We start from the raw sequence: 57,671 nt of genomic DNA on the forward strand, positions 1-57,671 counted from the left end.
GGGAAGTCTGAGGGATACGCAGGCAGTGATCTGCTCTGGCCTGTGCGAACTCCTGCGGCAGGCCGGTGGTTTCGCGGTCAAAAGCGAACGGGTGTGTTATTACTGAATACAAAATTTGTTCCGGTAAATGAGGGTAATTCTGTGCCGCTGATTAAAAAAACAAATTTGCTCAGTCATGAAAATTTGGCTTGTTTATTGGATTGTTGTGAATCGGAACAGTTAAATTCTACTGATATGTTGCGGACGCTGGGTAAGCTGCTTGCTGAACGTGATGGTCTGGGCAATATGGCTATGGTCGATGCGGTAGAATTGGTATTTTTTGCATGAAATCTGAATATGCTAATCGGTGGTTTGAGTTACTGTCTGGAGTGAATCGGACAGGAAACGAAGAAGATTAGTGATTATCTGCAAACTTCTGTTTGTAGATAAATTAGTTGTTATTATTTTAGTAATCGTCGTGAATTGAAAGTTATGAATCATCAGGATAAGCAGTTATCTTCTAATCAGTTGTTTCTTTCAGTCATTTTGATGGTGGCCGGTGCGCATTTGTGTAATGACTTGATTCAGTCAATGCTCACGGCCACTTATCCTTTATTGGAAGAAAAGTACCGTTTAACTTTTGCACAGGTGGGCTGTATTAGTCTGGTTTATCAGTTTACGGCTTCGATTTTGCAGCCAGTGATTGGTTTTTATACGGATAAACATCCGAAACCTTACTTGCTCCCTTTGGGAATGGTTTCGACGACATTTGGTTTGTGTCTGCTGGGTCTAGCAAATCAATTTTATTTGTTGCTGGTAGCAGCCGCTTTTCTAGGTGTTGGTTCGTCTACTTTCCATCCGGAAGCTTCGCGTGTGGCGCGTAATGCTTCGGCTGGCCGCTATGGGTCTGGCTCAATCGGCGTTTCAGGTAGGGGGTAATCTGGGTTCGTCGCTGGGGCCTTTGCTGGTGAGTTTTGTGGTTCTGAGATATAACCGCCAAGCTAATATTCTGTGGTTTGTGTGTATTGGTGTTTTGGCTATTGCTTTGCTCAGTCGGATAAGTGCATGGAGTGCTCATCATTTGGCGGCTAGCAAACACAAGAAGGCAGTAAGCATGGTTTTACCTTATGACCATAATAAGACGGTTTTAGCATTATTTATTCTGGCTGTGCTGATTTTTTCCAAGTATTTTTATATGGCCAGTATGAGTAATTATTACAGTTTTTATTTGATAGAAAAATTTGCTTTGCCAAAGCAAACGGCGGTGCTGTTTCTATTCTTGTTTCTGGCCTGTGTGGCGATTGGAACGTTTGCCGGCGGACCGATTGGTGATCGTGTCGGACGCAAGTATGTTATTTGGTTTTCTATTCTTGGGGCTGCGCCATTTACGCTGGCTTTGCCGTATGCCAATCTTTGGGGTACGGCGGTGCTGAGCTGTTTGATTGGTCTGATTATTTCTTCAGCTTTTGCGGCTATTATCGTGTATGCACAGGAGTTGATACCGGGACGGGTAGGTTTGATTGCTGGACTGTTTTTTGGTCTGATGTTCGGTATGAGTGGTATTGCGGCTGCGGTGTTGGGTTATGTGGCCGATAAAACCAGTTTGCAGCTTATTTTTAAGTTCTGCTCTTTTTTGCCGTTGTTGGGCATGCTGACGGTTTTGTTACCGGATGTGGAGCACTATAAACGCTGAAATGATTAAAGGCCATAGTTGATGGCCTTTTTTGTTGTCTGTTGATGAACTGAGTCAAATGATTTTTAGCTGCTTGAGAGACAGTTTTAGAAAGGCGTAAAAAATGGGGGCAAATACAAGCCCAATTACACCAAACAAAGTTTCAGAAAATACCATGGCAATCAATAATTCGCAGATGCCTGCATGTATTTTGCTGCCAACAATTTTGGCATTGAGTACATATTCGACTTTGTGAATGATAATTAAATAGATGAGTACAATTACTGCTATCCAGAAGGAAACTGTGAAGCCAACCAGACACATAATGGTATTGACAATTAAGTTGCCGATGATGGGTATGAGGCCGAGTACGAAAGTGGCAAGTATTAGGCTTTTACTGAAGGGCAGGTGTATGCCGAAGATGGGTAGAACAATTAATAGGAAGATGGCTGTCATGATGGCATTGAATAATGCAATGACTACCTGAGAGAAAGCAACGTATTGGAAAACCAGCACCAGACGGTCGAGGCCATCTTTGAGTGCCTGCATGTAGATGGTGGGAGAGGTTGAGGTTTCGTTGATACTGCGCTTGTTCTGCTGATAGCCGGCGATTAAACCGATTATCATGCCAATTATAATGATAAGTAGGGAGTGAAAAAGTTGTTTAATGACTGATTGCAAGTAAAGTACATGCTCTTTAATGAAGTTAAGAGCATTGGCGCGTAATTCTACGAGGTCATCCGGAAGGTAATTACTTAATTCTTTTGGCAAGGCACTGGCGATGCTGTTAAAGAGATTCTGTATGTGAGTAAGAGTCTGCTGGGGGTCTTTGGCTACGCTGATTACCCAGCTGATAAGATAGCTGAAACCGCCTATGAGTAAGATCATGATGAGCAGTGACAGCAAAAGTACTGAAAAAATTTTGGCTTTGCTACCCCAGCGCTGCATTCTAGTGGCCAGATAATCTTCTAGTTTCTGGGTAAGAGTATAGGTAAGGAGGCCGGAAATCACGCCAGACATCAGGTGTATTTGCATAAATATGATAAAAAATATTGAATACAATACGACGAAAAACAGGCCGATTTTTTGTTGTTCGTTTAACAGCATGGTTGATTTTTAATCCGATTCTGATAGGGCTTATGGGGTGACTTTGCGCTGAATATCATACTGCCTGCTGGTGTTATTCTGTGTAAACAGTATGAGGTTACTTTGCACACAAATTCGCAATACCTTTTATGTGCTTGATTGTGTAATGATTTAGCTATTATTAGGCTGTTTCTAATTTGGTTGATTGTTCGAACAAAATGCATCTTGCTGGCTGTCCTGCTGCCAGTGGTATTCGATTCTGGTGGCAATTTTTTCAGCGGTATTTTTATCAGTTCTGTTTTGCACAAATGCTAATGCCATGTCCATTCCGGCACTGATACCGGAAGAGGTGTAGTATTTGCCGTCTGTAATCCAGCGGGCTTTTTCTATCCATTTGGTTTTTGCTGATGAGGTTTTTACCCAGTCAAAGACGCGTTTGTTGGATGTAGCCTGACGTCCATCGAGTAATTCAGTTTTGGCCAGCAGGGCGCTGCCGGTACAAACGGTGAGCACATATTTGCTTTTTTGTGCTAGTGATTTTAGTTGCTGGATAAAATCAGTTTGCTGTATCAGGATACGTGTGCCGGGCCCACCTGGTATAAAAAGGGTATCTATATTTTGGGGAATGGATGCAAAGTTTTCAGTTGAGATACTGATGTTATCCTGATTGCAGATAAGACCACCGTTTTGTGAATAATACTGTATGTGCCAGTCCGGTACTTTGCCAAATATTTCTACTGGCCCGAATACGTCTAGTGTTTCAAAGTCTGGGTAAAGCAGGATGGTAATTTGCATCTGATTTTCCTTTGTCATCTGTGGCAGAGATATATTAAGTTGCTGGGCATAATAAGCAATTTGTTGTACTAACAGAATAGCAGAGTTCTCTGAGTTTTCTGAAAAATTTTTAATCAGATAAAAAGTAAAAAATTTTTTAAAATTTTGTAGCATAGTCTCTGCCGGTTAATATGCATAATAATTATTTAACGCAGGTTTTAGTAAAACAGATAAATCAGAAAAAAATTTTTATTAATCAGCGATAAAAATATTTTTGCAAAAAAATAAGCATAGAATGGACAGCCAATATTTGCTGTTAAACGCACATACTGGGAAGTAGTTAGAACTAACGTTGCAAAATATAGAGCCTTCCAGCTTTCATTGCCCATATTGCTGGAGGCAAAATTGGAGGCGTTTTCGGGACGGGTATCATGCTGGTGGGTTTTGAGTAATTAAAGCACTTACTTAGGATAATGAGTGGGCTATCGGACGTGTATTCATAGGTGAGATTGGCGCTTTTGTCGTTTTGATGCGGTACACCAGTTTGCGTTTCCATGCGCCATCTAGTCCGTATTTTTTGATTTCAGCCTCACTGGGGTAGGGCATTTCGTCGCGCATGGCGGCAAATGGTTCCCAGCCGCTGTGATTGCTGTTCATTATTGACCAACTTATTTTATGGTCGCTATTAGGACGGATGTTGCTGACTTGGGTTGTTGATGCCAACTAAATCTTTGTTAGGTTTACTGGCGATGACGGTAATGGTGGGCAGCAGGGAGTAGCTATTAAGGTTGTTGTGTTCACTTTAATCCTCGGCCAGAACCGGCTGCATAATAAATAAGCTGGCGTAAACAGTACAAACTGTAGAGAGAAAACGTATATGACAGGCGGGTTGCATGAGAGCCTGACTGGTAAAGGTTAAGATAAATTAAAATTATAATAATTCTTACTAGTATTTTAATTTAATTTGTTATGGGTGTATATTTATTTTAATTTTAAACTCAGATTATGGTTTTAATGCTGGGTTTTGTGCTAAATATGAAGCTTTTTGTTAATTGAAAAATATTTTGGAATGGAGTTGTAATATGGAAGATATTCGTTTAGAGATAAATCAGATTGATTACACTGTTATTAAGCTATTGGGCTCGCTTTGAATATGTTAATGCTGCTAGTGAATTTAAAAAAGTGCTAGTGCTGTACAAGCCAAGGCTCGTTTTGACACTATGCTTGAGCAACGGAAGCTTTGGGCCAATGAGTTAGGACTAAATGGCGATATTATTAAAGAGTTATATGCAAATTTGGTTCGTTATTTTATTGATGAAGAATTAAAGCAGTTTAAAAACAAAGAAAATAAGGATAGTTTGTCCTATGGCTTATACCAGTAAACAACAGTTATTGAATGAAATAAACAAAACCGCTAAATTGTTTATTAAAGAATTTGATACGTTAACAGAATCTCAAAAAGATGAGTTAATTCATGGTGTAGATCGTACTCCTGCGCAAATGATTGCTTATCAGTTAGGATGGTTGGATCTTGTTAAGTCTTGGGATGATGATGAACTTGCAGGACAAATCCCAACATTACCTGCAGAAGGCTACAAATGGAATCAGTTAGGCACATTATATCAACACTTTTATAAGATTTATCAGGATTATTCATTACAAGAATTGATTACATTATTTAACGAGAAACTTGTTATCTGGAATAATTGGATTGAATCTTTGGATGATGATACGTTATTTATTAAAGACAAACGTAATTGGACTAAACCTTTCCCTGAATCTTGGACGGTAGCGCGCTTTATTCATATCAATTCTGTGGCACCGTTTAAATCATTTCGAACCAAAATCAGAAAGTGGAAAAAGTTAAGTGAACTAGTTTAAACGTAACTTAAAATTAATATCAATTGTTACAACTAAAATTTGTGGGTAGCGAAATTATTGACAGACTTGAACAAATGGAACTTGATTCTTTTGATAAATTACGCCATGCCACTTTAGATGAAATTCTAAGCAATGGGTTCGTTATGTTTGTGCGCTTTTGATTGTGGTGTACTGAAAAATTTACAGTCAGGCTATTTGTGGCCTGACTGCTTGCATAAGAGGATGGGATCAGTTGTTTTCTATTATGCGGTTGTTCAGTGGTTGCACGGGGCGGTTGTTATTTTTAGGTAGGTATTGTGCGATTTCTGCAATTTCTGCTTTGGATAACGTAATCGGTTGGCGGAATAATATCCATGTTACGGGTTCGCTGCATGGTGGAGTGGTCAAAGAGCCGGTATAGCGGTAATAGCTATGATTGTGCGGGTAGAGGTGTTCGGGATTAAATAAGATATCAGTGTTTTCGCTACCATTTTTAGCCAGTTTTTTGAATACAGACAATTTTTCAAAATAGGAGTTTTGCTGACCTTCTTGTACAAATACTGCTACAACTAAATTGCTGTGGTCAGCGGCCTGATGTACAAAATGCAGCTCAAGAGGATAGCGTATGCCGTTGATAGTGTGTTCAGCTGGTTCGTGGGCATGGAACTGAACCAGTGTGTAAGTTTTATTGTTGTAGGTCAAATTGCTGTTTGAGTCGAAATTGAACTGAAGGGAATGGCCGTTGTCGACTATCTGTTTGATATCGGCATGGCGATAGTCGAATTTCAGAGGTGGAAGTTTATGGTTGGTTTTGCTATCAAAGATGTCTATCGGGGATTGGGTTTTACCTGTGGAGCAGGTTTGCGCGTCAGACATTTTTCCCCAATTATCCGGTGCATAGTCACCTTGATAACCCCAGTGAGTCTGAGCCATGGCAGAGCCAGCGAGTCCAAGGGTGAGACATAATCCTAAAATGCTTTTTTTCATGATTTAGTTTCCTTTTGTAAATTATGCGAATAGTTTAGTCTTCTTTGTTGGTGATGTGAATACTTGTGTTGGTTAATAAAAACTAATTGTTAAATTTGGTTGGATGGTTATATGATGATTTTTTCGTAGGTGAAAATTATGCTGAATCTGCAATCTAAGCTGCCCAATGTAGGAACAACGATTTTCAGTGTCATGTCGGCTTTGTCCGCAAAGTATGATGCGCTAAATTTGTCTCAGGGTTTTCCTGACTATACGGTAGATAAGCAATTAATCGAACTGGTAGAGCATTATCTGCGTGCGGGAAATAATCAATATGCGCCTATGGCTGGTGTGGTGGGTTTGCGGCTGCGTATCCAGGAAAAGTTTCAGCGGGTGCATGGGCTGAGTGTGGATGCGGAACAGGAAATTACGGTTACGGCAGGCGGAACGCAGGCGATTTTTACCACTATTGCAGCGCTGATTCGTCCGGATGATGAAGTAATCATTTTTGAGCCAGCTTATGATTGCTATGCACCTGCGGTTTCATTGTTTGGGGGTAAAGTGGTTCCGGTACAGCTGGCTGCACCAAATTTTTCAATAGACTGGGATTTCGTCCGATCGTTGGTTACGGCGCGTACACGGTTGATTATTGTGAATAATCCAAACAATCCGGCCTGTCGGGTATTCAATAAAGCTGATGTGACGGCTTTGGCTGAAATAGTGCAGAGTAATGATATTTTTGTGTTAAGTGATGAAGTATATGAACATCTGGTGTTGGATGATGCTCGGCCACAAACATTGCTGACACAGTCGCTGTTACGGGAGAGAACTTTTGTTGTGGGCTCGTTTGGCAAATTGTTGCATGCTACAGGCTGGAAAGTGGGCTACTGTGTGGCTGCACCAGCCTTGATGGCTGAGTTTCGTAAGGTGCATCAGTTTAATGTATTTAGTGTGCATACTCCTACGCAATATGCAATTGCTGATTATCTGGCCGATGCGTCTCACTACGAGAATCTGGGACACTTTTTTCAGCAAAAACGCGATTTTCTGCTGGCGGGTTTAAGCAATTCACGTTTTAAAGTCTATGTGCCGCAGGGTACGTATTTTATGCTTTTGGATTATAGTGCCATTAGTACTGCATCTGAAACTGAGTTTGTGCGTGAGCTAGTGGCTAAATATAAAGTGGCGACAATACCTTTGGCTGCGTTTTATCATGATGGTTTTAGCCAGCAATGTATACGGGTATGTTTTGCTAAGCGGCAAGAAACGTTAGAACAGGCAGTAGAGTTGCTGTGTGCGGTGTGAAAAGAATAGCTTGAGATGGGGAAAAGACAGATTTTTGAATCTGTCTTGTTGCTTAGTATTAGTGGTGGAGCCAGCTGCTAAAGACCTGTAAGTATAGCCAGCCGCCAAAGCCAATAAACGCAAAGCCGCCGATACGGTCGATAATCAGGCACCAGTTCAAGTAGTTGCGTTTGACCATGGGTAAAGAAAACAGCCACAACATCAAGCACAAGGTAAGAAGTACTTGTACCAGCAAAATAATCATAATTTCATATTTTAAAGTTGGCTTATGAACATCTGCCATGGCCATAGACATAACGCTGCCAAGATAAAGAACGATTTTGGGATTGGATAGGTTGGTAATCAGGCCTTTCCAAAAAAAATGTTTTTCTTGTAGGGGTTGAACAGTAACGTTATTTTTAGGAATAGCGGTTTGTAACATTTGCCAGCCGCAATAAATGAGGTAGGAGCCGCCGGCCAGCATAAGAGTGTTTTGCAGCCATGGTAGCTGGTGCAGTATGGCACTATAGCCTTCAATGGTCAAAGTCAGCCAGAAAGCCACTCCGGTGGTGATGCCCAGCGCAACGCAGAATGCTGCCCGTCGTGAGTGGTTTAGAGCGGTTTTGCTGATTATCAGCATATCCGGCCCAGGGGACAGCTGGCCGAGCAGGTTAAGTAGCACGATGCTGACAATCATGGATTGGGTTTGACTAAGCATAATACAGATTCAGATAAAAACGGCTATTTGTTACGGCGTTTGGCACGTGGATGTGTATTGTCGTAAATCTGTGCCAAATGGTTGAAATCGAGTTTGGTATATTGCTGAGTTGTGCTGATGGATTTGTGTCCGAGCAGCTCCTGTACCGCGCGGATATCGTGGGCGCTTTGTAATACATGGCTGGCAAAACTGTGCCGCAGCATATGCGGGGATAAATGGCGGTCGCTACCGTGAGTAATGGACCAGATATTCAGACGATTCTGAATTTGACGTGCGCTCAGGCGGGTGCCACGCCGGCTAGTAAATACTGCATTTTCGCCAGAAACCGCGTAGCGGTGCGGTAGATAATTCTGTAAAGCTTCGATACTTTTTTGTCCTAAAGGGACCTGACGTTGCTTATTGCCTTTACCTCGCACATGTACCCAATTTTCTTCCAGCATTAGATGGTGTAAGTCTAGTTGCACCAATTCCCTCAGACGTAATCCGCTGCCATACAATAATTCGAAAATAGCCTGATCCCGTAGGGACAGCGGGTCGCTGGCACAAGCATGGTCAAAAGCCTGATTGAGTTTTTCGGCCGGTACTGCTTTAGGCAAACGGGCACCGGCTTTAGGTGCTTTGATGTTGCTGGTAGGGTTGGCGCTGATGTATCCCTGTTGTTGCAGAAAGTTAAAGTAAGTCCGCCATGTGCTGATTTTGCGTGCCAGTGAGGCAGGCTTATCTCCCAGACCACTGAGTTTTTTTAGAGCGCCTACCAGATGCAGACGAGTGATATTCAATGGGCTAAGATTTTCCGGTAAAAGCTGACTCAGCTGAATTAAATCACGCTTGTAGGCAGTGCTGGTTAAGGGAGATAATCCGCGCTGTTGTAAATGCTGGAAAAACTCATTCCATAATGTCCAGTAAGAGGTAGAAGCTTGCTTCATTCAATTACCCCAGCGATGGCGCTGCGAAAAATTTCAGGTGTGCGGCTAATGCGCTGGCGCTTGTAATTAAAGAAAGCCATGCCGGTTTTTACCATGGCAATGGCAGCACCATCACGGGTGCGATGCAATTTGTATATCAGGGTAAAACCTGTATTGCTTAGGTTGGTAATTCCTAAGTCAAAATCCAGTTCATCGCCATAAAATCCCTGTCCCTGAAATTGCAGAGCGGCATCCAGCATAATCAGGCCGGTACCGCCAATATCTATTTCGTTGAATCCGTAACTTGAAAGTAGACGCATACGCGCTTCATGACAAAGGCGTAGTATGGCATCGTTTGAAAGATGGTTGCCGTAATTAATATCGCCTATCTGTACTTTGATGCGCGTGTGAAACAACCATTTTTCTGGCGTTTCAATTTGAATGCGACTCATGGGTTATCCTTTATGAATGCAAGCTAGATGGTAGCAGGTTTTAAAAGAAACGTTGATGGACTGGCGTTTACTTCAGGCAAATTTGTGCTAAGCTTTGCCAGTAGTTTTCTGGTTATATTGATGTTTTTCAGTTTAATTCAAATCAGGTTATGGTTTGTTGAGCAGGGAGAATAACGATGTATCACAAAATTATGGTACCGGTAGATGAAAGTGCGGCTGCGAAACGAGCCTTACAGGAAGCCATCATGCTGGCCAGATTGTGCCAAAATGCTGTTTTACGAGTAGTCAATGTGGTGGATCTAGCACAGTTTAGCTGGGGAGGTGTTGGTGCTTTGCCATCTGAAGAAGTGCGTAAAGCAGTCAATGCCGCCGGTAAGAAAGGACTGGAGCAAGCAGAAAAAATGCTTCAGGAATCCGGTCTGCAATACGAAGTTGAGGTGATTGAGAGTGCAGGTGATAAGGTGGCTGATATGTTGATTCAGGAAGCCACGGAGCATAATGTTGATTTACTAGTGATGGGTACCCATGGATTCAGTGGCTTCATGCATATTCTAATGGGTTCGGTAGCAGAAGGGGTATTGCGGCAATCTGATATTCCGGTGATGCTGTTGCGGGTACGGGAAGATGATTAAAACTGACAAGCTAGTGTTTCCCATTCTGAAACGAGCTGGTGACAATAATTTTATGTTTTAATCATACTAGCAAAACGCTATGTACTATTGGCGCAGGTTTGGATTATGGTGCAGTGATTCGAGTGCAATATTGATAAAGTTTGGTGCAATGCTGGTGATATCGATATTGTGCGGGTCTGTTAGCCACAGGTTGGTCAATCCGATAAATAGTGCCTGAAAATACAAGGCTGCCTGCCGTATATTAATGTTTTCTGGCAGAATATGTTGTTGGCAACATACCTGAAACACAGCACATAAATTCTGCCACCATAGATTTTGGTATTTTTGCAACAACGCCACAATTGCGCGGTTGTCTTCAGTATGCTCACAATTTAAATGTAGGATATAGCAGAATTTTCGATAACGCTCATCATTGGCCATACGTTGGAACATCTGATTCAGTGCCCGCATAAGGTTGTGTAGTGCATCCGGCGAGCTGGTGTCAATATCATGGCGCAGCTGCTCACTCAGTTTACTGAAAACCTGTTGGAATAACGCGTCAAACAAGTCTTCCTTATTTTTAAAATGCCAATAGAGCGCACCACGTGTGACACCGGCCGCGCTGGCGATTTCCTGTAAAGATGCACGGCTGACGCCGCGCCGGTAAAAAATATCCAAAGCAGCGGCCATGAGGTCATCTCTGGTTTGCAAAGCTTCCTCTTTGGTCTTGCGCATAATAAATTTCCGTTTATCTGTACATTAAATTAGGCAAATCTGTATTTAATCCAGATTGACACATGTATTTTTGATTAAAATAACTAAGTTATAAATTTATTGCATCTGGTATACATACATTGTTGCATGTATAATGCGCAGCGTAAAGTTATTCCTGATTAAATCGTCTGTTGTCGCATAGGCAGGTTGTCGGATATTTTTATCTGACAGCCCGCAATGGCGTCACCAGCGCTATTTGTGTCATATTTATAGCGCAGCAGAGTAAAAATTCATTTAATTTTTAATTATATATGCACATATTGAGGTGAGTATGGGAACGAATCGAAGAGCAGATAAATGGCGCATCAGTGCGATAGTGCTGGCCAGTGCGCTGGCTTTAGCTGCATGTGGCAAAAAAGACAACGGACCAGCACCACAGGCGCCAATGGTCAGCGTGCTGACGGTACAACCACAGACGGTTACAGTAGACACAGAGTTGACCGGCCGTTTAAAGCCGATTCGCGAATCAGAAGTACGTGCTCGTGTGGCCGGTATTCTGCTGAAACGCTTATTTACAGAAGGCACTTATGTTAAGGAAGGGCAGCCATTGTTCCAGATTGACAATGCACCTTACCTAGCTTCATTACAGTCTGCCCGTGCAAGTTTGGCCACAGCACAAGCCAATGCAGTAAAAGCTGATGCAGACGTGGTTCGCTATCGTCCGCTGGTAGCCGCCAATGCCATCAGTAAACAGGAATTTGATCAGGCCATAGCTCAGCAGCGTCTGGCACATGCACAGATTGAAAGTGCACAGGCTGCGATAAAAACTGCGCAGATAAATGTAGGTTATGCTTATGTACGCGCACCAATTTCTGGTCGTATCGGCAAAGCTTTGGTGACTGAAGGCGCTTTGGTCGGACAGGGCGATGTAACGCAGCTGGCGCTGATTCAGCAAACACATACTTTATATGTGGATCTGACCCAGACTGCAGCTCAGGCTATGAAAATCCGTCAGGATATTGCTTCTGGCAAAATGAAAACTATCAATGGTGCAGTGGAAGTAGCTATCAAACTGGATGATGGCAGTGAATATCCTCAAAAAGGGCGTCTGCTGTTTACTGATATGACAGTAGACGAAGGCACGGGCGAAGTGAAAGTGCGTGCGGAAATTCCAAATGATGATGATATGTTACTGCCTGGGCAATTTGTACGGGTAGAAATTCCGCAAGCTGAAATTCAGAACGCTATCGTGTTGCCGCAGCAGGCAGTAACCCGTGGCGCCAGTGGTGATACGGTTACAGTAGTTAATGCCGATGGTAGTTTGGCTGTTCGTCCGGTAACTGTTGTACAGCAGAAAGGCACCAACTGGGTAATCAGTGGTGGTCTCCGCGCAGGGGATAAAGTTGCAATGGATGGCCTAGCACTGGTGCAGTTAACCGGAGCCAAGAAAGTACAAACTCAGCCATGGAAAGCGACCGCAGCCAGTGCACCAAGTGCGCCACCAGCCACAGCCGCTTCCGCACCTAAGGCTTCTGCGGCATCTGCCTCACAAGCCAAGTAAGGATTAAGTAATATGTCACGATTTTTTATTAACCGACCGATTTTTGCATGGGTGGTGGCTTTGTTCATCATCATTGCCGGTATAGTGTGTATTACCAAGCTACCTGTTGCACAGTATCCGACAGTAGCCCCTCCTTCTATTACTCTTACCATTTCCTATCCAGGTGCTGACGCCCAGACTATTGAAGATACGGTGTTGTCACGTATCGAACGTGAGATGAACGGTCTGGAAAATTTGGACTACATGGAAGCTAAATCTTTGTCCAATGGTACCGGTACCTTAACCTTAACCTTCTATCCAGGCACCGATGACGATATTGCGCAAATGAATGTGCAAAATGCTTTGTCGCGTGCTGAGCCGCGTCTGCCGGCTATGGTAAAACAAACCGGTGTACAGATTGCCAAATCACGCAGTAACTTCCTGATGGTAACCATGTATACCAGCGATAATCCCAATCTGACCCCGGCAGATATGGCGGACTATGTGGCACGTAATATTCAGCCAGAGCTGCAACGTATTGATGGGGTGGGTAACGTGATGGTGTTCGGTTCCGAACGTGCCATCCGTATTTGGCTGGATTCAGATAAACTGCGCAGTGTGAATCTGACACCGGCTGCAGTTAATGCTGCTGTGGCTGCACAGAATCAGCAGATTTCTGCCGGTAGCCTAGGTGCCTTACCCTCTCCAGACAATATTCAGACCACTGCAACTATTGTTGTTCCTGGTCAGCTAAAAACAGTTGAACAGTTTGAAAATATCATTGTTAAAGCCAATACTGATGGCTCACTGGTACGCCTGAAAGACGTTGCCCGCGTAGAGCTGGGTAAACAGGATTACTCAACTGGAGCCCGTTTGAATGGTAAAGACGTAGTCGGTGCTGGTATTCAGCTTACTACCAAAGGTAATGCACTGGCCACTGCCAATGCAGTTAAAGCCAAGCTGGCAGAATTACAGAAATATTTCCCGGCAGGCATGAGCTGGTCTGCACCGTACGATAGTTCTACTTTCGTCAGCATTTCTATTGAAAAAGTAGTTCATACACTGGTAGAAGCCATCGTACTGGTATTTTTGGTAATGCTGCTGTTCCTGCAAAACATTCGCTACACCCTGATACCGACCATCGTGGTGCCGATTGCATTGCTGGGTGCATTTACCATCATGTATTTTGCCGGCCTGTCGATTAACGTACTTACCATGTTTGCGATGGTGTTGGTAATTGGTATCGTGGTTGATGATGCCATTGTGGTGGTAGAAAACGTCGAACGTATCATGGCAGACGAACATTTACCACCAAAGCCAGCTACCGAAAAAGCTATGGGACAGATTTCAGGTGCCGTGGTGGGGATTACTGTCGTACTCATTACCGTATTTATCCCGATGGCGTTCTTTTCTGGATCTACCGGTAATATTTATCGGCAGTTCTCTGTGGTGATGTCTGTAGCCATCTTCTTCTCCGCATTCCTTGCTTTGTCGCTTACACCGGCTCTATGCGCCACACTGCTCAAACCGATTACCGAGCATGAAGAAGAGAAAAAAGGTTTCTTTGGTTGGTTTAACCGCAAATTTACCAGCGGTACCAAAAAATATGAATCCAAAGTGGCCTATGTACTGCATCGCAGTGTACGCATGTTTATTATCTATGTGGTTATTGCCGGCTGTGCACTGTTTGTCATGCTGCGTCTGCCTACTTCATTCCTACCGGAAGAAGATCAGGGCTATTCCATTGCTCTGGTTCAATTGCCACCGGGCGCTACTCAGCACCGTACGCTGGATACTTTCAAAAAGATGGAAGACTTCACCCTCCGGCAGCCTGAAGTGAAAAACATGGTATCTGTACTTGGTTTCAGTATGACCGGCCAGGGACAGAACGTAGGTTTGAGCTTCCTCGTGTTGAAAGACTGGTCTGAACGCAGTGGGGCACAACACAGTGCCAATGCACTGGCCAACCGCATTACCGGAGCCATGATGGCATCCGTACGTGATGGTTACATCTTCGCGCTGGTGCCACCATCCATTCCTGAGCTGGGTACCAGTACTGGCTTTAGCTTCCGTCTGCAGGATCGTGGCGGTAAAGGCCATGAAGCATTGTTGGCTGCGCGTAATCAGCTACTGGGAATGGCGCGTGAAAGCAAAGTATTGACTCAGGTACGGCCAGATGGCATGGAAGATGAACCGCAATTGCAAATTGATATCGACCGAGATGCAGCCAATGCACAAGGCGTATCATTTGGCGATATTGCCACTGTACTAAGCACGGCACTGGGTTCCAACTACGTAAATGATTTCCCGAATAAAGGTCGTATGCAGCGGGTGATTGTGCAGGCTGATGTTGCTTCACGTATGACTCCGGAAGACCTGAACAAACTAACCGTCAACAATGCGCAAGGTCAGCTCGTACCATTGGCCGGCATTATCAAAACCCGCTGGATTACTGGTCCGGCTCAGACCATCCGCTATAACGGTTACACCGCGATGTCTATTACGGGTAATGCTGCACCTGGATACAGTACAGGTGACGCTATGGCTGAAATGGAAAAAATTGCCAGCAAACTGCCTGATGGTTTTGGTTATGAGTGGACAGGATTGTCTAAAGAGGAAAAAGATGCAGGTAACCAGTCTACTATCCTCTATATGTTCTCACTACTGGCAGTGTTTTTGTGTCTGGCCGCTTTGTATGAAAGTTGGACTATTCCATTATCAGTGATGTTAGTGGTACCTCTGGGTTTGCTAGGTGTTGTTCTGGGGACGTGGTTGCGTGGCATGGAAAACGACGTTTATTTTCAAGTGGGGCTAATTACCGTAATTGGTCTGAGTGCCAAAAACGCCATTCTGATTGTGGAATTTGCCAAAGACCTGCAAGAGCAGGGTAAAACACCGCTCGAAGCAGCACTAGCTGCCGCTCATCTGCGTTTCCGTCCAATTCTGATGACCTCTATTGCCTTCATCATGGGTGTAGTACCGTTGTATTTTGCCAATGGCGCTTCTTCTGCCAGTCAGCGTGCAATCGGTACCAGCGTATTGTGGGGCATGTTAGTTGGTACCTGTCTGGCCTTGTTCTTTGTGCCTGTGTTCTATTCAACTGTACGTAGTCTGTTCAGCAGAAAAAAGAACGACCAAGATGGCAACACGCCTGACAATAGCAAAAACCTGCCAATTGCAGTAAACAGTGATGGCAGTGCCAGCATACAGTCCGGCAACCAGACAGACAAAGAGGATAAAGCATGAAACACATTGTAAAACCTACCCTGTTGGCTGTATTAATTGCCGGGGTTATGTCTGCCTGTTCGATGGCGCCACGCTATCACCAGCCAAAAGTTGAAATGGCAGAAACCTTTCCTGGTGCAGCAGCCAACAATCAGCGGGCCGGTGAAGTAGCGGCTGCCAATCTGGGTTGGCAGGATTACTTTGCTGATGAACGCCTGAAACAGATAATCAGTCTGGCTTTGGCCAATAACCGTGATTTACGCGTCGCGGCATTGAATGTCGAAGCTGTGCGCGCACAATACGTGATCCAACGGGCAGATCGTTTGCCGGCTCTAAGTGCCACCGGTAATGGCGGCCGCTCACGTGTAGCACAGGATTTAAGTGCTATGCGTGATGCAAGTGGTCGCCAAACCAGCTATATCGCTGAATCATACAACGTGGGTTTAGGCGTAACCGCTTTCGAGCTGGATCTGTTTGGGCGAGTGAAAAGCCTTTCTGATGCTGCACTGAATCAATACTTCCAGCAAAAGCAGGTGCGCGATTCTACCCAGATAAGTCTAATCGCCAGTGTGGCTAAAGCTTATTTTGATGAACGCATCGCCCAAGCTCAAATGGGCTTATCCAGCCGCGTATTGACATCACGTGAAGAAAGCAAGCGTCTTACTGATTTGCAATTCAAATCCGGCGTGATTTCACAGGTAGACGTAGATGTAGCTGAAGCACAAATCGAAACCGCGCGTGCAGATTATGCAGCTGCCAAACAGGCACGGGATCAGGCACACAATGCCTTAACCCTGCTGGTTGGTAAACCTCTTCCAGATGACCTGCCTGCCGCGGCCCCATTAAGCCAGCAGTTTGTGAATGCTGAATTACCAGTTGGTTTGCCATCAACCATCCTGTACCAGCGGCCTGATGTGCGTGCGGCAGAGTTTGCTCTTAAATCAGCCAATGCCAACATAGGCGCAGCTCGAGCAGCCTTTTTCCCGCGTATTAGTCTGATTGGTAGTATTGGTTCCGGTAGTAACGATATCGGCCACCTATTCAACGGTCCGAACCGTACATGGAGCTTTACTCCGCAGATTACACTGCCCATCTTCACCTGGGGACAAAACAAAGGTAATCTGGATTTAGCCACTGCTCGTAAAAATATTGCCGTAGCTCAATATGAGCAGACTGTACAAGCAGCTTTCCGCGATGTGGCTGATGCATTGGTGGCACGTGATTCGCTGAAAAAACAGTACGAGGCGAAACGTCGTGGCGAGCAAGCTCAGACCAACCGTTACAAACTAACCCAGCTGCGTTATAAACACGGTATTGCCAGCTCGCTTGAGCAGCTGGATGCTGAGCGTGACAGCTATGCAGCACAGCAGGCATTGCTCAGTACCCAGCAAACCCTACTGGAAAACCGTGCAGATATCTATAAAGCTCTGGGTGGTGGCCTGAACCAACAAACAGCAGAACCTGCTGCCAGTACCACCGTAACCACTACGACCACCACAAGCACAACCACCGTGCATTAATGGTGTTTTAGTCAGGATGGCCGCATTACCTCAGCCATCCTGTAGCTGTACAGGAAATATGCTGAAAATATAACCATTGGCTGCAACTTAAGCGTTCAGCCAGCCGTTTTCGAGGCAAGGCTCAGGCTACCAGTCCTTGCTTCAAGCGCAACAATTTCACCTGTACATGCCATACAGAATGATTTAACCCTTGAATAGATTCTGCTTTTCATGGTATAAATCGCGTTTTACAAAATTAATTAGAAGTTTGGAGTTAACCATGGCACGTGTATGTAAAGTGACCGGTAAGCGCCCGATGAGTGGCAACAACGTGTCACACGCCAACAACAAAACCAAACGCCGTTTCTTGCCTAACCTGCAATCACGTCGTTTCTGGGTTGAAAGTGAAAACCGTTGGGTACGCCTGCGCGTTTCTAACGCCGCCTTGCGCACCATCGACAAGGTAGGTATTGATGTAGTATTGGCCGACCTGCGCGCTCGCGGTGAAGCTTAATCATATAGTGATTTAAGGAAAGAGCAATGCGCGACAAAATCAAACTGGAATCCTCTGCTGGTACTGGCCATTTTTACACCACTACCAAAAACAAACGCACCATGTCTGGTAAATTCGAAATCAAAAAATTCGATCCAGTAGTGCGTAAACATGTACTGTACAAAGAAACCAAACTGAAATAATAGTTTCATACTGGTTTGAAAAACCTGAGCAGCCCAATTGCTCAGGTTTTTTTCATATTTAAAGAAATCAACGCCTGAAACCATTACCTACAAAAAGCCGCACTATGGACAACATTACTGACAACCAAATGCAATGGCAGCATCGCATCGAAGAACTGGAAATACAAAGTGCCCTACAAGAAGAAACCGTTCAAAGCTTAAGCGATACCATAGCACGACTGCAACAAACTATTGACTTACAACAGGCACAACTACGCCTGCTGTATCAACGTCTACCGGATAAAGCAGACAGCAATAATGAACCGTTTAATCCAGCCAATGAAATTCCGCCGCATTATTAAAACACAGTTAAGCGGCAAAGCAGTGAAGAGCTGTTTACTGATTTTCGGAAAAAACGAGGATTATTCAATCATGTATCGTTTTAAATATCTTTGATAGATACACTGAACTGAGCATGGTTATCCACCCCAAAACTGCAAACTGTGAATATAGCTGGCGTTTACAGAATGAATCGGATTTATTTTAAGATTCATTCGACTAAGTAGAGGCATCCTATAATGCCAGTTCATATTGAATCTTTCCCATCATTTTTTTTTGACGGGAAATTACCATAAAAAGTATTCAATAGCTCTTATTTAGTCCCATCTGCCAGAAATCAGCTTCCAACTGCGTTGCTTTAGAAAAAATTTCAGCTAGTTTCTGAAAACGTTGCGAATCAATATTAGCTAATCGCTGATTAATCCATTCAATTTCAGCCTCCATAGCCGCATGAAATTCTTCACCAGTATACATATCAATCCAGCTTTGGTATGGGTTATTGTGTGCCTGATGCCATGATTGTTGTTCAATCCAGCGTGCCAGCACCCCATAACCAATCAAACACGGTGCAAGGGCAATATGTAAATCTAATAAATCACCCTGCTGACCCGCATCCAGCATATAACGTGTATAAGCAACATTGGCTTCGGCTTCAGGCAGATTATCAAGCTCCTGTTTGCTGATACCCCATTCTTTGCAGTACTGAACATGCAAATCCAATTCAACTTCAACAATTGCTTTCAGACTGGCTAAAGCCTGTCTTATCTCCAAAATATCATGGCTTTTGTATACCGCTAGACCCCATGCACGGGAAAACTGGATTAAAAAAAGATAGTCCTGCTTTAAATAATGCTGAAAACATGATTTATCTAAAATTCCCTTGCCAAGCTGCTGCACAAAATCATGCTGAATATAACGATTCCAGTCATCCTTGCAATATTCAATCAGTGATTCAAATGATGACATATGAGCTCCTTTAATAAATAATATATTAAGGAGTAATAAAACAGACTTATCTTTCAAAAAGCTTGTTTTATACTCCCTTCGGCGGCATTAACCGCATCAGGTTCAACGGGTGTAATCTCAGCCAATGGCACCCCGGATAAATTAACCAGCAAAGTATGAAAATTCTGTCAGGCTATCGTTAATAGCTGATACATAAAATAAAAATGTACCTTAATTTACATTTGGTTTCAATAAATATAAAATGATTTTTAATTTGTCGAAGATGTATGTTTATAGTAGACACATAAAATTCTTTACAGTACTACAGCAGAAATCTTTACACTTCTGGTTTCTCTTTCCAAAATGATTTTGAAAAGCAGCATAAAATGTTCAAAATTTTATGTCATTATCTAAAATTTATCAGAATCAGGTTTTGATATCGACTCAACCGATTTAAAGTTTTTTTCTGGTTATTTTTTATTCTTTTATAATAATTTATTTCTTCTATTTTATTCTACTTTTGTCCATAATCACTATCAGAATTCTGCCAGTAACTTCATTTGTTTAGCTTAATACTTGTTTTTTATTTGTATCACTGTTAATAAAACTTCTTTTACTTTGAATAAATTATCGGTTAAAGCATAAATTAAACTTAAAACCTAATAATCAACAAAATATGACTTCTTATCAAAATATGCTAATTATTTAAATAAATTTGGTCTTATAAAAGGAGGGTGTTTAACTATAATTCTTATTCGGCCTATAGAATAACTCAGTTATAAATCTGAATATGCGTAGTGCTTTAAATTGCCTACATCCTGTAGCGTCGGCCGATATAACTGAGTATTTCGTAGTTTCAACTGCTTTAGGCTACAAATGGCTAATTATTTTGTTGTGACAATTGACCTCGTAGTATGGTTAAAATATGCATAAAATAAGGTAAAGTTGGTATTTAAGATATTACCTATGGGACGTGATGGACAAATATATAGATTGCAGTTCCCATAGGTAATTTAAGATTATTATTATTTGTGCAAAGCAGAAATATGTTTTTAAAACAATTTGTCTCAGTAAAGACTAGTAGGATACTCTGCTTGCTAATACTATTTAATAAAAAACCATTTCATATTTTTTACTGACTATATTGTTGCAATTCTCTTCTTGCTTCAGCAATTTCTTTATACTCCGTGATTAACTGGTAGCAATCTGCTAGTTTTATTTTACCTCTGATTTCATAAGCATTTATTTTGATGTGTTTTTTTTGGGAATTATATATTATATCTGCATAGCAAAGTTTGATTTTACCTATTTGATAATTTGGGGAGAGAAAAAGTTCTAGCTGTGTGTGATAATTACTCTTTACATAATACAAAGATATTTGTTCCCAAGGAATGATTTTATCAAAACAGGGCAAGGCTAATCCTTGAGGTTTTAAAGTAAGTAATACTGAACCAATATATCTGTACATAATGTAGCAACGATATAAAAAGTACAGACTAAATGCAGAAAAAGTAATTACTGCCTTTAGCCGATCTGCATCATTACTTATACCTTTATAAAAGGCATAAGTTATAAAAATAAATATACTGGCAATTAATACTCTCATTATTAATCTGATTATTCCTCCTTGTTTAATGGTAATGATTTTCTGATGTTGATTAGCAATGTTTTTCAATTGATTGATGTTTTCTTCAGCTTTTTTGGGTACATATACCTTATATGCCGTTTGTAATTCATTCAATTCATGATTAAAAAGGTCCCGCAAAAGTGTGGTTGGGCTGATGCTAACAAGCAGGCCACACAGGTGGTTTAATTCACGATATTTAATGCATGAAAGTCTTCGCGCTAAACTCGGTTGGGTCTGACACGCAGACGATGGTTCCTCCAGTAGTTGCCTGAGCAGAGGTGTTTGTGTTTGTGCCACATACTGATTTACGTAATCTAAAGGTAAGTCAGTTGAGTGTGCTTTATAGTAATAATTTTTCAAAGCCTGATCAATTTGTGTTCGTAAAAGGTAGATTTTACTTATGGCTAAAGCTAAATGCTCTTTAGGTATCACTTTGATAGCTTGTAAATCACCTTTGTATATTAAAGAGTAATTCCATTTTCTAATTGCTTTGCTGAATGAATTATAGAAATAATTTGATAATAAGTACGCCGGAAATAAAATTTTAGAATCGGATAAAGTGGTGATGGTTCCGATTAATTTGTCAACTTGTTGGCTGATGTCTTCTGACAACGTCAAATCATTATTAGCAATGTGGTTTAATTTATGAGCAATCACACTACACAATTCTGGTAACGTAAAATAATTGATATAGGTACTATCCAAATATAAGGTATAACCGTTTAATTGTATTTCTTCTGGATAGAGAAAAGTTTCTTTTTCACTGACTCTTATACCGCCACCGATGCATAACACAATATTGTTTGGTATGGTATTTATCTCAAGCTTATGTGCAATTTGCGTTACAATCTTCCAAATTCTGGGATTGGTTTCTGGTGTGATAAGGATGCCGTTTAGTTCAGAAATTTCATTATTATGTTTTGTGAGATTTCTATTCAAGTCTGAGATGAATAATCCAATACATATAACCAGAGCACCAATGATATGAATTGTTCTTTCCCCATCTGTAAAAATAAACAGACTGCATGAAAAAGACAAGATTAGGGAGGTTGGCAATACTAAAAGAATCAGCCGCATCTTTTTTGAAACTTTGCTGAAATTAGCGTGCAGCTGTTTTGCCGATTTGCCGGCTTGCCTGCCCAGACGTTGAATGCTAAATAAAGCTAATATACCACTAAACAAACATATGCCCCCGCTTAGCATACCGCCTAGGGCAAACGGTCTATCATATTTAAGTGAAAAATTATTTCTCTTAATTTCTTGGCTGATTTTACATATTTTACTTTCTTTTTCATGGCCTTCAGGCTGATTATCTATTTCTAGCAGCTGCAATGAAAGTTGTATATTTTGTTGCTCAAGGTTGTTCAGTTCATGCGCGGAAGGATACAAATATAGGCTTAGGCGAATACTAATAAGAGGTAATAAAATAATTAAAAAAAAAGACCAATTTTTTGTCTAAGCGAAAATTTGGGTGAATCGGTACTATGTTCCAATGAAGTCACCATATGTCAATTTGATAGCAAGATAGATTGTTAGCATTAATATCAGATAATGCTAATTTCAATTGGATTATTTTACTTTAATATTCACAATATTACAATTAACAGCAGTATGTTTAGTAAATAGTGTTATATTTAATTTATTCTTTTAAATTTTATAATCGTAGCTGCGCTCTTGTTGTCGGCTTGAATATCGAATGTATGCCATCGGGCTTGGTAAAAAGTATAAAGTGATTTTATGCAGAATGGTTTCTCTGTGCATGAAAATGAATCTTGCCTGACCCAGAACTCAGACACCGGTGTGGTCGTATACTTAGCGCCAAAGAAAGATTAATATTACAAAAATATACAATGGTTTTATTTAATCATATATTTTTCAATTTCTTATATTAAAGCATGCTTAGCTGTATTTAGGTGTGAAACCGCTATATGCAGCATTATGCAACATGATCTCCACCAAGACGTGTGTTAATATGACTGTAAATTAATAAGAATAATTCCCATTTCCACTTGTATAAAAGAATCATTATTGATTACAATGCGCCATCTTTGCATTAATTTTTGTCAAAAGGGGTTAACTTTATATGTGTCGCTCACCCAAGATAATTGCGCTAGCTGTAACCTGTATCGGCTTCCCTGCAGCTGTTTATGCGGAGGGCGAGGCTCATTTGCCCACGATTAATGTTGAGGCTAAACGGGCTACTCCCAGTGTGTTTAAGGATACGACCGTTAAGGCTGAAACCATTGAAAAACATGGAGCGGTAGATTTAAAAACGGCACTGAAAGACATACCCGGAGTGGAGGTACTAGATACGCAGGGTACGCGGCAAGGAAATGACAGCGTGAATATTCGCGGGCTAAGTGGCAACCGGATCAGTATGACGATTGACGGTATTGATTTGCCTGAAGCGAATGAAATGAAGCATACAGGACAATATGCTATTTTCGGGCGGGGTAATTTTATGGATGTTTCTGCACTCAGTAGTGTGGATATCAGTAAAAATGCCCGCGGATTTGGTTTAGGAGGTGCTGTAGCCATGCATACTCTGACACCGGGCGAAATTTTACAGGGTGAGGATAAGGGCGGCTATATTGATACTCAGTATAACAGTGTCGATAAATCTACGGCAGTGACAGGAGCCGGTGCGCTGAGAAGTGGCAACTGGCGCGGCATGGTGTTGGGCACTTATCGCAAAGGTGATGAGGTGGATAACCGTGGTAATGTCGGTGGCCGTGGCGCATTACGTACCAAATCTGACCCAGTCGATCACAATAGCCGCTATTTCTTGACTAAGCATGAATTTGATATCAATGATAAAAACACCTTGAGTTTTACGGCAGAGTACCTAAACCGCAATCAGTGGACTGATTCTTTATCACAGGCTAATAGCTCCTATACGGATGTACGGGGCGTAGATGATAATAAGAAAACTCGATTTTCACTCGGGCATGAATATCATAGTGACGACGGGCTGATTCATTCAGGTAAAACACAGATTTACTGGCAGCAGACTAAAACCGACTCCACTACGCATCGAGATTATGTTAAAGGCTGTACCAGCATGATTCCTGACCAGAATAATCGCTGTGTATTCGACTTTACCAATAAAGATAAAGTGTGGGGGCTGACAAGCGACTGGTCATCACATTTTGATGGTGCTCAGCTGATGCAGGACTGGCGCTATGGTTTGAATGTGGCTCATCATGAACTGACAAGCGACTGGCAAGGCTATTATGCTCGTTCAAAACCTAATGCAGATAATAAAACCATACGAGCCAGTATTTATGTAGACGGAGATCTGCAATGGGGTAACCTGATTGTTAGCCCGGGATTATCTGCGTCTTACTATCATATGAAACCCGATTCAAGGGGATTTGTTACCGGTATCAACAATGAAATTGGTGAATTACGAAAAAAACATCAAAGTGCGCTGACACCGCGTCTGGGCATTGCTTACCGCTTTGATCCACTATTGGTACCCTATTTCCAGTATGCTCGTGGCTTTAATGCTCCTTCTTCACAGCAACTGGCTTCTTCATGGAACCCAGGCAGCTATAGCTCATGGGGCAATCCGAATCTAAAGGCCGAAACCGCTAATAATTTTGAGCTGGGGTTGCGCGGTAAAAATGATGTGTTTGAATATGGCATTGCGGGATTTGATAATCACTATAAAAACTTCATTGATTACGTGAATATCTCTGGACAGGTAAAAATCCCAGCTGATGCAGTATGGAGCCGCCCTGGCAGTACGCAGACGCTAGTATTGCAGGCGCAGAACTTTAGTAAAGCGCATATTTATGGTGGTGAGGCTTATGCACGTTGGAAATTTGCTCCAGACTGGAAGGTAAATGGATCATTGGCGTATTCGCGTGGGTCTATCCGGCAGGAAGGTGTGGATCAACCACTGAATTCGGTAATGCCGGTTAAGCTGAAGCTGGGTCTGGCCTATGATAAGGAAGTCTGGGGTGCTAATGTGGATTTCACTTATGTAGCCAAAAAAGACAATAGCGATATACAAGACGTACCCAAAGGAACAAGCTATTACAACCCATCCAGAAATTATGCATTGGTTGATCTGGGCGGCTTCTGGAAACCTACTAAGCACTTGAGTTTCCATGCCGGTATAAACAATGTATTTAATAAGAAATACTGGAACTGGGCAGATATCGCCTACATGATGCCAAATGTCAACAGCCAGTCTGGTACTTCCGGTCAGAGCGATGGTAATGCCAGCAAATTGACCAAAGATAATGCTGATTTCTATTCAGCTCCAGGACGGACGTTTAATGTTGGATTGCGCTACACATTTTAAGTCACTACTACCAATAAAAACTTTGTAAAGGAACGAACATGAGCTTATGGCAACAATATCAGGATAAGAAAGCAACCATCGAGGGAGGAATGTATTTCCCGCGTCAGGCTGCTGCTGATTTGGGTGTAAGTGAAGGTGCTTTAATGGCGGATGCGCCTGATTCAATTTATCTGGGTAACCAGATTCGTGAACTGGTACTGAAGCTGGAAACTTTAGGCGAAGTATTGAGCGTGGTGCGTAACGATGCTGCTGTACATGAAAAAATCGGCGTATATGAGCATGTTACGCTCACGGCGCGTAGCGGGCTGGCTTTGAATGTGGGTGGTTTGGATTTGCGTTTTTTCCTGCACAACTGGCATCATGCCCTAGCCACTACTGTGACTATCGGCGACAAAACCATGCGCTCTATTCAGTTTTATGATGAATATGGTATGAATATCGAAAAGGTATTTATGCGGGATGATACTAGATTGGCCGCATGGCAGGCTTTGATTGATGAATTTAAAACCAATGGTAAGCCCGAATTTTTACCTGCACCAGAAGTGAATGTTACCGTGCCTGAACCGTTATCTCCAGAACGGGAGCAGGCTTTTCAGGAACGCTGGAATGAACTGAAAGATGTTCACCATTTCGGCGGTTTACTGGAAACATTCAAAATAGACCGGCAACAGTCTTATCGTCATGCGCCAGCCGGATGTACTAAACTGGTCGATCGCAGTGTTTGGGAACAGGTTCTGAATCATGTACAGGCCAGTAAACAGGAAATTATGATTTTTGTTGGTAACCGTGGACTGGTACAAATTCAGACCGGTAAATTGCATAATGTTGTGCGTTCACATGGGTATCTGAATGTACTGGATGCTAAAGTACCGGAAGAAGGTTTTGATTTACATCTGCGTGATACAGATATTGTGGAAACATGGGTAGTGCGTCGCCCGATTAGTGAAGGTTATGTAACCTGCATTGAAGGTTTCGATAAAAATCGTCAGACAGTGGTACAGATTTTCGGCCGCCGCGAAGAGGGTAATGATGAAATGCAATCTTGGCATCAGCTTATGGATAGTCTGCTAGCTGGCTAATAAATTGCTCGGGCAGGCAGGCATTAAATATGAGTATGAATCAATCCATATACAGAAATAAGTTTACCTGCCCATGTACTGCTTGTAATCAGAAGGGTAAATCATGAAAAAATTACTGTTGGCAGCGGCAATGTGCGCTGCTTTTCCGTTTGCATTTGCTGCCCGTATAGTGACACTGACTCCAGACGTAGCCGATGTTGTGGTTGAATTGGGCGGAGCTAAGGAAATAGTTGGCAGAGAAATGGCCTCAACCAATCCGGCCTTAAAAAATGTACCTAGTATCGGTTTGTTTCACGGGCTGAGCGTGGAGCCAATTGCGGCTAAAAAACCTACACTCGTTCTGGGTTCATGGATGGCACAGCCCGCCAGTATTTATGCCAATTTAAATCGAGTAGGGGTTAAAGCAATCAATGTTGCGCCCAAAGATGATTTAAACGGCTATGCTGCTGGTATTCGGCAGATTGGCCAACTGATTGGAAAAAACAAAGAAGCTAACGCTTTGGCTGACCGCTGGCTGAGTCAGGTAAAGCAGATGCCAAAAACCGGTAAACGCTATCTGATAAGCTACGATGGACGCTTTGTATCCGGACGTAATACCGCAGCAGATGAGCTGATTAAAAGAGCTGGCGGAGTGAATGCAGCTGCGGCGATTGAAGGTATGAAGCCGATGTCGCGAGAAGCTTGGCTAGCAGCAAAACCGGATATTATTTTGATTGCAGACCGTAATCAGAAACTGGTTGGTGGAGTACAGGGATTAACTAAACGGCCGGAAATTGCAGCTTCTCCCGCAGCTAAAAAGCAGAAAATCTTTTTCCTGCCTTCTAATGACCTTTTTCGTTACGGCCTGAATACGCCGCAAGTGATTCCTAAACTTTATCAACTGGCACAATAATTATGATGCAAGTGCAGCAAACGGCCAGCACACCTGACTCAATGATTGTCAGGGATGTGTTCTGGCCTAAATTAGTTTGGTTTATCGCTGCTGTGACATTCAGCCTGCTTCTGAGCTGGTTTTGCCTCGGGCTAGGCATGGGTGGCTGGCAATGGCCGCAGTCTCTGGATGAAACCACCCTTGGTATCCGACTGCCGCGGGTTCTGGTGGCGCTGATTGTAGGTACCGCATTGTCTGCTTCCGGCGCAGCATTACAGGCCTTATTTGATAATCCGCTGGCAGATCCAAGTCTGATTGGTACTTCAGGCGGTGCCGCACTCGGGGTAATAGCCGTGTTGGCTTTTGGTTGGGGTGCAGTAACGGTACCTTTAGCGGCTTTTATCGGTGCACTTTTGGTCTGCTTGCTGATACTGACGGTACATCGTCTGCTTGGCGGCGGTACACTGGGTTTGCTGGTAATGGGTTTTGTAATCAGTGCTTTTTGTGGCGCGCTGGTGAGCCTAATTTTGTTTATGTCGGATGATATGGTGCTACGTAGTGCTACTAACTGGCTGGCCGGCAGTTTGGCTGAATCAGGATTTACTTCACCTTGGTATGCGCTGGCAGTGATGGTGCTGGGTTTGGGCTTACTGGTGGTGGTCGGGCGTCGGCTGGATATTTTAATGCTGGGCGAAGAAACTGCTATTAGTATGGGTGTGGCGGTAGGCAGTACCCGTATGTGGACTGTGGTCGGCGCCGCACTACTAACAGGAGCCGCAGTTTCACTGGCCGGTATTATTGGTTTTCTGGGTATGATGGTACCGAATGTGGTGGCTCGCAGCCGCGGTGGCAGTAGGCGTCGGATTATGGTGTTGTCAGCCTGGTTGGGTGCCATATTTTTATTATTGGTAGACAGTGTCGCTCGATGGCTAAGTTATCCGGTGGATTTACCAGTAGGTATTGTGATTGCTTTACTGGGCGGACCGTTTTTCCTGTGGCTGTTTTTACAGCCGTTACGGCGTTAGGAACAAAATATGGAAAATTTGTTTACTGTGCGTAATGTGCAGGTGCAGCCACGCGGCCGCTGCATTTTATCAGTGCCACATCTGGATATACCGGCAAATCGACATACCAGCATTATTGGGCCAAATGGTGCAGGTAAATCTACACTGCTGCGCGCATTGTTAGGTTTGCATGGAGCAGGAGTAACTGTACACGGTGAATCCGTAAGCAGTCATTTAAAACGTGGCCAGATTGCATGGGTAGGTCAGCATGGACAATATAGTTTGCCGCTGACGGTCACAGAATATGTTCAGCTTGGTTGTTATCCACACAGTGGCTGGTTTAAAAAAGCTCAGGCACCGGTTGAAAAATTACATCATTTGCTAGAGGTATTCGATTTGCGGGCACTGGCGCAGCAACGGATTGGCAGCTTATCTGGCGGAGAACAGCAGCGTGCCAATGTGGTACGAGCATTACTGCAAAATGCACCGGTATTATTACTAGATGAACCGTGTAATCATCTGGATATTCGTCATCAGCACCGTTTAATGCATTATCTGCACGAGCATCATGCCGATTTTTCGGTGGTAATGGTGTTGCATGATCTGACGATGGCTGCAAATCATTCAGACTATATTGTGCTGATGAATGAAGGCCAGATAGTGGTTTCAGGTACACCTGAAAATGTGATGCAGTCCGATATACTCAGTGAGGTGTATCAATGGCCGATCCGCCGCATCGAAGAAGAAGGGAAAATGTTTTTCCGTATGGCACATCATCCGGTGCAATCAGCCGCTGCCTGAGAACAATAAATCTTATTTTAACTCTTTAGGAAACAAAAAATTAAATCATGCTCTGAACTGCTTGATTACATAAAGGTTGCTTTTGGTTTGGAAAAATTTTTTAAATCATATGTTTGAGAAAAGGGATAGATATTGGTATGGAAAAATCCATAGAAAGTTATGAACAGCTTCAGCTAGGATGAATACAATTAACTAGGATGAATACAATTAACTAGGATGAATACAATTAATATGATTGTAGAATGATTCTCTAAAAAGCATATCAAATATAAATGCTGTTTGCCTAACTGCTTGAATCTTTTGAGTGAAAAAAATTATTTGAATTGGATTAAAAGAGTTTTGAAATAGCTATAATTTAAAATATTATATATATTATTCATTTGGTTAACTTTTAAGATTGGTGTATAAGCCTAGGGTGGTTTTGACGTAGAGAATACATTTATCACGTACTGATGAAAGTGTAAAAAAATTCCGGTATAGTGTATGACACAAATATCTATTTATATTGAATCAGGAATATTATATGCACAACGCCATGCGTAAATTTTTACTGGGCTCTGTGGTTGCGGTGGCGCTTGCTGCCTGTGGCGGAGAATCCGCTTCCGGCACAGCTTCTGACTCAACTGAGCGCAATGGTAAAACAGTGGTTATGGGACTGGATGATAGCTTTCCGCCTATGGGTTTTCGTAACGAAAAAAATGAGCTGGTGGGTTTTGACATTGATATGGCACGTGAAGCAGCCAAACGTGCCGGTCTGACTGTAGAGCTGAAACCGATTGACTGGAGTGCCAAAGAATCTGAGCTCAATAGTAAGCGTGTAGATATGTTATGGAATGGGTTGACTATTACTCCACAGCGGCAGCAGCAGTTATTATTGTCTAAGCCGTATATGGATAATCATCAGATTATTGTGGTTCGTCCTGATGGTGGTATTAATACCAAAGCTGATCTGGCCGGCAAAGTTGTCGGCGTACAGGATGGCAGCAGTGCGGTTGATGCTGTGGAAGCAGAACCGAATGTGGCCAAATCATTCAAAGAATTGAAAAAATATGCGGATAATGTGACAGCTTTAATGGATGTTTCAGCCAAAAGAGTAGATGCTTTGGTGGTGGATGAAGTGGTTGGCCGTTATTATGTATCCAAAAAGCCTAATGAATACAAAGTGCTGAGTGATAACTTTGGCACAGAGCAATACGCAGTGGCTTTCCGAAAAAATGATCAGGCATTGGAACAGAAAATTCAGAGTGCCTTGGATAGTATGAAAGTCGATGGTACATCTGCTAAAATTGCAACTAAATGGTTCGGTAAAGACATCGTCAAATAAATGTTGTCTTTGCCTTGGAATCAACGCTGCCTGAATACAGTTTGTTCAGGCAGCGTTATTGTTGTTTTAAGGAATACACATGAACTATGTGTTCAATATGTTGCCTGAATTATGGACTGGGGCAAAAATTACCCTGAGTCTGTTTGCTATTACCCTGTTGCTGTCTATTCCATTGGGGCTGGTACTGGCGCTATTGCGCTTATCCGGTGTCAAGGTACTAGATTACCTTGTTAATTTTTACATCTGGGTGATGCGTGGCACGCCGTTGATGTTGCAAATCTTCTTTATTTATTTTGCTCTGCCGGCTGTCAATATTTTGCTGCCTGCCTACACCACTGCGATTGTTGCATTTGTGCTGAACTATGCAGCCTATTTTGCCGAGATTTTCCGTGCCGGTATTCAGGGTGTAGGTAAAGGGCAGTATGAGGCGGCAAAAACATTGGGTATGAGTTATGGCCAGACCATGCGCCGCATTGTGTTGCCTCAGATGTGGAAAAAAATCTTACCGCCACTGAGTAATGAAACCATTACGTTGGTTAAGGATACTTCGCTGGTGTATGTGTTGGCATTACAGGATGTAATGCGGGTTACTTATCAGCTGGTACAGCGTGAATTTAATCTGATGCCGTTTTTTGTAGCGGCTGCATTCTATCTGATTATGACCCTGATTCTGACCTGGGGATTCCAGAAAGCGGAGAAGCGCTATGCACGCTACGATGACTAATTTGATGATAGACGCTCGGGGCATTTATAAGGCCTTTGGAAATGTAGAAGTGCTTAAAGGCGTGGATATACAGGTGGCACGTTCAGAAGTGGTGGCTATCATCGGTTCTTCTGGTTCTGGTAAGTCTACTTTGCTGAGGTGTCTGAATTATCTGGAAAAAATAGATGCTGGTAGCATTGCTATTGAAAATGATTTTCTGGTACAGAATAATATTCACAACCGTGCTCATTATGCGCCTGAACGTACAATAAAAAATATCTGTGCCCGTATGGGAATGGTGTTTCAGCAGTTTAATCTTTTTCCGCACATGACGGTGTTACAGAACGTGATTGAAGCACCGATTACGGTGAAAAAATTGAAACGTGACGAAATTGTGCCATTGGCACAAGAACTGTTGCGTAAAGTAGGTTTAGAAAACAAACAGGATTGTTATCCGTCACAGTTATCGGGTGGGCAAAAACAGCGTGTGGCCATTGCCCGTGCACTGGCGATGCAGCCACAAATTATGCTGTTTGATGAGCCAACCTCAGCGCTTGATCCTGAATTAACCGGTGAAGTTTTAAAAACCATGCAGCAGCTGGCTGAAGACAAAATGACTATGGTGGTGGTCACCCATGAAATGGGTTTTGCGCGTGAAGTAGCTAACCAAGTGCTGTTTATGGACAAAGGTGTAATTGTAGAGTCTGGTGAAGCCAGCAGTTTTTTCGCTAATCCCCAACATGCAAGGACACAGGCGTTTTTAAGCTCGATGTTGAAATAATTACGCGTTAAATCTGGTGTGTATGAGAGGTGTTAAATTTTTGCGAGTGTATCTAACATCTCTTTAGTTTAAATTATCTGCTTGATTATTTGTTTTCATGCATAAAATCAAAAAGCAGGTTTGATCCATAACTGATGATTTTTTTGATCTATTCGGACACTGTATTTTTGCAGAAAATCTACGCCGAGCAAGCCGTCGGATTCGAATTCTGCCGGCATGCCATCCATAATGGCGGCACGAACAGGAATTTTTCGGATGGTTGGGTTGTCCGGGTAGATTTTAACTGTCATGGGATAACCACGTTTATTCAAACGCAGAGTTGTTTTTTCCGTATTGTCAGTGGTTATTTTTTTGCTATTACTGAGTTTTTCCGACCTTGATGTGCCTTTAAGAAAAGACATTGATGCTCCGGTATCAAGAATCAGGTTATATGTCTTTTTCTGGTCGGTAAATTTGATAACCATGCCTTCTTTCGGATGTATTTTATAAGGAAAAACTGTCCATTGGTGGCTTAATCGGTTTGGGTTGTTTCTATCATCAATAATTATTTTTCTGTGAGCTATATCCAGTGTCAGGATGTGATCTTGAAAAAGTGTTAACCCGACTACAGGTATGCTTTCATCTGGCACAGGCGGTTTTTTCTGTTCTGGATTGCTGGAATAATTCCAACCCCAAGGATTTAATTCCATCGCTTCAATGTTTTGGAATTCGAGTCCGTTAATATTCAGATGTTTGATCAGAAATTGATCTGATTCTTTAATTTTTCCGCTTAAATCCAAGCTTTTGTTTGTAGTTGGTATTTGGATTGTTTCTGGAAGCTGTTTTAAAGTGTTGAGTGGTAAATGCAGTGCCGTCTGAGAGCCTGTATCAAGAATAAATTTTTCTGGTTTGCCGTTGATTTTTAATACAACTTCGGGAATATTAATATCTTTGATGAAAGTAAGCGGTAATTGAATTTCTTGAGCTAGAGCAGTTTTGGTGATGGCTAGAATGACCAGACTTGTAAAACATTTTAAACGCATGTTTTTCCTCTTTCTAAAATAATGAATATATTTAATATGATTTGTTTATATTATATTCATAGCTTATTTGGCAGAATCAAATTGTAGCAATAATGAATGAATCTATTTAATTTTTTATTAGTGAGAAAAGAATAAAGGGAGATGATAAGAAAAAACTAGATAATATCAGGTATTTTTTCAATAAAAACCGTCTGATTAATTTCTGTCAGACGGTTTTTATACGAATAATTTATTCTGCGTCGACGGATTTGGCTACCGTTACCATAGCTGGACGCAATACGCGGTCTGATAAGGTATATCCTTTTTTCATTACTGAAACTACAGTATTGGGTTCCTGTTCACTTTCAACGCTTTGCAAAGCCTGATGACGATGCGGGTCAAGTTTGTCGCCAGCTTTGGGATCGATTTCTTTGACATTGGATTGATCAAAAGCTTTTTGTAGTTCGGTAAGGGTCATTTGTACACCCATTTTAAGGGCATCAAAGTTGCCGCTCTGATCTTGCAGAGCCATTTCCAGATAGTCTTTAACGGGCAGCATTGCAGTGGCAAATTTCTGACCGGCAAATTTATGGGCACTTTCCAATTCTTCCTGATGGCGCCGGCGCAGATTCTGCTCAGTGGCCAATGAACGCAGTTGTTCATCTTTAAGCTGGCCTTCTAGCTCGTTGATGCGTTCTTGCAAATCTTCAATGGTGGCCTCTGGCGCAATAATTGGTTCGGTGTTTTCGGTGTTCTCGTTTACCTGAGTTTCGTTTTCGGTGTTGTTTTCCGGTTGCATATTTTTTCCTCTGCAAAAAGGTGAATTATTTAATTAAATTGGGTCGTGATACTGCTATTTCAAGCCAGTAGTACTAGTTTATGACGGATTTTGCTCTGAGTTGGCTATATTGCTGTTTTGTAATCTATATTACCTTTTGTTTTTCCAGTTTTTTATTTAAATACTTTATTCAGCTCAGAAATGCAAACTAAGGAAATACCGATGATGAATATTTATAAAGCTGAACAGTAATTAAGACAAAGGTGTATTGTTTGCGCTGGTTTTTGCTTCAGCCTGTATTCCGTAATCCCTGAGCAATGCCGTTAATGGTTAGGTGGATGAGCTGGAGTAGCTCGCTGTTATCTGGTTGATGACGTAGTTGTTGCAACAGATGTATCTGAAGCCAATTTAGGGCGTTTAGGTAGGGGATACGCAAGGCAAGTGAGCGTGCGAGTGTTCGGTTGTCACTTAAGTAACGCTGGCGTTGCAGAATGCTAAGTAGTGCTTGTTTGCTACGCTCAAATTCATCAGCCAGCATGCTGTAAATAGTGTGGGCAGCTTCTTGATTGCTAGCCAGATTAACATAAGCCCGGGCAATGGTGAGGTCGGCTTTGGCCATTACTTGATCCATGTTGGAAAGCATGGTCTGGAAAAAAGGGCTGTGTTGTGCTTGCTGTTGCAATCGTTGCAGATTGGCGCTGTCCTGATTAATTAGTTCGGTGACCGCGCTGCCGAATCCATACCATGCTGGTAGCATGAGGCGATTCTGTGTCCATGAGAATACCCATGGAATGGCGCGTAAATCCTGAATTCTTGCCAGTGTTTTACGGCTGGCAGGACGGCTGCCGATATTGAGGCTGGCAATTTCTTGTATTGGGCTTGTTTGTAAAAAATATTCTATGAAACCGGGGCAGGTAATTAGTTTGCGATAGTGTCTGAATGCACTAGCCGATAAGGTATCCATGATTTGGTTATCCGGCTCGCTGTTCTGAGGGGGCAGTAGGGTGGCTTCAAGTGTGGCGGCAACCAGCGCTTCCAGATTGCGTTCGGCATTGGTGGGATCAGCATATTTGGCGGTAATCACCTCTCCTTGCTCGGTAATGCGTATTTGTCCGGCTACGCTGCCTGCAGGCTGAGCCATGATGGCGTCGAAAGAAGGGCCGCCGCCACGACCTACGCTGCCACCGCGACCATGAAATAGACGTAGGCGGATATGATGGTGAGCAAACAGTTTGACTAGCTGGGACTCCGCCAGATACAGGGACCACTGACTGGTCACATAACCGCCATCTTTGTTGCTGTCGGAATATCCGAGCATGATTTCCTGCAAATTGTTGCGGCTGTATAGAAATGCGCGATACCAGGGCAGGCTAAACAGTTTGTCCATAATATCTACGCTTTTCTGCAAGGCATCAATGGTTTCAAATAAGGGAACGATGTTGATGCGGCTGCTGGGTTTTTCATTGTTGATGCTCAGCAGACCAGTTTCTTTCAGCAGTAAGGCAACTACGAGTATGTCGCTGACACTTTCCGCATTCGAAATGATGCATTGATTAATGGCCGTTTCACCGTAATCATTTTTGATGCGGGCAGCCGTTTGAAAAATAGTCAGTTCACGCATGGCATCGTTGCTGTACTGAATGTAAGGACTGTACAGCGGGCGTTGAGTGCTCAGTTCGCGTATTAATACTCGTTGTTTGGCTGCTTCACTCAGTGTTTTAAAATCTTCCAAATCAGCATGAGCAAATAATTCAGTCACTACCTCTGTGTGTTTGGCCGCATGCTGACGCAGGTCTACTGACATTAAATGAAAGCCAAATAAAGAAACTGAACGAATCAGATCTGCCAGTTTGCCCTCACTGAGCAGGGCACTGCCATTTTCCTGTAAGGATCTGGCTAGATGATTAAGCTCTTGCAGAAATTCCTCTGACTGTCGATAGAATGGTAAGCAGTAATGCTGATTGTACGGTTGTAAACCGAGTTGTTGCTCGGTAGCACTAAGGCGAGTCTGTATATAAGCGATGGCGCGACGATACGGCTCTTCCTTGTGGGCGGTTGCGGTATCTGGTGACAGTTCTGCCATGTGTAGTACGCTGGTATTTACCTGAACACGGCGGGAAGATAGTGGCAATAGCTGATGCAGTTCATTCAGACACTGGTGGTAATGTTGAAATAAAGCTTTGGCCTGAAAGGAAAATGCTTCCTGTAATGTATCTGCATTTACATATGGATTGCCATCGCGATCACCTCCTACCCAGCCACCAATGGTGATTACATTAGGAAGGCTGACATCCGGATAGATACTGGTAAGCTGGCATTGTAGTTTACGGTAAAGTGCGGGTACGGCTTTAAAAAAACTTAATGGAAAATAGTTGATACTGTTGTAAATTTCATCGCTTACGCTGATCTGAAAATGACGGGTTTCGTCGGTTTGCCAAAGAGCCAGCATAATGGCTTCAGCCTGCTGTTGCAGTTGTTCGCTGTTGGGATGTTGCTGATGGTTGCGTTCATTGAGAATGCTGCGGATATGGCGGTGAAAGCACAAAATACATTGTCGTTGTACTTCGGTAGGGTGGGCAGTTAGTACAGCACTGATGCTGGTCTGTTGTAAGGATGTTTCCAATTCTGTGGTAGGTATTTGTTGCTGGCGAATCTGCTGTACAACATGATTAAAGCTGGTACGTCCGGAATGTTGACTGTTTTGTTCATATGTTTGACGCCGCCGTTCATGATGTACATCTTCTGCAATATTCAATACTTGTGCAAACAGACTACATGCGCGGATGAGATCTTGCTGCTGCCGCAAGTCAAGCGATGGCAGAGCTTGCTGGATGGTTATCTGCGGTTCTTTGCCGTCGATAAGCTCGCTTAATACTGTTTGTACGGCTACGGTGGTTTCGTGAGCCAGCATATTCAATAATGCTTGGATCAGAAAGCTGATGTCAGCCGACAAGGGTGCATCTTTTTGTTCATCCAGAAGAGAAGCTGGCATTGTGTTCTCGCTATTGTAGATTGATATGTTTATGTTGAATAACTGTCTGCATGATATTACGTGGTGCAGGTGTCAGCAATACTGCTTTTCTGATAATGGGTTATAACTGTGACTTATTAAGTTACAAAAATATATTCTTTCTCATTTGTCTGTACGGCCTTTTATATTGTTGGCTGCCTATTGCAGAGCAGAATGCGGTAGTCTTTGTTGTTTTGTTCTGTTTGTCATTTTTAGCCACGTTATTGTAGGTATTTAGCCTAAATAGGACTGATTTCAATTTACCGGTATATTTTTCTTTAATGTTGCCGGTAATGTTTATAGCAGTCGGGCATATGGGAGAAAAATTATGCTGTTAATGAAACAGCCATCTGTATTGCCCGGATTCTCTCTTAGTCTGGGTGTAAGTGTACTAGCGCTGTCATTACTGGTGTTATTGCCTTTTGCCATGCTGGTGTGGACTGTGACTGATTTGGGCTGGTCTGGCTTTATACGAGTGATTTCTGAGCCACGCACACTTGCAGCTGTGTGGCTCACTCTGAAAATGTCATTACTGGCTATGCTAGCCAGTGTGCTGCTAGGAACTTTAGTTGCTTGGGTACTGGTACGCTATCAGTTCTGGGGCAAGGATATGGTTAATGCATTAGTCGATTTGCCTTTTGCTTTACCAACAGCAGTAACGGGGGTGGCGCTGGCTACTTTATATGCTCCTACAGGCTGGATAGGCAGAATATTTACCAATATGGGCTTACAGGTAGCTTTTACCCCCACAGGTATTTGGCTGGCTTTATTGCTGGTTAGCTTGCCGTTTGTGGTACGGGCAGTACAGCCTGTGCTGGCTGAATTATCGGGCGAATATGAAGAGGCCGCAGCAATTCTAGGCGCATCCAGATTCACTATAGTGTTTCGGGTATTATTGCCGGAAGTATTGCCAGCACTGGTGATGGGGGCAGGAATGGCATTTGCAAGGGCAACGGGGGAATATGGTTCTGTCATTTTTATTGCAGGTAATGTACCTTTTAAATCAGAAATTCTGCCGCTCATTATTGTTAGTAAATTTGAGCTTTTTGATTTACCGGCCGCAGCGGCTGTGGCGCTGTTTATGTTGATAATATCTTTTGTTATTTTATTAACACTAAATTTATGGCAATGGCGTTTAAGCAGTCGTACACAGGGGCGCTACTGATGAGTATCGTGAAGACCAATGTCTTGCTCACTGAGCCAAAATGGTTGCGTTATTTACTTATTGGCATAACTTTATTGTGTCTGAGTGTATTGCTGCTTCTACCCTTATTATCCGTATTTAGTTATGCGCTGGCAAAGGGCTGGGAACTATATATGGCTGCTTTGCTGGATGATGAAGCTCTGGCTGCCATGCGTTTGTCACTGTTGATTACCCTGATTGTGGTACCGATTAATGTGGTATTGGGTGTGGCTATGGCATGGCTGTTAACCCATTTTACATTTCGGGGTAAGCAGTTGTGGACAACATTACTGGATCTACCATTCGCTGTTTCTCCAGTTGTGGCTGGTCTGATGTTTGTATTGTTGTTTGGCAGCAATAGCTGGCTTGGAAGCTGGATGGAAGCGCATGGTGTGCAAGTTATCTTTGCTATTCCCGGCATGATATTGGCTACTTTGTTCGTTACTTTTCCGTTTGTGGCGCGGGAATTAATTCCATTAATGCAGGCTCAGGGTAGTAGTGAAGAGCAGGCAGCACTGATACTCGGTGCCAGTGGTTGGCAGATGTTTTGGCGTGTCACGTTACCGAATCTGAAATGGGCGCTGGTATACGGCATTATCCTGACAAATGCTCGTGCAATGGGAGAGTTTGGCGCAGTAAGTATGGTTTCCGGACATATTCGTGGCGAAACCAATACTATGCCGCTGCTGGTAGAGATGATGTACAACGAATACAACATGGTAGGTGCGTTTGCTGTATCCAGCCTTTTGGCCTTACTGGCCTTATGTACACTACTGTTGCAAAAGTATCTCGACTGGCGCCAGACACGTATGTATAGGGATGCACAACGTGCACGTATAGCAGTAACCAATTAAACAGTCAGGTACATAGCATTGAGTAGCGATTATGAGTATCCGTATCCAGCATTTGAATAAATCTTATGGCGAATATCCTGCCTTACAGGATATCAATCTACAGGTGCCTAATGGTTCATTAACTGCTTTACTGGGACCTTCAGGTTGTGGCAAAACCACGTTGCTGCGTATCATTGCGGGGTTGGAATATGCAGATTCCGGTGAACTTTTTTTCGGGGATGAGGAGGTCAGCAATCTGCATGTACGGGAACGGCGGGTAGGCTTTATGTTTCAGCATTATGCGCTGTTTCGCCATATGACTGTGTTTGAAAATGTTGCTTTCGGATTGAAAGTAATGCCCCGACGTATACGCCCCGATAAAGATGAAATAGCAGCACGAGTGGAAGAGTTATTAAAGCTGGTACAGCTGGAATGGCTGGCTAAAGTGTACCCGCAGCAATTATCCGGCGGCCAACGTCAACGTATTGCACTGGCACGTGCTCTGGCTACCAAACCAAAATTGCTGTTGCTAGATGAACCTTTTGGTGCACTGGATGCTAAGGTACGTAAGGAATTGCGCCAGTGGCTGGTAGAAATACATCATCAATTGGGTATTACCAGTGTGCTGGTCACTCATGATCAGGAAGAGGCGCTGGAAATGGCTGATCAGATTGTGGTGATGAATCAGGGCAAAATCGAGCAAAGCGGTGCAGCAGCTTCTTTGTATGATCATCCTGAAAATGTTTTTGTGACGGAGTTTTTGGGTGAAGTAAATGTATTTGAAGATGCTTGTATCGAACAGGGGCAATTGTGTCTAGGGCACTATCGTGAACCTGTCACCACTGGTGAGCGGACACGCCAGAATGTAACTGTCTATGTGCGTCCGCAAGAAATACAAATATTAACGGAAAACCAAAGTAATGTCATAGATTCAGCTATAGTGGAAGAAATACATATTATTGGTGCACAAATAAGATTATGGCTGTGCCGTTATAATAATAAACAGCGAGTTCAAGTGTGGCTCTCTCCGGCTGAATTCCGTACACTGAATTTGCAACCAGAACAGATAGTCTGGTTTAAACCGCTACGCTTGACCATGTTTAGACTGCCAGAAATGGTGGATTTTATGATTTAAAGCTTGCACGACATTCAAATCAACCATGATATAACCAGAAGTATCCTGCACAGGTAGCGGGACAAAACTTATAACCGTTGATTCAAATGTGCAGTGATTAAAATATGATTTCCTCCATTCCTAATTTTATTGTGTTGGCTGATAAATCGTTTTCATTTTACTTATTTGATTTAAGACAGGTATTGGGTATATCACTGCTGGAAGTTTTATGCTAATAAGATATTTGTCTGTATCAGTATGATTTATTCCTTATTTAGCATTGATTAGTAGTCTCAAACTCAATATTTTATAATTCTCTTAACATGCTATAAATACAGATAATTAGATCCCGTAATATCTGATGAAAAGCATACTCTATAAATATTTTATAGTGTATGAATATTAATCTGGTGTAATTGAGCTATTTAACGATTCAAATAAAAACAAAAAGGGTGTGCGAAAATTTCCGTACACCCTTTTAATATTCGTGAATTTTTAATCGCTGACGCGCTCAATAATCGCGCCTACTCCACCCAGTTTTTGTTCGATATTTTCATAACCACGATCCAGATGGTAAATACGCTCTACAATGGTTTCACCACTGGCCACCAGTCCGGCTAATACCAGACTGGCTGATGCGCGCAGGTCGGTAGCCATAACGGTGGTGCCGGATAGCTGCTCAACACCTTCTACAATGGCTGTGTTGCCTTCAGCGGATATTCTGGCACCCATGCGATTGAGTTCGGGTACGTGCATGAATCGGTTTTCAAAAATGGTTTCCACCACTTTGCTGTTACCGTTGGCTATGGTATTCATAACCATAAACTGTGCCTGCATATCGGTGGGGAATGCGGGATAAGGAAGGGTACGGATATCAACGGCGCGGGGGGGCTGTTGCATATCGATGCTGATCCAATCATCACCGGCTTCTATAATGGCTCCAGCTTCACTCAGTTTTTCCAGAATCGCCTGCATGGTTTTAGGGGCAGCGTTTCGTAGTACGACTTTACCGCCGGTCATGGCTACGGCACATAAAAATGTTCCGGCTTCAATGCGGTCAGGCACAACGCGGTGTGTGCAACCATGCAGTTTTTCCACTCCGGTAATGGTCAGAGTAGGTGTACCGATGCCTTGAATGTTGGCGCCCATTTTTACGAGACAATCGGCAAGGTCGGTGACTTCAGGCTCCATAGCTGCATTTTCTAGAATGGTAGTACCCTCTGCAAGGGTGGCTGCCATCAGCAGGTTTTCAGTACCAGTGACGGTCACCATATCCATGACGATATGAGCACCTTTTAATCTTTGGGCACGAGCTTTGACGTATCCGTGTTCAATAGTAATTTCGGCACCCATGGCTTCGAGCCCTTTTAAATGCTGATCTACTGGTCTTGAACCAATGGCGCATCCGCCCGGCAAGCTGACTTGAGCTTCACCAAAGTGTGCCAGTGTTGGCCCTAACACCAAAATGGAGGCGCGCATGGTTTTGACCAATTCGTAGGGTGCACAGGTATTATTTATACCGCTACAGTTGATTTCAAATTCCTCTATATTGTCGGTCAGTACACGTGCCCCCATGCCTTGTAATAGCTTTTGGGTAGTTTTAACATCGCGCAACATTGGTACGTTGGTCAAATGCAGTGTTTCGCTTGTCAGTAAAGATGCGCACAGCAGGGGAAGTGCTGCATTTTTGGCGCCGGAGATAAAGATTTCGCCGTTTAATGCGCCATTAGCGCGGATTTTTAATTTTTCCATATTAATTCTCTAGATTTGGCAGAAATAGGTTTTTCTATATTGTTTATTGCTGTTTTTCTGCCCATTCAGACGGTGTTGCAGCTGTGGTGATGGAAAGTGCATGTAATTCATTACTGGCAATTTGTTGTGCGAGACCGTCTTTTATCATGCGATGACGGGCCAGACGGTTTTTTCCGGTAAAGGCACCAGACACAATCCGAGCAAAGAAATGGTGTCCATCTCCTTCTACTTCGAGATATTCGCACGGTAACAGATTGGCAATCATGGCTTTTACCTCTTCAGGTGTTAACATGACGGGCTCCAGAAAAGCTAGTGATAAATGGCGGCTATTATAGCGTTTTAGTTTGTCTAATTGCGTAATTTCCAGCCAGATTTTAGGATGGCACAGACAAGAATACACAGAATAATGGCAAAGCTGCTCACTACGGTAAGTGCTAGCCATGGTGAGGAGTCACTCTGGCCAAAAAAGCCATATCTGAAGCCATCAATCATGTAAAAAACCGGATTGAAATGGCTGAGGGTTCGCCAGAATGACGGTAGGCTATTAATGGAATAAAATACACCTGAAAGAAATGTTAAAGGCATAATCAGGAAGTTTTGGAAAGCAGCTAATTGGTCAAATTTTTCTGCGACTATGCCTGCTAACAGACCAAACATGCCCATGATGGCGCAGCCCAGTAAGGCGAAGATGATTATCCAACCAAGATGGTGTGGAATGGGTAAACCGAAAAAGGCAGTGACAGCAATTACTCCGATGCCAACCATTAATCCGCGCAAAATTGAGGCGCCAACATAAGCGCAGAAGAATGCCGCTGTACCCAGAGGTGGTAATAGGATAAATATAAGATTACCGGTAATACGTGACTGAATTAGGCTGGAGGAGGAGTTGGCGAAGGCATTCTGTAGCATGGACATCATAGCCAAACCCGGTATCAGAAAGGCCGTATAGCTAACTCCAGGCAGGATATCTGGGCGTCCTTTCATGACTTGTGCAAATATCAGCTGATAAAGTAAAGCGGTCAAAATAGGTGCAGATAGGGTTTGAAACCCTACTTTCCAGAAGCGCAAGACTTCTTTTTTTAATAATGTGTAGCAACCAGTGATATTCATTTTTCATCTTTCATGTGGTCGCTGGTGAGGCGCAGGAAAACATTTTCAAGATCATTCTCTAGTATTTGTAGGTTTCTGACATTTATATTTTGGTTTTGCAGGCTTTGTAGCATAGTGGCCAATTGGCTGTAGTCTGCTAGTTTCAGAAGGTAGTTGTAGCCATCTTCCTTGATGATTTGCTGACGCAGGTTTTCTGGTAATTTTTGATCAAGTGTTAAGGCCAGTTGTTTATCGGTTTCTGCGTGCAGCAGATTCTCGGTACTATCTAATGCCACAATTTCACCATGTTTCAGCATGGCGATGCGATTACACAATGATTGTGCTTCTTCAAGATAATGTGTGGTTAGAATGATGGTATGGCCGGCTTTGTTTAGTCTGGTAATGAATTGCCACAGGTTTTGGCGTAATTCTACGTCGACGCCAGCGGTGGGTTCATCCAATACAATAACGGGTGGGCGGTGTACCAGTGCCAGTGCCACCATAACACGGCGTTTCATGCCACCGGAAAGGTTACGGGTATTGGTGTTGGCTTTATCTGCCAAGCCAAGATTGGTAATGATTTCATCAATCCATTCATCATTTTTATGTAAGCCGAAATAACCGGATTGAAACAGTAATGCTTCGCGCACGCTGAAAAATGGATCAAAAACCAGCTCCTGCGGTACAACACCAAGAAGTTTACGGGTGGTATTGGGTTCACGTTGTACATCGTGGCCGCAAATGCTGATGTGACCGGAAGTCAGACGGCTGAGTCCTGCCATTGCAGAGATAAGGGTGGTTTTGCCGGCACCATTAGGGCCAAGAAGGCCAAAAAACTCACCTGATTGAACGCTGAAACTGACGCCTTTCAGGGCGGTAAAACCATTGGAGTAGGTTTTGACTGCCTGTTGAATGCTAAGAGCGGGGGATGTCATAGGTTGAATGAATATCTGTAAGTGTTTGGGATAATGTAATCAATATAGGTTAATGCTTTGATGGTTTGAGTTCTCCGCTCAGAGGTTGATCTTCATCTGCCGGCAAGTTATAGCTTTCACTGGCCCATGCTCCCAAATCAATCATTTTACAGCGTTCGCAACAGAACGGCCGGAAACGGTTTGCTGTAATCCAGGCGACGTTTTGGCCACAAGTAGGACAAGTAACGGTGATGATTTTTTCAGTCATTATTTGATTACTGCATCGAAGCTACACATTACGAGCGTGAACGGAATGTCGGTGGTCAGTACTAATCCGCGTGCCTGTTGTTGTGATGCTTGTAAAAAGCGAATATGGGTGAAATATTTATTAGCAGAAACTTCTGGCAAGGCTGTTTCATGTTGGGCAACATTAATACCAAGCAAGTGGATATTCTGACCCAAACTGTTGTGCTGATAGCTGCCTGCATTTGCTACACACTCTACAGACAGACTATTGTGACGCAGGATTTCCAGTAGTAGGCTGATGGCTTCATAAGTTGGGAGCAGGCTTTGAATCCATTGTCGTAGCTGGCTTTCGCGTTCTTCTGGATTTTTCTGCTGCCAGTAATAATATGAGGGTAAATCATATGGGCTGGTACCGCCAGGTACAAATATTCTTTGTTTGATGGCCATCAGCCATTCATTTTCACGCAGATGTTGTCCAAATTTCTGTTGAACATTCTGTAAATTAGATATTGCTGTCTGAATGGTTTCAAGTGCATCCTTACCATCTTCACCCCGTTGTCGTGCCAGACCTTTTTGACGTTCCAGCTCCTGTAGAATATCCAATTTGAGCTCAGCACGCGCGGCAGCTTCCATGATTTCAAACAGTGAAAACAATGCACAGTGATGTGCCCAGACTTCCTTGCGTACTACGACTTCATGAAAGTGCCTGAACAAGTAGGCGATACGTAAAAAATTCCGCACGCGCTCGGACAAGGGATGTTCGAAATGGATTATATCTGTCATAACGTGGATGGTGGTAAAGCCTGATAGAAGTGATGGAGCTTTAGGACTTCCTGCTCAAGTTGTGGCCAGTTGCCATCATTAGTAATTGTGTCATCAGCAATAACTTTTCTGCTCTTGCTGTCAGCCTGTTGCGCCATAATAGCACGTATTGTGGATTCGTCTAGACCACTACGAAGCTGAACTCTTTGTATACAAAGATTAACAGGAGCTTCGATGATAAGTATACGCTGCACCAGTTTTTGAAATTCGGGTTTTTCCGCCAGTAGTGGTATTTCAATAATGCCATATTGTTTGTCTGGAGAAATTTGCTGTTTGGCCTGTTGCAACCCTTGCCAGATGAGCGGATGAAGAATGTTTTCCAGTCGTTGGCGATGGGTTGAATCAGCAAATACCCATTTACGCAGTTGGTTCCGATCCAGACTGCCGTCTGCCAGAAATAGCTGGCTGCCACATTGTTTTTTGATTTCAGGTAATGCTAAACCATGTGGTGCAGTAAGCTGATGGGCTATTTCATCGGCATTGATTACTGGTATACCTAAGCTAGCAAAACAACTGGCTACAGTGGTTTTGCCGCTACCAATTCCACCGCTTAGTCCAACCCAGATTGTCATGCATTGAATCCAGAAAGTTGCAACCACCAGTGAATGAGCTGGCTAATTTGGCTGTTGGCCATCCAAACAATCCAGCCGGAGATGGCTAGAGCCGGGCCAAAAGCCATTGGCTGACTGCGGGCAACTTTGAGTATCAAAGAGGCAATGATGCCAACAATAGCAGCTATAAATACAATTAATGGCAATGCAGCAGCACCCATCCATGCGCCTAGAGCAGCCAGCAGTTTAAAATCACCATAACCCATGCCATCTTTTCCGGTTATGAGCTTGAATAGCCAAAACAGTGACCATAAGCTCATATAGCCTGCTACTGCTCCCCATATAGCTGCAGATAAGGATACAAATTCACTATACCAATTAAACAGTAATCCCAGCCACAGTAATGGCAAAGTAATCTGATCTGGCAAGAGCTGAGTATCAGCATCGATAAATGTTAATGTTATCAATGCAGCTGTCAAAACCAGACCACCGGCGGCAACTGGTGTTACATCATAGCGCCATACTACTGCGGCAAACGCTAGTCCGGTAAGCAGTTCGACACAGAAATAGCGAGGGCTAATCGGTTTTGCACAAGCAGCACAACGACCATGTAAGAAAAGATAGCTTATCAATGGTATATTTTGCCACCAGCGAATTTTATGCTGGCAATGAGGGCAGGCTGACGGGGGTACGCAAAGATTGAAACGGGCAAAATTTTCTGCCGGTAATTGCAATGCCATTCGTGCTTCAGCCTGCCAGCTGCGTTCCATCATGATCGGCAGACGATAGATGACTACGTTCAGAAAGCTGCCTACAGCTAAACCTGTTATTAATGCGATGATGGAGAAAAACAGTGTATCTGATAACATCTGATTTTAACCTACTGCATTACCGATGTTGAAGAGTGGTAAATACATAGCAACCAGAATAACACCGACGATCAAACCCAGTACTACCATGATAATGGGTTCCATCAAAGAGGATAGCTGTGAAACAGCAGTATCTACATCTTCTTCATAAAATTCGGCTGATTTATTTAACATATCATCAAGTGATCCAGACTCTTCGCCAATAGAGGCCATTTGCATTACCATGTTGGGAAATAATTCAGTAGCCTGCATGGCAGAGGTGAGGGAGATACCCTGATTAACCTTGGCCCGAATTTCCTGTGTCGCTTCTTCATATCTGATATTGCCCGCTGCTCCGGCTACTGAGTCAAGTACTTCTACTAAGGGGACGCCGGCAGCAAACAAGGTTGCTGTTGTGCGCGCCCAGCGGGCAATTGTGGCTTTACGTACGATTTGGCCAAAAATGGGCATTTTCAATAACATGTAATCAAAACGTTTTTTCAAATCATCTGAGTTCTGATACCATTTTATTAGTCCAATTACACCTGCAATGAGTGCAATGATAATAAATACACCAAAGTGGACAAAGAAATTAGAAATATTCATCATGAATTGTGTAAGCCCTGGCAGAGGAACGCCCATACCTTCGTAAACCTTACCGAATGATGGTAAAACAAACATCATCATGACGATTACCAGTGCAATTGCGACAACTACCACTACGACCGGATAGGTCAAAGCACTTTTAACTTTTTTCTTAATTCCTTGAGTTTTTTCTTTGTATACGGCCAGTTTATCTAATATGGCTTCCAATACACCGCCTGTTTCGCCTGCACGTACCAGATTGCAATAAAATCGATCAAAATACTTTGGATGTTTGGCAAAAGAATCAGCTAATGATGTACCCTGCTCAACATCAGAACGGATTTGCATCAACATTTGTGTCATAGCAGGGTTTGAGTGACCTTTGGCTGCGATATCAAAAGCCTGCATCATCGGTAAACCGGATTTCATCATGGTTGATAATTGTCGAGTAAAGACTGTTATATCCGCCGGACTGATTTTTTTCTGACGCTGTTTTTTGACTTTGCTAATCTGAATTACACGAATCTGTCGTCGGTTAAGTTTGGCACGGGCTTCTGCCTCATCTTTTGCCACTACTTCGCCGCGTACAATCTGCTCAGTTTTGATGTTTTTTCCTTCAAAGCTGTAGCTGATGCCGGTAGATTTAGCTTTGGATACTGCTACTGGTTTGTTCATGGTTTTTCTCACAGTATTGTATTAATTAGATAAATGGGCGATGGATTTAATCGTTGGTGGTGGCTAGAATTTCGTCAAGCGAAGTGATGCCTTCCATAACTTTAAGCAGACCAGCATGACGCAAATCGACCAGTCCTTCTTTATGCGCCTGCTGACTGATATCGACTTCATTACCATTGTTCATGATGATTCGCTGCATTTCATCACTGATAGGCATTACTTCATAAACACCAGCGCGCCCCTTGTAACCTTTGCCTTTACAGCGCTCACAACCTACCGGCCGATAAAATGTCCATTCTTTAGCTAGATCTTCATCAGAGAAACCGGCTTTTTTCAGTGCGAATTCTGGTGGCCGTTCGGCTGGCGCTTTGCAGGTACATAAACGTCGTACCAAACGCTGTGCCATAATCAGATTCACTGAACTTGCGATGTTGAATGGAGCAACCCCCATATTCAGCATACGTGATAAGGTGGCAGGCGCATTATTGGTGTGCAGGGTAGAAAATACCATATGACCGGTTTGTGCTGCTTTGATGGCAATATCGGCCGTTTCTAAATCCCGGATTTCCCCCACCATGATGATGTCTGGATCCTGACGTAGGAAAGATTTTAGAGCTGCGGCAAATGTCAGTCCCTGTTTATCATTTACATTGACCTGATTGATACCGGGTAAATTAATTTCCGCAGGATCTTCTGCAGTAGAAATGTTCACACTGTCGGTATTCAGAATATTCAGGCAGGTGTAAAGGGATACAGTTTTACCGGAACCGGTTGGACCGGTAACCAGTACCATACCATAAGGCCGGTGAATGGCTTCCAGCAGTAATTCTTTCTGGAATGGTTCGAAGCCGAGCTGTTCGATATTCAGGGTAGCGGCATCCGAATTCAGAATACGCATCACAATTTTTTCACCAAACAGGGTCGGAAGGGTACTGACACGAAAGTCAATCGGTTTGGCGCCTTTGCGGAATTGAATCTGAATTCGTCCATCCTGAGGTATACGTTTTTCTGAAATGTCCAGTTTAGCCATCACTTTAATACGGGAGGCAATCTGGTTTCTAATATTCAGTGGCATACGCACTACTTCTCGTAGCTGCCCGTCAATACGAAAACGTACTCGTGCCATTTCTTCGTAAAATTCAAAGTGAATATCTGAGGCGCCGCTGTTGAGTGCATCATTCAATACTTTGAAGACAAATCTGGCCACAGGCCCGTTTTCACCGTCCTCATCATCGGCAGACATGGCATTATTGCCTGTTGCTTCAGCATCACCAACTGTGTCCATTCCTTCTAGTAGGCTGGTGGATTCCTGTCCTAGATTTTCGAGTATCTGACGCAGCTGATCATCGCGTACAATAACCAGATTCAGTATGCAGCCGGCATCTGTGGCAATTTTCTGATAATGCTGAATGGAAGTGGGGTCAGATACAGCCAGAAACAGACGATTTCCACGTTTGAAAATGGGCACGCAGATATATTGCTGCATGATTTTCAGATTGATTAAGTCCTGCGGTACAAGGCTTTGGTTATATAGTTCCAGATTGAGGTAAGGAATACTGAATACCTTGGACAGGAAGCTGGCCAGTTTATCAGCATCGATGACACCAGACTGCAACAGCATCGGTATAACTGGACGTTTCTGCTCAAGCTCCTGACGCAGTTTTTCAGCTTTTTCTGCATCGATAATCTGGTGCTTATATAAAACTCGAATCAATCCTACACTCATACCAGTTAATTCCTGTCTTTATCTCTTTTTAAGTTTACACTTAGTTAGTGGTGCATTTATCTGGCTGCTCCTCCTTTTAGCCTATCTGTTTGTGGCGTAATGGCCAATTACAGATACAGGAGCGCAAAAAAAGCCATGTTAATGTTTGATTGTGCTAATTATAAGTGAATTTATGTATTTAAACAGCCTCAATATCTCTTCAGGTACAATTTTCCCAGTAATCTGCATATAGCTGTAATTCAAGTTGCTGGCGCCATTCATTGGCAATAAGCCGATAAACCACGCGAATACGTTCAGGCAAAGTGACGTTGCACCGAAAAAACATGGCTTCACATTCGCAGTTGCTCTTGCGTAACACGGCCTTTACGTGACCAGTGCCAACGATTTGCTGGCTGACAACGTTGAATTCGTCGCAGAAAGAGGGTGGGGGAAAGCTTTGCCCCCACACCAACGCTGCCAGTTGCTGGGCTGTGGCTAAATTCAGATGTTGGGGTTCTAATGAACCATCGATCTGGTATGTTTGATTCAGATCGGCTGGCTGGATAAGTTGCCGGCATACTGTTTCAAATTCACGCCGGAAAGCGGGTAATTGTGTTTCGGCAATGCTTAATCCAGCAGCCATGGCATGGCCGCCGAATTTCTGGATGATTTCCGGTTGTCTTTTGCTGACCATATCTAAAGCATCACGCAAATGTAGACCAGAGATGGAGCGACCAGATCCGCGCAGTGTGCCGTTTTCAGCTTGTGCAAACACAATGCTCGGTCGATGAAAGGTTTCGCGCAAACGTCCAGCAACAATGCCGGTGACGCCCTGATGCCAGCTGTTGTGATAGGCGACAATACTGAAACTACTTTCGGTATTAATGTCTGCTAGCTGCAAATTGGCCTCATCTTGCATGCTGCGTTGTATCTGCCGGCGCTCCTGGTTTAAATCGTTCAGTTGTTCCGCTAAGTTTGCTGCATTGTGTATATCATCTGATAAAAGGCAGGCTATGCCCAAACTCATATCATCCAGCCGGCCGGCAGCATTTAGCCGCGGACCAATGGCAAAGCCCAGATCGAATGCCTGAGCCTGATGTATTTTACGTTTGGCTACCTGAAATAGGGCGCGTATACCGGGTTGCATTTTATCGGCACGCATGCGCTTGAGCCCCTGTGCGACCAGAATACGGTTATTCTGATCAAGGGGGACGACATCGGCAACGGTACCTAATGCAACTAGATCAAGCCATTGTGCCAGATTTGGTTCGGGAACTTGGCTGAACTGGTTGTGCTGACGCAAATGGTGACGCAAGGCCATCAGTACGTAAAACATCACGCCGACACCGGCCAGTGCTTTGCTGGGAAATTCATCACCGGGCTGGTTAGGATTAACAATAATGCATTCAGGCAATTGCTCGGCGGGTAAATGATGGTCGGTAATCAATACATCCATACCCAGTTGGTGTGCACGCTGTACACCATCTACACTGGCTATACCATTGTCCACTGTTAGCAGCAAATCGGCGCCGGCCTGAGCAGCAAGCTCAGCAATTTCTGCTGTCAGTCCGTATCCATGCTCAAAACGATTTGGTACGAAAAAGTCAGTTATGGCGCCCATGGCCTGTAAGCCTCGCATAGCCAGAGCACAGGCAGTAGCGCCATCGGCATCATAATCAGCCACAATCAGAATTTTTTCTTGTCGTGTGATTGCTTGTGCCAAGCGTTCACTGGCAGCATGGATATTCTTTAGATTATGAAATGGCAGCAGGGCAGACAGGCTGGATTCCGTTTCAAGTTTATTTTTAATGGCGCGTGTGGCATACAATCTTGCCAGTAATGGTTCAACGCCCTGTGCTAGTAGGGTTTGCTCGGCATGGGTATCTACCGGTCGGGTAACAATGCAGGCGGGCTTCATAGACTTAGTCCGTTAAATGGTTTGGCTTTGTGCCGGAAAAAGTTTAGCCAGGGTTTACGGATTTGAAGCAGGCCGTTTTCGCAATGAATATTTAGCTGCCGGAGTTGCTTGTTTTGCAGTGCGTTTAACAAGGGTTGCCACCAGTCCTGTTCCCATTGTTGCAGTATCTGGGTATAAAGGTATACATCGCCCTGATTGACGGCTGTGCATAATGCATCATTAAACAACACAATTTTATCTTTATCTTTGCCAAACACGGTATCTGCTAATGCAGCATAATTAGCGGGTAGCTCATGTGTATTAACTGCCCAAGAGCTATTGGTATACAACGGAATTTTACTGTCTGCTGTGCCTGCGCTGTCTGGCTCAAACCATAAGCTGTTGATGGTAGGCAGGCCGCGGGCACTGCGTTGCTGATTGATCGGGTGCTGATACAGCAGCATTTGCAGTTCGGTCTGTCGTTGTAAAATTAAGAGTGCATCGGTACCAGTTGGTTTTATTTCTGAGTTAATGCTGCCACCGAGATCCAGTATCGATGGCACGCTAAATGCCATTCTTTGTGAGGAGGTCAACAGCCACAAATTGGCTTTTACTGGATGAAACTGCCAATTTTCTGCCTGTAACCATTTATTCAATACACTACAGAAAGCGCTTGCTTCTTCTATGGATAAAGAAAGAGATTTTCCATCAATGTATTGCAGTTGATGCATTCCGGCTATCTGACTGATGGGTGTGGCAATCAGGCTGTTACCACTCGAATCAAGGTTATACTGCCCACATACCTGTTGTACCCACGAACCTTGCCACAGGTACTGCCGGAAAAGCTGGCTTCTACTACAGGTTTGTGCGGAAAATTGACCCCAATGGCGTAACTTATCCAATGCCGGTAATGGTACTACCGGCACGATAATATCCTGATGCGGCCACAGTAAACCGGGCAGGACAAGAGTCAGATGTAAATCAGCTGGCATGAAATCTAGGATATTTATAAAAATAGAATTATTGTTTCAGTCTGGCGGTTATTTTCGGGGTTGTGGCTGCAACCATTGTTGTAACAGCTGAGTATTCTCAATACTGAGTAGGGCTGTATCGTTTATTGCCGGTTGGGTCAATAAGCTGGATTGTCGCAGCAGGCCATCTCGGATAAAGTGAATCCGTACCGTTTCGCCAATATGGATACGTGCCCATTGCGTGCTAAAGTCCGTAATGATTTCATCATTGAGTGCGATGAGCTGATCACCGGCACTCAGGCCAGCATTTTCTGCACTACCCTGATTGAATACTTGTTGCAGGGTGATTCCGAGTGTTGCAGGCTTAAACCGTGCACCTAAATCGGCACAAGTCTGTTCGCAGGCTGTTGGCTCCTCTGTGTAAGCGCCCCCATGCTGGAGTGGCAGAGCAGCCCAATGCAGTGATACACCAGCCTGATGTAATTTTTCAGCCATAGGTAAATCAACTGTGGTCATGATGTACTGCTGATAAACTTGTGTTAAATCAATACCAGTGGTCTCGCGCGCGATTTTGAGCCACTCATTTTCAGCCAGACCTAATCCTCGCTGCCGCCAGTCTTGATACAGTGCGCGCATCACGTCGTCTAGATTTTTCTGCTGGTTGGTGTGCTGGCGAATATGGTGATCCAAGCACATGGCAGCCAACGCCCCTTTCTGGTAATAGCTGACAATGGCATTGGCGCTGTTCTCATTCTGTTTGTAGTATTTGGTCCACGCGGTAAGGCTGGATTCAGCCAGAGTTTGCTTAAGTCGTCCCGCTCCCTGCTGCACTCGTGTAATAGTTTTGGCTAATAAATGCAGATATTGAGCTGGTGTAATGACGCCGCTGCGCACCAGAAATAAATCATCGTAGTAGGAAGTGATGCCCTCGAAAGCCCATAAGAGATGGGTATAGGCTTCGGTGTTCAATTCATTATTGGCAAATGCAGCTGGAATGATGGATTTTACATTCCATGCATGGAAATATTCGTGGCTGAATAATCCTAATAAAGTAATGTAAGCTTCGCTGTTTTTGCCATTTGTCTGCGGCAGATCATGCCGGTCGGCCATCAGTGCAGATGATGATCTATGTTCCAACCCGCCGTAAATGCCATTGCCGACGTGCAATAGAAAGCTGTACCGTTCAAAAGGTGGCGGTGCGTCAAACATAGCTATTTCACAGGCGCATATTCTAGCAACATCTTGGACGAGACGTTGCTGGTCAAACTGAGAAAAATGTCCGCTAATGACAATCTCATGTTCGATGCCTGCTACAGTGAAGGGCAGACGCAGCAGATAGCCCATTTCCACCGGATAATCTATCAAGGCACGATAGTTGCCAGTCTGATATACCCGTGGCAGTGAAGCTGCGGGCATAGTGGTAGCAATATCCCAGTTTTCCGGCAGACCGCTGATAATTAACTGGCAGGCCTCCTGCTGGCGTTGATTGTGGCGTAAAAACAGGCATGCACCATCGAAGAAGCCACGCTCGGTATTTAAAAATGATCCACGTACAGAACTGTCAAAAGCATAAACCAGATAGCTGATTTCCCATTTACCTGCCAGTCCTTTACAAGACCATGTATTTTTGTTTATCTGCTCTGCTGTTGCGGGGGAGTTGTTGCAACTGGCCGTTAAAGTAACGATATGGCGGGCAAAGTCACGAATCATATAGCTACCGGGCAGCCAGTTGGGTAGGCTTAAGGTGAAATTCTGATTATCGAGCTGAGTGAAACTGAGACGAACATGCCACAAATGCTGGGTCAGTGAGTGGGGTTGCAAATGATAGTTAAGCATAATCTGTGCCTCAAGGAAGCAAAATGGAGAATCAGCGATTTGTTTGCTTGGAATTTAAATTAATAAAAGTGTCAGGTTTAGCGACCAGATCTTAATATTACGTGGATAGTGATACGCTAAGTTTTGTGATTTTGTTTATGCGTTAGGACATACATAAATGTATTCAGGCTGCCTGAAAACTACATGGTTTCAGACAGCCTGCCATTATGCTGAGCGTAGCTCAGGCAAACGGTGTTACTTCCATGTTGAACATAGCGCGGGCGGTATTCAGCATCTGGCAGCTAAAGCCCCATTCATTATCGTACCATGCCAGTACTTTTACCATATTGCCGTTGGTAACTTTGGTGAGGGTACTGTCAAATACGGATGCCTGAGGTAAGTGATTGAAATCGCTTGAAACCAATGGTAGGCTATTATAGCCCAGAATATGCTGCATACTGCCTTCACTGGCCGCTTTAACGATGGCATTCACTTCTTCAATGCTGGTGTCGCGAGCTGCCTCAAAAGTTAAATCTACCAGTGAAACATTAATAGTTGGTACACGCACAGAGAAGCCGTCGAATTTGCCCTGTAATTCCGGCAGTACCAGTCCTAAAGCTTTGGCAGCACCGGTTTTGGTTGGAATCAGGTTTTCCACTGCACTACGGGCACGACGTAAATCTTTATGCCGTACATCGGTCAGAACCTGATCGTTGGTAAATGCATGAATGGTTGTCATCAAACCTTTCACCATGCCCAGTCCGTCATTAATAGCTTTGGCTACCGGAGCCAGACAGTTAGTTGTGCAAGAACCATTGGATACTACAGTCATTTCTGGTGTGAGTACCTGATGATTCACGCCGTATACTACAGTGGCATCTACATCAGAACCACCGGGAGCGGATATCAAAACTTTCTTAGCACCGCTCTGTATATGGACGCTAGCTTTTTCTTTGCTGGTAAATGCACCAGTACATTCCAGTACCAGATCAATACCTAATTCACCCCAGGGCAGTTCTGCCGGATTGCGAGTAGCGAAAAAGCGGATGCGGTCGCCGTTGATAATTAAAGCATCATCATCAAATGAAACATCTGCGGTGAAACGGCCATGAACGGTATCGAATTTTGTCAGATGGGCACTGGTTTCCAATGTGCCACTGGCATTTATCGCGACAATTTCAAACTGGTTGCGCAGGTTATAGTCATAGATGGCACGCAATATCTGGCGGCCGATGCGGCCATAACCATTAATGGCAACTTTTAACGTCATGCTTATTCCTTTTCAAATCAACAAAACTGATTAGGTAAATTTCAAGTTTGGAATGCAAAATTGGTTAATTCAATTATCTGATTCGCATTAAAAACACCATGTATTATTATAGCGGAACCAGCTTAATTCCTCATCTGTTCAGCGTAAGCCGTTTTCGGCAGCAGGCAGTGTGACCATTTGCTGGAAAGACTGTGCCATAGTATTTAAATCTAACCAACCCATGCCGCTGAAAATTAATAGAATTACACTGCCGGCTAGACAAGTGATGAAACAATAGACAATATAAGCCAAGGCTACTTTAAATACATTCTGCTGGCTAATGCGGACAAAACCACCTACTTGAACCACTATGGTCCAGACCATCCACGCCATTCCGGGCATGGCTAATGCGTGTGGAAAGTACAGTATAGCTACCATGGGCAGAGTTAGCGCTTCCGTGACCAGTATGTAACCATACCATTGTCCGGGCTGCCGGTTGTAGTAGCTAAGAATGGATTGCATGGAAAAACTCAGGACCGCCCAGCGCAATACAGTTAATACCATAATAAAAGCACTGATACCCGGTTGATGTCCGAGAAAGGGTGACATGTTCGCAATACTCATTAGGCCTAATGCCAAGAGTACGGCAATAAAGATAAACGGCGAATAACGATAATGCGTTTTAGGGTAAAACTGCATACGCAGTGCAGCCCAAGTGTCGATGAAAAACTGATACATTGAATCAATATCACTTTATGTTGTTGAATAAACCATAACAGCCATTTCATTAATCGTGCCAGCATTGTCTAGATTCGCATGCTATTTGGCAGAGTTTTCCGGTTATGATGGCGTTTTTTACGCCATTTGGTTTTATTCTGTTGTTTATACGAAGATATGTTGGCTAATGGACTGATTGGTAAAATGTTAATGCTAACCTGAGTTTTCAGATCAGTTTTGCAAAATTGATTGCTGTCTGTACAGGTTTGCTGCTCATTTGATTTCCGAATCAGACCTGAAGGAAATTCAGTTTAGTTGAGTATCGTATAGTTCAGCAGCTTGCAGCGTATTTTCCATCAAAGAGGCGATTGTCATGGGGCCGACGCCACCTGGCACTGGAGTTATCATTGCTGCACGCTCTCTAGCGTTGGCGAATGCTACATCACCGCATAACTGGCCGTTTTCCAACCGATTTATTCCTACATCTATGACGATTGCGCCAGGTTTAATCCATTCACCTTTGACAAAATTCGGCTGGCCTACACCCACTACAACAATATCGGCTGCCGCGACTTCCTGTGCCAGATTCTGCGTCGCGCTGTGACAAACTGTAACCGTGGCTCGAGCCAACAGAAGCTCTAAAGCCTGCGGTCTGCCAACGATATTTGATGCACCTACTACTACAGCTTTTTTACCGGCTACATCAATTTGATAAGCTTCCAGTAAGGTCATTACACCTTTCGGTGTGCACGGACGCATTAGCGGCATCTTTACTGCCAGACGGCCTACATTATACGGATGAAATCCGTCGACATCTTTATGCGGCACAATCCGCTCCAGTACAAGCTGACCATTTATATGTTTTGGTAAAGGTAGCTGTACCAGAATACCATCTACGCCCTTGTCGGCATTCATTTCATCAATGAGTGCCAGCAATTCTGATTCACTGGTCTGAGTAGGTAGTTCATAACTGCGTGATTCAAAGCCGATGGTTTCGCAGGCACGTTTTTTATTGCGCACATATACAGCACTGGCTGGGTCCTCGCCTACCAGTACGACCGCTAGGCAAGGACGGCGTAACTGATTATCCAGCCGCTGCTGCACACGACCCGCGAGTTTTTGCAGAATTTGTTCGGAAATTTTTTTGCCATCAATGAGTTGAGCGGTCATTAGCTAATTCCAGACAGAAAGATGAATAAAGAGGCTGTTGGCGGGCAACCAGCAGCTGAAACTCAGAAAAATGGCATTGTCGCATTTTTTAGCCTTGCTTTCATCTGCTTTTATTGATTGTGTGCAACCATAAATCGGCAATATTTCAAAAATATGGCAAAAAAATTAGGTTTACCTCTTGACGATGGTTTTTCAGAGCTGTATAGTTCGCCTCTCTCGTCGGGGTGTAGCGCAGCCTGGTTAGCGCATCTGCTTTGGGAGCAGAGGGTCGTGAGTTCGAATCCCACCACCCCGACCACATCGACTGAATCCTTATCCGGATAGATTTGAGAGTACGCGCCCGTAGCTCAACCGGATAGAGCACCGGCCTTCTAAGCCGGGGGTTACAGGTTCGATTCCTGTCGGGCGCACCAAGTTTGAAAAGTTTTAATGGTGGCTGTAGCTCAGTTGGTAGAGCCCTGGATTGTGATTCCAGTTGTCGTGGGTTCGAGCCCCATCAGCCACCCCAGATTAAAAGCCCAAGCCCTTTGCTTGGGCTTTTAGCTTTTATAGCCTTATCCTTTTACAGGTAGATATCGCCTGTTAAACTGGTAATCTTTAAAGCCTGACTCTGAGAGCTGTTTATCACTATGCTATCCCGCTATGAATAAAACTGCAACTGAACTGCCCTCGTTAACCATAGCCTTGTGTGCTGGGGAGGCGTCCGGTGACTTGCTTGGCGCCCATCTGATGAATGCCATACGTGCCCGTTATCCAAATGTGCAGTTTGTGGGTATCGGTGGGCCGCGTATGCTTGCTGCAGGTATTCGCAGTTTATATGATCAGGAAAAGCTGGCGGTACGTGGTTTTGTAGAAGTTGTAAAAAAACTTCCAGAAATTCTGGCCATTCGCCGAGGCCTAATTCATGCACTGAAAACGATTCGACCGCAGGTGTTTGTAGGAATAGATGCACCGGATTTTAATCTGGGTGTGGCAGAAAGTTTAAAACATGCCGGTATTG

The 57,671-nt window shown here is 43.6% G+C and carries 54 protein-coding genes, 3 tRNA genes and 1 riboswitch (1 of these 58 running past the window's edge); of the genes, 28 read left to right on the forward strand and 29 right to left on the reverse strand.

The window, feature by feature from the left end:
* The first annotated feature begins 141 nt into the window (after window positions 1–141).
* From ACQP6D_RS09125 to ACQP6D_RS09135, 3 genes are all read left to right on the forward strand, one after another.
* The gene (locus tag ACQP6D_RS09125) at window positions 142–327 is read left to right on the forward strand and encodes a hypothetical protein (protein WP_427858016.1); all 186 of its coding nucleotides are present in this window, start codon (window positions 142–144) and stop codon (window positions 325–327) included.
* A 144-nt stretch (window positions 328–471) separates the two neighbouring features.
* Window positions 472–918 carry an MFS transporter gene (locus ACQP6D_RS09130; protein WP_427858017.1) on the forward strand — a complete coding sequence of 149 codons (447 nt, stop codon included), beginning with the start codon at window positions 472–474 and terminating at the stop codon, window positions 916–918.
* A complete protein-coding gene (locus ACQP6D_RS09135) occupies window positions 851–1,672 on the forward strand; it encodes an MFS transporter (protein ID WP_427858018.1) in 822 nt (273 codons plus the stop codon). The genes ACQP6D_RS09130 and ACQP6D_RS09135 overlap by 68 nt, the downstream gene beginning before the upstream one ends.
* A 54-nt stretch (window positions 1,673–1,726) precedes the next feature.
* Here the strand turns inward: ACQP6D_RS09135 and ACQP6D_RS09140 are convergent, their stop codons facing one another.
* The 3 genes from ACQP6D_RS09140 to ACQP6D_RS09150 all read right to left on the reverse strand — a co-directional run bounded on the left by ACQP6D_RS09140 (window position 1,727) and on the right by ACQP6D_RS09150 (window position 4,168).
* Window positions 1,727–2,758, reverse strand: a complete 1,032-nt coding sequence (locus ACQP6D_RS09140; RefSeq protein ID WP_100140875.1) for an AI-2E family transporter — start codon at window positions 2,756–2,758, stop codon at window positions 1,727–1,729.
* Between the two features lie 171 nt (window positions 2,759–2,929).
* Entirely contained in the window at window positions 2,930–3,532 is a 603-nt protein-coding gene (locus tag ACQP6D_RS09145) for a DJ-1/PfpI family protein (RefSeq protein WP_267391887.1), read from the reverse strand.
* A gap of 444 nt (window positions 3,533–3,976) precedes the next feature.
* The gene (locus ACQP6D_RS09150; protein ID WP_267408968.1) at window positions 3,977–4,168 is read right to left on the reverse strand and encodes a hypothetical protein; all 192 of its coding nucleotides are present in this window, start codon (window positions 4,166–4,168) and stop codon (window positions 3,977–3,979) included.
* 563 nt (window positions 4,169–4,731) lie between these two features.
* On the opposite strand from ACQP6D_RS09150, the gene ACQP6D_RS09155 reads away from it, so the two are divergent.
* Window positions 4,732–4,893, forward strand: coding sequence for a hypothetical protein (locus ACQP6D_RS09155; protein ID WP_367417813.1), 162 nt, complete (start codon window positions 4,732–4,734; stop codon window positions 4,891–4,893).
* Window positions 4,877–5,392, forward strand: coding sequence for a ClbS/DfsB family four-helix bundle protein (locus ACQP6D_RS09160; RefSeq protein ID WP_367417814.1), 516 nt, complete (start codon window positions 4,877–4,879; stop codon window positions 5,390–5,392). Before ACQP6D_RS09155 ends, ACQP6D_RS09160 begins: the two co-directional genes overlap by 17 nt.
* Before the next feature lie 228 nt (window positions 5,393–5,620).
* Here ACQP6D_RS09160 and ACQP6D_RS09165 read toward each other — a convergent pair whose 3' ends face one another.
* Window positions 5,621–6,358 (reverse strand): carbonic anhydrase, encoded by a 738-nt coding sequence (locus ACQP6D_RS09165; protein WP_427858019.1) that lies wholly within the window; start codon window positions 6,356–6,358, stop codon window positions 5,621–5,623.
* A 138-nt stretch (window positions 6,359–6,496) separates the two neighbouring features.
* On the opposite strand from ACQP6D_RS09165, the gene ACQP6D_RS09170 reads away from it, so the two are divergent.
* A complete protein-coding gene (locus ACQP6D_RS09170) occupies window positions 6,497–7,642 on the forward strand; it encodes a methionine aminotransferase (protein WP_427858020.1) in 1,146 nt (381 codons plus the stop codon).
* A gap of 58 nt (window positions 7,643–7,700) precedes the next feature.
* On the opposite strand, the gene ACQP6D_RS09175 is transcribed toward ACQP6D_RS09170, so the two are convergent.
* From ACQP6D_RS09175 to ACQP6D_RS09185, 3 genes are read right to left on the reverse strand one after another with little or no spacing between them, the layout of a single operon-like run.
* Window positions 7,701–8,339, reverse strand: coding sequence for a LysE family transporter (locus ACQP6D_RS09175; RefSeq protein ID WP_370388504.1), 639 nt, complete (start codon window positions 8,337–8,339; stop codon window positions 7,701–7,703).
* Between the two features lie 23 nt (window positions 8,340–8,362).
* Window positions 8,363–9,265 (reverse strand): tyrosine-type recombinase/integrase, encoded by a 903-nt coding sequence (locus tag ACQP6D_RS09180; RefSeq protein ID WP_427858021.1) that lies wholly within the window; start codon window positions 9,263–9,265, stop codon window positions 8,363–8,365.
* Complete coding sequence (locus ACQP6D_RS09185) at window positions 9,262–9,696, reverse strand: acyl-CoA thioesterase (protein ID WP_267408977.1); 435 nt, start codon at window positions 9,694–9,696, stop codon at window positions 9,262–9,264. The genes ACQP6D_RS09180 and ACQP6D_RS09185 overlap by 4 nt, the downstream gene beginning before the upstream one ends.
* Before the next feature lie 176 nt (window positions 9,697–9,872).
* On the opposite strand from ACQP6D_RS09185, the gene ACQP6D_RS09190 reads away from it, so the two are divergent.
* Window positions 9,873–10,328 carry a universal stress protein gene (locus ACQP6D_RS09190; RefSeq protein WP_100140865.1) on the forward strand — a complete coding sequence of 152 codons (456 nt, stop codon included), beginning with the start codon at window positions 9,873–9,875 and terminating at the stop codon, window positions 10,326–10,328.
* 84 nt (window positions 10,329–10,412) lie between these two features.
* Here ACQP6D_RS09190 and ACQP6D_RS09195 read toward each other — a convergent pair whose 3' ends face one another.
* Entirely contained in the window at window positions 10,413–11,042 is a 630-nt protein-coding gene (locus ACQP6D_RS09195) for a TetR family transcriptional regulator (protein WP_267391876.1), read from the reverse strand.
* Window positions 11,043–11,352: 310 nt separating this feature from the next.
* Here ACQP6D_RS09195 and ACQP6D_RS09200 point away from each other — a divergent pair, with 310 nt between their 5' ends.
* The 6 genes from ACQP6D_RS09200 to ACQP6D_RS09225 all read left to right on the forward strand — a co-directional run bounded on the left by ACQP6D_RS09200 (window position 11,353) and on the right by ACQP6D_RS09225 (window position 18,322).
* Window positions 11,353–12,582 (forward strand): efflux RND transporter periplasmic adaptor subunit, encoded by a 1,230-nt coding sequence (locus tag ACQP6D_RS09200; RefSeq protein WP_370388507.1) that lies wholly within the window; start codon window positions 11,353–11,355, stop codon window positions 12,580–12,582.
* 12 nt (window positions 12,583–12,594) lie between these two features.
* Window positions 12,595–15,807, forward strand: coding sequence for an efflux RND transporter permease subunit (locus ACQP6D_RS09205; RefSeq protein WP_267391874.1), 3,213 nt, complete (start codon window positions 12,595–12,597; stop codon window positions 15,805–15,807).
* Entirely contained in the window at window positions 15,804–17,306 is a 1,503-nt protein-coding gene (locus ACQP6D_RS09210; protein WP_427858022.1) for an efflux transporter outer membrane subunit, read from the forward strand. The genes ACQP6D_RS09205 and ACQP6D_RS09210 overlap by 4 nt, the downstream gene beginning before the upstream one ends.
* A gap of 259 nt (window positions 17,307–17,565) precedes the next feature.
* Window positions 17,566–17,799: a 50S ribosomal protein L28 gene (gene rpmB, locus ACQP6D_RS09215; protein ID WP_002216391.1), complete on the forward strand. Its 234-nt coding sequence runs from the start codon at window positions 17,566–17,568 to the stop codon at window positions 17,797–17,799.
* 26 nt (window positions 17,800–17,825) lie between these two features.
* Complete coding sequence (rpmG, locus tag ACQP6D_RS09220; RefSeq protein ID WP_025329834.1) at window positions 17,826–17,981, forward strand: 50S ribosomal protein L33; 156 nt, start codon at window positions 17,826–17,828, stop codon at window positions 17,979–17,981.
* A 104-nt stretch (window positions 17,982–18,085) separates the two neighbouring features.
* The gene (locus ACQP6D_RS09225; RefSeq protein ID WP_427858023.1) at window positions 18,086–18,322 is read left to right on the forward strand and encodes a SlyX family protein; all 237 of its coding nucleotides are present in this window, start codon (window positions 18,086–18,088) and stop codon (window positions 18,320–18,322) included.
* 280 nt (window positions 18,323–18,602) lie between these two features.
* Here ACQP6D_RS09225 and tenA read toward each other — a convergent pair whose 3' ends face one another.
* Both tenA and ACQP6D_RS09235 read right to left on the reverse strand, forming a co-directional pair.
* Entirely contained in the window at window positions 18,603–19,265 is a 663-nt protein-coding gene (gene tenA, locus ACQP6D_RS09230) for a thiaminase II (protein WP_367645261.1), read from the reverse strand.
* A gap of 55 nt (window positions 19,266–19,320) precedes the next feature.
* Window positions 19,321–19,410, reverse strand: a riboswitch (TPP riboswitch).
* Window positions 19,411–20,376: 966 nt separating this feature from the next.
* Window positions 20,377–22,260, reverse strand: a complete 1,884-nt coding sequence (locus ACQP6D_RS09235) for a hypothetical protein (RefSeq protein WP_427858024.1) — start codon at window positions 22,258–22,260, stop codon at window positions 20,377–20,379.
* 694 nt (window positions 22,261–22,954) lie between these two features.
* Between ACQP6D_RS09235 and ACQP6D_RS09240 the strand changes: the two genes are divergently transcribed.
* The 8 genes from ACQP6D_RS09240 to ACQP6D_RS09275 all read left to right on the forward strand — a co-directional run bounded on the left by ACQP6D_RS09240 (window position 22,955) and on the right by ACQP6D_RS09275 (window position 31,746).
* Window positions 22,955–25,183 carry a TonB-dependent hemoglobin/transferrin/lactoferrin family receptor gene (locus tag ACQP6D_RS09240; RefSeq protein WP_427858025.1) on the forward strand — a complete coding sequence of 743 codons (2,229 nt, stop codon included), beginning with the start codon at window positions 22,955–22,957 and terminating at the stop codon, window positions 25,181–25,183.
* A 38-nt stretch (window positions 25,184–25,221) separates the two neighbouring features.
* Complete coding sequence (locus ACQP6D_RS09245; RefSeq protein ID WP_369608778.1) at window positions 25,222–26,262, forward strand: ChuX/HutX family heme-like substrate-binding protein; 1,041 nt, start codon at window positions 25,222–25,224, stop codon at window positions 26,260–26,262.
* Window positions 26,263–26,365: 103 nt separating this feature from the next.
* A complete protein-coding gene (locus tag ACQP6D_RS09250; RefSeq protein WP_100151400.1) occupies window positions 26,366–27,154 on the forward strand; it encodes a heme/hemin ABC transporter substrate-binding protein in 789 nt (262 codons plus the stop codon).
* A gap of 41 nt (window positions 27,155–27,195) precedes the next feature.
* On the forward strand, window positions 27,196–28,158 hold the full coding sequence (locus ACQP6D_RS09255) for a FecCD family ABC transporter permease (RefSeq protein WP_427858065.1): 963 nt from the start codon (window positions 27,196–27,198) through the stop codon (window positions 28,156–28,158).
* A gap of 9 nt (window positions 28,159–28,167) precedes the next feature.
* Window positions 28,168–28,938: an ABC transporter ATP-binding protein gene (locus ACQP6D_RS09260; RefSeq protein ID WP_427858026.1), complete on the forward strand. Its 771-nt coding sequence runs from the start codon at window positions 28,168–28,170 to the stop codon at window positions 28,936–28,938.
* A 523-nt stretch (window positions 28,939–29,461) separates the two neighbouring features.
* Window positions 29,462–30,262 (forward strand): amino acid ABC transporter substrate-binding protein, encoded by an 801-nt coding sequence (locus ACQP6D_RS09265; protein WP_218966446.1) that lies wholly within the window; start codon window positions 29,462–29,464, stop codon window positions 30,260–30,262.
* Between the two features lie 79 nt (window positions 30,263–30,341).
* Window positions 30,342–30,986, forward strand: coding sequence for an amino acid ABC transporter permease (locus tag ACQP6D_RS09270; RefSeq protein ID WP_100140851.1), 645 nt, complete (start codon window positions 30,342–30,344; stop codon window positions 30,984–30,986).
* On the forward strand, window positions 30,979–31,746 hold the full coding sequence (locus ACQP6D_RS09275) for an amino acid ABC transporter ATP-binding protein (protein WP_427858027.1): 768 nt from the start codon (window positions 30,979–30,981) through the stop codon (window positions 31,744–31,746). The genes ACQP6D_RS09270 and ACQP6D_RS09275 overlap by 8 nt, the downstream gene beginning before the upstream one ends.
* A gap of 107 nt (window positions 31,747–31,853) precedes the next feature.
* Here the strand turns inward: ACQP6D_RS09275 and ACQP6D_RS09280 are convergent, their stop codons facing one another.
* From ACQP6D_RS09280 to ppc, 3 genes are all read right to left on the reverse strand, one after another.
* Window positions 31,854–32,768 (reverse strand): hypothetical protein, encoded by a 915-nt coding sequence (locus ACQP6D_RS09280; RefSeq protein ID WP_427858028.1) that lies wholly within the window; start codon window positions 32,766–32,768, stop codon window positions 31,854–31,856.
* 229 nt (window positions 32,769–32,997) lie between these two features.
* Complete coding sequence (gene grpE, locus ACQP6D_RS09285) at window positions 32,998–33,546, reverse strand: nucleotide exchange factor GrpE (protein ID WP_370386600.1); 549 nt, start codon at window positions 33,544–33,546, stop codon at window positions 32,998–33,000.
* A 268-nt stretch (window positions 33,547–33,814) separates the two neighbouring features.
* Complete coding sequence (gene ppc, locus ACQP6D_RS09290) at window positions 33,815–36,517, reverse strand: phosphoenolpyruvate carboxylase (RefSeq protein WP_427858030.1); 2,703 nt, start codon at window positions 36,515–36,517, stop codon at window positions 33,815–33,817.
* A 346-nt stretch (window positions 36,518–36,863) separates the two neighbouring features.
* On the opposite strand from ppc, the gene cysT reads away from it, so the two are divergent.
* The 3 genes from cysT to ACQP6D_RS09305 are packed head-to-tail and all read left to right on the forward strand — an operon-like array spanning window position 36,864 to window position 39,686.
* Window positions 36,864–37,700, forward strand: coding sequence for a sulfate ABC transporter permease subunit CysT (gene cysT / locus ACQP6D_RS09295; protein WP_427858031.1), 837 nt, complete (start codon window positions 36,864–36,866; stop codon window positions 37,698–37,700).
* A complete protein-coding gene (gene cysW / locus ACQP6D_RS09300; RefSeq protein WP_427858032.1) occupies window positions 37,700–38,572 on the forward strand; it encodes a sulfate ABC transporter permease subunit CysW in 873 nt (290 codons plus the stop codon). Before cysT ends, cysW begins: the two co-directional genes overlap by 1 nt.
* Window positions 38,573–38,603: 31 nt before the next feature.
* Window positions 38,604–39,686, forward strand: coding sequence for a sulfate/molybdate ABC transporter ATP-binding protein (locus tag ACQP6D_RS09305; protein ID WP_267392002.1), 1,083 nt, complete (start codon window positions 38,604–38,606; stop codon window positions 39,684–39,686).
* Window positions 39,687–40,160: 474 nt separating this feature from the next.
* On the opposite strand, the gene murA is transcribed toward ACQP6D_RS09305, so the two are convergent.
* The 16 genes from murA to folD all read right to left on the reverse strand — a co-directional run bounded on the left by murA (window position 40,161) and on the right by folD (window position 56,671).
* On the reverse strand, window positions 40,161–41,417 hold the full coding sequence (murA, locus tag ACQP6D_RS09310) for a UDP-N-acetylglucosamine 1-carboxyvinyltransferase (protein WP_100151393.1): 1,257 nt from the start codon (window positions 41,415–41,417) through the stop codon (window positions 40,161–40,163).
* A gap of 43 nt (window positions 41,418–41,460) precedes the next feature.
* A complete protein-coding gene (locus ACQP6D_RS09315) occupies window positions 41,461–41,709 on the reverse strand; it encodes a BolA family protein (RefSeq protein ID WP_367489788.1) in 249 nt (82 codons plus the stop codon).
* A 56-nt stretch (window positions 41,710–41,765) separates the two neighbouring features.
* On the reverse strand, window positions 41,766–42,521 hold the full coding sequence (locus ACQP6D_RS09320) for an ABC transporter permease (RefSeq protein WP_100140882.1): 756 nt from the start codon (window positions 42,519–42,521) through the stop codon (window positions 41,766–41,768).
* Between the two features lie 2 nt (window positions 42,522–42,523).
* Window positions 42,524–43,441 carry an ABC transporter ATP-binding protein gene (locus tag ACQP6D_RS09325; RefSeq protein ID WP_427858033.1) on the reverse strand — a complete coding sequence of 306 codons (918 nt, stop codon included), beginning with the start codon at window positions 43,439–43,441 and terminating at the stop codon, window positions 42,524–42,526.
* 49 nt (window positions 43,442–43,490) lie between these two features.
* A complete protein-coding gene (yacG, locus tag ACQP6D_RS09330; protein ID WP_427858034.1) occupies window positions 43,491–43,688 on the reverse strand; it encodes a DNA gyrase inhibitor YacG in 198 nt (65 codons plus the stop codon).
* Window positions 43,688–44,440, reverse strand: coding sequence for a cell division protein ZapD (gene zapD, locus ACQP6D_RS09335; protein WP_100140881.1), 753 nt, complete (start codon window positions 44,438–44,440; stop codon window positions 43,688–43,690). The genes yacG and zapD overlap by 1 nt, the downstream gene beginning before the upstream one ends.
* Before the next feature lie 5 nt (window positions 44,441–44,445).
* A complete protein-coding gene (gene coaE / locus ACQP6D_RS09340) occupies window positions 44,446–45,060 on the reverse strand; it encodes a dephospho-CoA kinase (RefSeq protein WP_427858035.1) in 615 nt (204 codons plus the stop codon).
* Window positions 45,057–45,908: a prepilin peptidase gene (locus ACQP6D_RS09345; protein ID WP_427858036.1), complete on the reverse strand. Its 852-nt coding sequence runs from the start codon at window positions 45,906–45,908 to the stop codon at window positions 45,057–45,059. Before ACQP6D_RS09345 ends, coaE begins: the two co-directional genes overlap by 4 nt.
* A 6-nt stretch (window positions 45,909–45,914) precedes the next feature.
* On the reverse strand, window positions 45,915–47,147 hold the full coding sequence (locus tag ACQP6D_RS09350) for a type II secretion system F family protein (protein ID WP_100151389.1): 1,233 nt from the start codon (window positions 47,145–47,147) through the stop codon (window positions 45,915–45,917).
* A 46-nt stretch (window positions 47,148–47,193) separates the two neighbouring features.
* Window positions 47,194–48,873, reverse strand: coding sequence for a type IV-A pilus assembly ATPase PilB (pilB, locus tag ACQP6D_RS09355; protein WP_100151388.1), 1,680 nt, complete (start codon window positions 48,871–48,873; stop codon window positions 47,194–47,196).
* Between the two features lie 199 nt (window positions 48,874–49,072).
* Window positions 49,073–50,770 (reverse strand): single-stranded-DNA-specific exonuclease RecJ, encoded by a 1,698-nt coding sequence (recJ, locus tag ACQP6D_RS09360; protein ID WP_427858037.1) that lies wholly within the window; start codon window positions 50,768–50,770, stop codon window positions 49,073–49,075.
* A complete protein-coding gene (locus tag ACQP6D_RS09365) occupies window positions 50,767–51,741 on the reverse strand; it encodes a hypothetical protein (protein ID WP_427858038.1) in 975 nt (324 codons plus the stop codon). The genes recJ and ACQP6D_RS09365 overlap by 4 nt, the downstream gene beginning before the upstream one ends.
* Window positions 51,742–51,789: 48 nt before the next feature.
* Complete coding sequence (locus ACQP6D_RS09370) at window positions 51,790–53,556, reverse strand: M61 family metallopeptidase (protein WP_427858039.1); 1,767 nt, start codon at window positions 53,554–53,556, stop codon at window positions 51,790–51,792.
* A gap of 220 nt (window positions 53,557–53,776) precedes the next feature.
* Entirely contained in the window at window positions 53,777–54,805 is a 1,029-nt protein-coding gene (gene gap, locus ACQP6D_RS09375; RefSeq protein WP_100151384.1) for a type I glyceraldehyde-3-phosphate dehydrogenase, read from the reverse strand.
* Between the two features lie 138 nt (window positions 54,806–54,943).
* Window positions 54,944–55,522, reverse strand: coding sequence for a hypothetical protein (locus tag ACQP6D_RS09380; RefSeq protein ID WP_427858040.1), 579 nt, complete (start codon window positions 55,520–55,522; stop codon window positions 54,944–54,946).
* Window positions 55,523–55,807: 285 nt separating this feature from the next.
* The gene (gene folD / locus ACQP6D_RS09385) at window positions 55,808–56,671 is read right to left on the reverse strand and encodes a bifunctional methylenetetrahydrofolate dehydrogenase/methenyltetrahydrofolate cyclohydrolase FolD (RefSeq protein ID WP_427858041.1); all 864 of its coding nucleotides are present in this window, start codon (window positions 56,669–56,671) and stop codon (window positions 55,808–55,810) included.
* Between the two features lie 220 nt (window positions 56,672–56,891).
* Here folD and ACQP6D_RS09390 point away from each other — a divergent pair.
* From ACQP6D_RS09390 to lpxB, 4 genes are all read left to right on the forward strand, one after another.
* Window positions 56,892–56,969: transfer RNA gene (locus tag ACQP6D_RS09390), tRNA-Pro, on the forward strand.
* Between the two features lie 38 nt (window positions 56,970–57,007).
* A tRNA-Arg gene (locus tag ACQP6D_RS09395) sits at window positions 57,008–57,084 on the forward strand.
* Window positions 57,085–57,103: 19 nt separating this feature from the next.
* Window positions 57,104–57,179 (forward strand) — tRNA-His (locus tag ACQP6D_RS09400).
* A gap of 134 nt (window positions 57,180–57,313) precedes the next feature.
* On the forward strand, window positions 57,314–57,671 hold the 5' end (the start) of the coding sequence (gene lpxB / locus ACQP6D_RS09405; RefSeq protein ID WP_427858042.1) for a lipid-A-disaccharide synthase. 815 nt of this gene lie beyond the right edge of the window; the window shows 358 of its 1,173 coding nt (coding positions 1–358); the start codon lies at window positions 57,314–57,316; its stop codon lies beyond the right edge, outside the window.

The sequence above is a fragment of the Snodgrassella sp. CS2 genome (assembly GCF_050310315.1).
Lineage (GTDB): Bacteria > Pseudomonadota > Gammaproteobacteria > Burkholderiales > Neisseriaceae > Snodgrassella > Snodgrassella alvi_E.

What these genes read in the sequence shown, in the direction of transcription:
- ACQP6D_RS09130 (WP_427858017.1), top strand. Translation starts at nt 472, where the DNA reads ATGAATCATCAGGATAAGCAGTTATCTTCTAATCAGTTGTTTCTTTCA.
- ACQP6D_RS09140 (WP_100140875.1), bottom strand. Translation starts at nt 2,758, where the DNA reads ATGCTGTTAAACGAACAACAAAAAATCGGCCTGTTTTTCGTCGTATTG.
- ACQP6D_RS09145 (WP_267391887.1), bottom strand. Translation starts at nt 3,532, where the DNA reads ATGCAAATTACCATCCTGCTTTACCCAGACTTTGAAACACTAGACGTA.
- ACQP6D_RS09150 (WP_267408968.1), bottom strand. Translation starts at nt 4,168, where the DNA reads ATGAACAGCAATCACAGCGGCTGGGAACCATTTGCCGCCATGCGCGAC.
- ACQP6D_RS09155 (WP_367417813.1), top strand. Translation starts at nt 4,732, where the DNA reads ATGCTTGAGCAACGGAAGCTTTGGGCCAATGAGTTAGGACTAAATGGC.
- ACQP6D_RS09160 (WP_367417814.1), top strand. Translation starts at nt 4,877, where the DNA reads ATGGCTTATACCAGTAAACAACAGTTATTGAATGAAATAAACAAAACC.
- ACQP6D_RS09165 (WP_427858019.1), bottom strand. Translation starts at nt 6,358, where the DNA reads ATGAAAAAAAGCATTTTAGGATTATGTCTCACCCTTGGACTCGCTGGC.
- ACQP6D_RS09170 (WP_427858020.1), top strand. Translation starts at nt 6,497, where the DNA reads ATGCTGAATCTGCAATCTAAGCTGCCCAATGTAGGAACAACGATTTTC.
- ACQP6D_RS09175 (WP_370388504.1), bottom strand. Translation starts at nt 8,339, where the DNA reads ATGCTTAGTCAAACCCAATCCATGATTGTCAGCATCGTGCTACTTAAC.
- ACQP6D_RS09180 (WP_427858021.1), bottom strand. Translation starts at nt 9,265, where the DNA reads ATGAAGCAAGCTTCTACCTCTTACTGGACATTATGGAATGAGTTTTTC.
- ACQP6D_RS09185 (WP_267408977.1), bottom strand. Translation starts at nt 9,696, where the DNA reads ATGAGTCGCATTCAAATTGAAACGCCAGAAAAATGGTTGTTTCACACG.
- ACQP6D_RS09190 (WP_100140865.1), top strand. Translation starts at nt 9,873, where the DNA reads ATGTATCACAAAATTATGGTACCGGTAGATGAAAGTGCGGCTGCGAAA.
- ACQP6D_RS09195 (WP_267391876.1), bottom strand. Translation starts at nt 11,042, where the DNA reads ATGCGCAAGACCAAAGAGGAAGCTTTGCAAACCAGAGATGACCTCATG.
- ACQP6D_RS09200 (WP_370388507.1), top strand. Translation starts at nt 11,353, where the DNA reads ATGGGAACGAATCGAAGAGCAGATAAATGGCGCATCAGTGCGATAGTG.
- ACQP6D_RS09205 (WP_267391874.1), top strand. Translation starts at nt 12,595, where the DNA reads ATGTCACGATTTTTTATTAACCGACCGATTTTTGCATGGGTGGTGGCT.
- ACQP6D_RS09210 (WP_427858022.1), top strand. Translation starts at nt 15,804, where the DNA reads ATGAAACACATTGTAAAACCTACCCTGTTGGCTGTATTAATTGCCGGG.
- rpmB (WP_002216391.1), top strand. Translation starts at nt 17,566, where the DNA reads ATGGCACGTGTATGTAAAGTGACCGGTAAGCGCCCGATGAGTGGCAAC.
- rpmG (WP_025329834.1), top strand. Translation starts at nt 17,826, where the DNA reads ATGCGCGACAAAATCAAACTGGAATCCTCTGCTGGTACTGGCCATTTT.
- ACQP6D_RS09225 (WP_427858023.1), top strand. Translation starts at nt 18,086, where the DNA reads ATGGACAACATTACTGACAACCAAATGCAATGGCAGCATCGCATCGAA.
- tenA (WP_367645261.1), bottom strand. Translation starts at nt 19,265, where the DNA reads ATGTCATCATTTGAATCACTGATTGAATATTGCAAGGATGACTGGAAT.
- ACQP6D_RS09240 (WP_427858025.1), top strand. Translation starts at nt 22,955, where the DNA reads ATGTGTCGCTCACCCAAGATAATTGCGCTAGCTGTAACCTGTATCGGC.
- ACQP6D_RS09245 (WP_369608778.1), top strand. Translation starts at nt 25,222, where the DNA reads ATGAGCTTATGGCAACAATATCAGGATAAGAAAGCAACCATCGAGGGA.
- ACQP6D_RS09250 (WP_100151400.1), top strand. Translation starts at nt 26,366, where the DNA reads ATGAAAAAATTACTGTTGGCAGCGGCAATGTGCGCTGCTTTTCCGTTT.
- ACQP6D_RS09255 (WP_427858065.1), top strand. Translation starts at nt 27,196, where the DNA reads ATGATTGTCAGGGATGTGTTCTGGCCTAAATTAGTTTGGTTTATCGCT.
- ACQP6D_RS09260 (WP_427858026.1), top strand. Translation starts at nt 28,168, where the DNA reads ATGGAAAATTTGTTTACTGTGCGTAATGTGCAGGTGCAGCCACGCGGC.
- ACQP6D_RS09265 (WP_218966446.1), top strand. Translation starts at nt 29,462, where the DNA reads ATGCACAACGCCATGCGTAAATTTTTACTGGGCTCTGTGGTTGCGGTG.
- ACQP6D_RS09270 (WP_100140851.1), top strand. Translation starts at nt 30,342, where the DNA reads ATGAACTATGTGTTCAATATGTTGCCTGAATTATGGACTGGGGCAAAA.
- ACQP6D_RS09275 (WP_427858027.1), top strand. Translation starts at nt 30,979, where the DNA reads ATGACTAATTTGATGATAGACGCTCGGGGCATTTATAAGGCCTTTGGA.
- ACQP6D_RS09280 (WP_427858028.1), bottom strand. Translation starts at nt 32,768, where the DNA reads ATGCGTTTAAAATGTTTTACAAGTCTGGTCATTCTAGCCATCACCAAA.
- grpE (WP_370386600.1), bottom strand. Translation starts at nt 33,546, where the DNA reads ATGCAACCGGAAAACAACACCGAAAACGAAACTCAGGTAAACGAGAAC.
- ppc (WP_427858030.1), bottom strand. Translation starts at nt 36,517, where the DNA reads ATGCCAGCTTCTCTTCTGGATGAACAAAAAGATGCACCCTTGTCGGCT.
- cysT (WP_427858031.1), top strand. Translation starts at nt 36,864, where the DNA reads ATGCTGTTAATGAAACAGCCATCTGTATTGCCCGGATTCTCTCTTAGT.
- cysW (WP_427858032.1), top strand. Translation starts at nt 37,700, where the DNA reads ATGAGTATCGTGAAGACCAATGTCTTGCTCACTGAGCCAAAATGGTTG.
- ACQP6D_RS09305 (WP_267392002.1), top strand. Translation starts at nt 38,604, where the DNA reads ATGAGTATCCGTATCCAGCATTTGAATAAATCTTATGGCGAATATCCT.
- murA (WP_100151393.1), bottom strand. Translation starts at nt 41,417, where the DNA reads ATGGAAAAATTAAAAATCCGCGCTAATGGCGCATTAAACGGCGAAATC.
- ACQP6D_RS09315 (WP_367489788.1), bottom strand. Translation starts at nt 41,709, where the DNA reads ATGTTAACACCTGAAGAGGTAAAAGCCATGATTGCCAATCTGTTACCG.
- ACQP6D_RS09325 (WP_427858033.1), bottom strand. Translation starts at nt 43,441, where the DNA reads ATGACATCCCCCGCTCTTAGCATTCAACAGGCAGTCAAAACCTACTCC.
- yacG (WP_427858034.1), bottom strand. Translation starts at nt 43,688, where the DNA reads ATGACTGAAAAAATCATCACCGTTACTTGTCCTACTTGTGGCCAAAAC.
- coaE (WP_427858035.1), bottom strand. Translation starts at nt 45,060, where the DNA reads ATGACAATCTGGGTTGGACTAAGCGGTGGAATTGGTAGCGGCAAAACC.
- ACQP6D_RS09345 (WP_427858036.1), bottom strand. Translation starts at nt 45,908, where the DNA reads ATGTTATCAGATACACTGTTTTTCTCCATCATCGCATTAATAACAGGT.
- ACQP6D_RS09350 (WP_100151389.1), bottom strand. Translation starts at nt 47,147, where the DNA reads ATGAACAAACCAGTAGCAGTATCCAAAGCTAAATCTACCGGCATCAGC.
- pilB (WP_100151388.1), bottom strand. Translation starts at nt 48,873, where the DNA reads ATGAGTGTAGGATTGATTCGAGTTTTATATAAGCACCAGATTATCGAT.
- recJ (WP_427858037.1), bottom strand. Translation starts at nt 50,770, where the DNA reads ATGAAGCCCGCCTGCATTGTTACCCGACCGGTAGATACCCATGCCGAG.
- ACQP6D_RS09365 (WP_427858038.1), bottom strand. Translation starts at nt 51,741, where the DNA reads ATGCCAGCTGATTTACATCTGACTCTTGTCCTGCCCGGTTTACTGTGG.
- ACQP6D_RS09370 (WP_427858039.1), bottom strand. Translation starts at nt 53,556, where the DNA reads ATGCTTAACTATCATTTGCAACCCCACTCACTGACCCAGCATTTGTGG.
- gap (WP_100151384.1), bottom strand. Translation starts at nt 54,805, where the DNA reads ATGACGTTAAAAGTTGCCATTAATGGTTATGGCCGCATCGGCCGCCAG.
- ACQP6D_RS09380 (WP_427858040.1), bottom strand. Translation starts at nt 55,522, where the DNA reads ATGTATCAGTTTTTCATCGACACTTGGGCTGCACTGCGTATGCAGTTT.
- folD (WP_427858041.1), bottom strand. Translation starts at nt 56,671, where the DNA reads ATGACCGCTCAACTCATTGATGGCAAAAAAATTTCCGAACAAATTCTG.